The following is a 57,671-nucleotide window of genomic DNA, read 5'->3' as shown; positions in this document are numbered from 1 at the left end:
CCTATTCCTTCAGGCACATCAACCGGCATTAATGCATTGAACGTGACTTCTCTTTTCAGACATTTGGATTGAAAGCTTAGTTGTAGCGTAGCCAAAATAACCACTCCTTAAATACGGAATTCGCATTATACCAGATAAGTAACAGCTATACCTTGCTCATCCACATATTCAATAACGGTTTCATAGGTCTTCAGGTTGATGAACAGCTTACAATACTTCTCACCTTGTTCCCATACCAACCGGACCTCATCTGTTGCCGCCTCAAGCACCTGGAACGTTCCTTCGAAGGCACTGTAAGTATTACGGAAGCGAATCAGCTTCATTAGCCGCTTCACAACATCCCGTTCAAGCCCTTCCTCAATTTCCTCCAGGGTATAATTATGGCGGTTGATTTCGCGTCCTTCACCCGTCAGGGTTACCTGCTCCAGATCATTGCTGCCGGCCAGCAGACCCACATAATAGACCTGCGGAATACCTGGTGTGAAGAATTGAATCGCTCTTGCAGCGAGATAAGCATCGTCATCTTCATTTAGCGCGCTATAATACGTGCAGCGTATCTGATGGACATCGAATCCGTCTTGCGCCTTATGCTCCTCCGACAGAATCAGACTCAGATTCGCTCCCCTCTCCACACAGAGATCAACCAGCTCCCGCGCTTCCTTTGTGTCGATCAGCTCATCGAGATCCGGCTTAACAGGAATACCGTCGTGACAGTCGAGCATGGTGAACTGCTTATGCGGGCGGGTCTTCAGATAGGAATAGAGTTCCGTATTGGACCTGCCGGTAAGTGCCTCAAGCACCCGGTAAGGCAGGATGAAATCGTATATCCAGCACCCGTATTCCGATAACTTGGCTTGGATGCTGTAGTGTGCATGTACCTCGGGCAGCAGCTCTATATCCAGCGAATCCGCCATTGATTTGATCCAGCCGAGAAATTCATAAATCTCCGGCTCCACAAAAAAGCAGCTGGTTCCCAGCTTCTTGATCACGTACCCGACCGCATCAAGCCTCACTATTTTGACATTCTGTTGCTTGAAGTTCTCAAAAAATACCCGCAGCAGCTCCCGGGTCAACGGGGAATGGACATCTAGATCAATTTGCTCGGAAGGATCTGTTTTGCCAAAGGTTGTCCAGACCTTCTCTTCCTCACCGCTCCCGCTGATAGAAAAGCTTGAATAAGGCAGGGGTCTGCGTAAAAACATCTTCTCAATATCCTCCTGGACAGGCTTACCATTCTCCCAAACCTTATCCAGTGTTATAAATAAATCAGCATACTCAGAAGCGCGGCCTTTCTTCAGGAAATCCTGAAAATAAGGAGATTGCCTGGATATGTGATTCACCATCAAGTCTACCAGCACATCGAATTCTTGCCCTATCTCACGGATATCCTCCCATGACCCGAAGCCCGGATCAATTTCCAGATAGGTCAGAGGAGCAAATCCGCGGTCTCCGGAGGAAGGAAACGGCGGGAGAATGTGAATTCCGCCTTCGAAGAGGCCGGCGAATTGTTTGCGCAGCACCTGATGAAGCTTCTTCAGGTCCCCGCCCAGTGAATCGGGATACGTAATCAACTGTACTTGATTCTTCAGTGTCATCTGAAACCTCCTACAGGTTAAATTGTTGTTTGATTTCTTCCAGAGTTGGCAGATTCACTACCGCACCCATGAATTTTAGTTTGTACGCGCTTACGGCAAAGCCGAGCTCCATCGCCTCATTGAGGGTATACCCCTTGACGACAGCCGCATAGAATCCGGACCAAAAGGCATCACCTGCTCCGGTCGTATCTTCGATTTCAGTAGCTTTGGTACCATACGTCAACGTTTCTATGCCGTTCGATACCATTGCCCCTTCTTTGCCCAGGGTCATCACCACCAGCTTGGCGCCAAGCTCCAAGAACCTCCCGACCTGCTCAGCCGGTGTGCCTGGCCCAAACAGACGCTCCGCATCATCTTCCGAAGGCTTGATAATATCAACTTTGGGTATGATAGATTTGACATAGGAGACGCCATCTTCCCCCTTCTGCCAAATCAAGGGATGGTAGTTCGGATCAAAGCCTATCAGCAGTTTATGTTTTCTTGCTATCCCGATAACCCGTTCAACCGTATAACGCGATGGAACCCTCGAGATCGGCCAGCACGAAAAGTGGACAATTTTGGAATGGATCAGGGCTTGTTCCAAAGCATCATTGTACACCAATTCGCTATCCGCTCCGCGGTAAAAGATCGGAATAGGCGTTTGCTGACTCTTCGTGATCACCACCATGCTGGTAGATTCATCCACCCGCTGGACACCGCTGGTGTCTATGCCCGCCCTTTGCAAGCCCTTAACCAGAAAATCTCCAAGACCATCCCGGCCAACCGCCGAAGCCACTTGAGACCGGATGCCAAGCTTATTCACATTGATGGCAATATTGGAAGGTGACCCTCCAAAAAATCTCGTATATCCGTTGGATTCAAAAGCATCGCCATACTCATTAGAAATCATGTCAACCAGAAGTTCTCCAACCGTTAACACATCGTTTGCTTTATCATCAAAGGGTATTGCCTCACCGAGATTAAACACACGTACTCCCCCTAAAACTCCAATATCCTTTCGTCATATACATTTTATTGCTTCTGCATACGCAATACTTCAAAAAAAACGTTCTTTTTTTTCAATTCAAAGACAGATCACGGAACAGCGCCAGTGCTTACGGGTTCAGAGCTCTTGCCATAGCATTAATATAGTCCTCTCTGGTACGCCGGCTAATCCCGGCAGATGGAACGGCGTGCTCAAAGCCATGATAACCGCCGGGATACAGATGAAATTCCACCTCGACACCAGCCTGAGCCAAGCGGGTGACATATTCGATCGTTTCGTCGCGGAACGGATCAAGCTGTCCGACACAGGTATATGCGGGAGGCAGATCAGCCAGATTATCTGCACGGCTGGGTGCAGCGTAAGGAGAGGTATCTCCTCCGGAAGTTCCCCCAAGATACATCTCCCATGCAGCCAGGTTATTCTCCCGGTTCCAGACCGAAGAATGTGTAATCTCATAGCTGGAGGGCGTATCATTGCGGTCGTCAATCATCGGATACAGCGGCAGTTGGAAGCAAAGGGCAGGACCGCCTTTATCCCTGGCCATTAGTGCCAGTGCTGCGGCCAGTCCTCCTCCTGCGCTCGCTCCGCCGACTGCGATCCGGGCCAAATCGACATTGAGTTCATTGTTAATATCGGCCAGCCACACTAACGCCGCGTAACTATCCTCAATGGCTGCCGGGAACGGATGCTCAGGTGCAAGACGGTAGTCAGGCGATACGACAACGCAGTTGGCTGCTATTACAAAGCTTTCACATAATGCATCATCCCCACCGGGATGGCCGAGCACATATCCTCCGCCATGGGTCCACAAAAGACCAGGCAGCGCCTTACCATTTCTCTCAGCAGGTTCGTAGATTCTAACTAACATTTGGTATGAACCGGCAACGGACAGATATCGTTCCGTAATGCGAACGAGCTCCGACCTTTCCGCAGGGTATTGAATATCGCCTCTGGCAGAATCCAGATCACCCGGCAAATGAAACGGGGGCAAATCTGCTACCCCTTGTCTTAATTCTGGAGCTACTCGGTTAATAAAATCCATCTGGGTTTCCTCCATTATGATTTCTTAGTTCAAATCTCCTACCGATTTGTTCTATGTCGTATCACGTTCGATAAGAGTCACCGGGAACGTGTTAACCATAGGAATTTCTTTGCCTTCGATTTGTTGAACAACCAACTGAATGATAGAATCGCTCATCTCCTGAATCGGCTGTCTGACTGTGCTAAGTCGCGGTGAGATCAGCGAAGCGATCTGAACGTCATCGTAACCTACAATTTTGATCTCCGAAGGAATATCCTTCTTCATCAGGTAACAAGCTTGAATGACCTCCGCAGCAATCACGTCACTGCTAGCGAATACTCCGTCAATTTCCGGATGCTCTTGAAAGTAAGCGATCATTGCAGCGGAGGTCCGGGTATGCTTGCTCCCCTCAGCATCCAATTGCAATTGCAGCGGCTCTATGCCTGCGCGCTCCACCTCAGCTTCATATCCCTGCCTTCTCTGGGCAGCGAGCATCGAGTGATGCTGGGGACCGTCTATTCCACGATCAATGAAGACAGGATGAAGGCAGCCCTTGTCGATTAATAATCTCGCGGCGAGTGTACCGCCTTCTAGATTGTTCGAGGTGACCACAGGAATATCCTCTGAAATCACGCGATCGAATGAAACAATCGGCAGGGCCAAATGTAGATAATGCTGGACATCCAGCACTGCACTGCCCATGATGATGGCATCCACTTGATTTTTTTTCAGCATCTCAATGTATTCCATTTCTTTGGAGACATTGCGGTTGGAATTACATAACAATAGTTTGTAGCCCTTATGATGCGCGTAATATTCAAGATGGTAAGTCAGTTCAGCAAAAAAAGGATGCGAAATCGTCGGTATGATCAGACCGATCATATTCGATCTTTTTCTGAACAAGGCCCGGGCCATTTCGTTCGGCTGATAATTCATCTCCTTCATCACCCGATAGACCTTTTCCTTCGTCTTTTCACTAATATAACCTCTATTATTAAGTACTCTAGAAACGGTATTAATAGAAAGTCCCGCATTTTTCGCAACGTCTTTAAGATTCGGCATATATACCACCTTGTTTATAAATCCAATTTATATTTGAATTCTGCGCGTATTTCAGCAGTTCGTTTGAATGCGCATTCATTTCTATTGCCCCTTTATGATAACCGGTTAACATTTTTATGTCAACCGGTTATCATAAAAAAAAGCCAAATGATCTAAGCCAGTAAAAAGAACAACCATTCTAATCAAATGGCTGTTCTTAAATTTAACCTGAAAAGTATGAAGTTAACCGGATACATGTATATTCTGTTCTAATTGCGGGGCCGGATCGGCTTCTAACGTTTCAATCTTCACCCGGTGAAATTCCGCTGCACCCTGACTGACGAATATGGCAAGCTTCCCCTGCTGAATGTCGTACATTCTGGCACTCATCGCCACATCTCCGCTGACATAAATATCGCAAATCGTGCCGTCTATATACACTTTCAGCTCATATTCCTGTTCCGGCAGCTGGACCCTGAACAATTCCCAGAAAATGGAATCTATGTTATATCGTTTCAATATCACCACCGCTTCCACCCGTGTCGTATGCGCCAAGGATGCAAATTGATCAGCAATGGCTCTTGGGCCTACTCAACCCCATTGGATAGCGAGAGACTCCGGCTGGTTGCTATTCAGGAAGCGCGTGTCAATGGCGACGAGCCGTTCGCTCTATGCCATCAGCGGTTACTTTGTACAGTTGGTGCGGCAGGTCGTGTCCCATGCCGTCAACCAACATTAGCTCGGCGCCCGGGATGGCAAAAGCCGTGTCCTCACCACACGCCGGGACGAACAGGGGATCGTCCACCCCATGAATGACAAGTGCTGGTACTTTTATGGTTGCCAGCCGCGGACGACGGTCACCGGAGACAGCGATCGCAGCAATTTGTCGTCCGACACTGCCTGGATCGTAGGCTCGCTGGACTTCCTCCAGAATGAGCGCCCGATAAGCGTCCTCTTCAAACGGATAGCCGGTGCCGGCGATGCGTTTGGCAAAAGAGAGGCTGTGCGCCAAAAATCCTGCTTCATCCTCAAAGGGGTTCGGCCCAGGTTTAGTCATCATCGCCATGACATCCGGGGAAGCTTGCGGAAGGGTGGGATTACCGGAACTAGACATAATGGAGGTGAGTGATACAACCCGTTCAGGATACTCACTGGCTGCAATCTGAGCGATCATTCCGCCCATCGACCTGCCAACGAAATGTGCCCGGTCAATTGAAAGGGTGTCGAGCAGTCCGATAGCGTCGCCTGCCATGTCATCGAGAGTGTAAGGGATATCCGGTCGCTGTCCTGACATGAGAGCAGTCGCCAGTGCGTCAAAATTCAGCGCCCGATAATGACTATAGAGTGTCGAGCAACCCACGTCGCGATTGTCAAAGCGGATTACCCGAAAGCCCCGCGCTGCCAATAGTTCACAAAACGGAACCGTCCAGCGGATCATCTGGGTTCCGAGCCCGGCGATTAGAATAATAGCCTCGTTATTTTCGTTACCGAAACTATCATAGGCCAACTCAACACCGTTAACTTTTAGAATGTTCATGGTCATGTTCTCCTCAATTAATCCCATTTCTCTTCTTCGGGTCCGATAAGAAACTCTCCGCCATCGCCAAGAAACACGATTTCACCTCCGCTTTCACGGAGATATGGAGGGTGTGCTCAATATAGCGGTTGAACGCTTCGGCACCGCTAATAGGGAACTCCGGTGTTAGTTCAGGATTGGTTGTGTAATCAGCAACATCACGAGTCATAGTGATTCCTTTCGTAATTCCTTTTTAATTCTTTACGCCCTCATATGCTTTCATTCATAAGTTCTCTTCAGGGAATGCATTGGCGGCTAATCTCTTGATATGGGTTCTGATATCAGGTGCCCAGTCATCGATGAAGTGGTAAAAACGATCCAAATCTCTGGCATACAGTGCCCGCAGAGCTTCTTCGTATTGATTGAAGTCCCCGGCCATAGCTGTCATAAAGTTATATGTTGCTTCTTGTGACTCTCGGATTGTGCTCTGTTGTTCTCCAGCACGGCGAGCTTCGTCAATGAGTTTTCGTAATGTTACCGACGCCCCTCCAGGTTGACTCTTGAGCCATTCCCAATGCCGAGGCAATAACGTAACCTCACCGGATACAACACCCAGCTTGGGTCGACCGACCCGCCGTGTAGTCTGGTGATTCACTTCCGTACCGGATGAGTCACCAAACTGTTCTCCTAATCGTTTAAGCACATCATCTGTCTTCCCACGAAAATCAACATCTATTGGCTTCCCCGTGGAATCGTCAAATAAAAGCAACTGTGTGAGATCTCTGTCATCTAGAGCATTCTTCACTGTAGTAACAACGCGCTGTAACGAACCACTGGCGACGACTCCCACACCCAAAAATGCCGTGCAGTAAAAGCGCGTTAGCGAATTACTCATGCTGACCTCCTCTCTGATTGCCTCGCTAATTATACCCGGATAAAAATATAAAATATGCAAAAGACACGGCCTAAGAGGAACCGCGCTGTTTTGAGGGCTAGTATTTGCTTTATATCATATATGCTGTGTTTTGTCGTAAAACTGCCCCTTTATTTTTCAATCGAATAATTTGTTTTATTTAGATAAAATTCAAAGAAGACCATTGATTAGAAGGAAACGACTTTTAGCTATCTCCACCATTTCCTCCCTCCAGATATTCCAACATACTTTGAAAAGTAGTTTTCAACAATTCTTTGTTCGTATGATAAAAATAACGGCCTCCACAGCACTGATTTTCCCACCTTCAGTGATTTACACACTCTCGTTCAACTGAATGAACAAACCTTGGGGGATGAGGTTTATAAGGAGTTAGCGCTCCTCCTCGTCGAAAAGCGTGCCCGTAAATATGAAGCCGCACTAGCCATCGTCTCCCACAGCGCCGTTGATTTTCTTGCTCCAGAAATCAAGGGTTCAGAAGGAGGACGGTAACGATGAATAAACGTAAGCAGTTCATCGAGTTATTTTTTTATATCGGTCTGGTAATCATTGGACTTATTCTTTTGCTGCTGAAAGAGGGGTAACTCATGATTTTATATCTAACCAGTGAGGCACACGTCAATTTGCTGGATTTTTTGGAGCAGGAGCTTCCCATCAAAAAATTAATGCTTATTACTAAACATGTTTTAGTTCACTACTCTCAATTATCGATTTTGAATAACCGTCTCTTGCAACTTTTATCATTGCTCTCCCCAATTGCTCTGAAGAAATAAATAAGCTGGACTTCATGAATAAGTGATTTAATGGTCTCATTACAATATAAAAATATTGGTACCACTTTGTTTTTGATTTTACACCGTGCATGGGAATGATGCCGCCTGGTCGAAACATATAAGCACGCTTAAAGGGCAACCGTAACAAATCGTTCTCAGTCTTTCCTTTCACCCTCGCCCACATTATACGTCCTTTTTCACTACTATCCGTACCACTACCAGAAACGTAGATAAATGTCATTTGAGAATTCAATCTTACTAATGTTTCTGCCACAGAAAGCGTGATGTCATACGTTATTTTTCTGTATTCTTCTTCCTTCATTCCCGCTGAAGATACTCCAAGGCAGAAAAAACAGGCATCGAAGCCAATAATTTCATTTTCAAAGGAAGATAATTCAGCTACATTTTCAAGCACAATCTCTTTTAATTTCTCATGATGCTGTCCTGTGCCTTGACGACCAACAGTAAGTACTTCTTGAACGATATCGTCTACTATACATTCACGCAGTACACTTTGGCCAACCATACCTGTAGCTCCAAAAATAATGACCTTTATTGTTCTCACTCCCATCTAAATCGAGACATCTTTCAAGCCATGCATTTTTCCTGGCTCTATCTTCACACTTACTCTTGAATATAAACACTTTCACCGATATAGGCATTTTGCTCTGGATTATTAATGATAAAATCTGCTAGGTTGACACGTCGAATCTTACCTATAGCAGATTTACTTTTGAAATCGCCATGTTTATACGGCGTCTTCCCTTCTTCATAGGTGATCCATGGAGGCATAACAATCGTATAATTTAGCCCTGATTCATTTACCATTTTGTTTTGTGTTGGCATTTCACCAAACATGAAACTAAAAGGTAAAAGTGCAAGTTTTGTAAGCGGACCTAACTGTTTGCGTGCTTCAGGGCTTGTTCCAAAAGCCGTTAAAAGCTCGAGACGTTTGATATGCTGATTTTTCATTGCTTGAATAATAGTTGCAGTAGACTTGGCCACCCCACCCGAACCTGCAAATAAAATAAGGACCGCATCGCTAGTTGCTATAGCACGTTCAATATCTGCTAATTCATCATAATTCACGGTAAAATGTTCAACAAAGGGGTTTGTACTTAAAATGTTACCGCTACGCGTTGCGGCTACCACGTGATGTCCACGACTGATGGCCTCCTCCAAAACGTACCTGCCGACCGTACCACTCGCTCCAAATATGGTAATCTTCATAATCTTCTCCTTATCTAATTTAAATATTGCATATGCTAATAAGTCCTTAAAAAAAAGTCCCGTCTGCTGACAGGACTTCGAGGAGTGTTTAGATGAGGTTTTCTGCAAAGAATTGTTTTAGTTTATCAAACGGAATTTTTTCCATATTATCATACAAGGTTGAGTGCCATGCATCCGGGATAATGACTAATTCTTTTGGTTCTTTTGCTTTTTCGTAAGCTGTCTCACTTAACGGTTTCGAGAATGCCTGTTCCCCCGCAATAAATAGAGTTGGTCGTGGTGAAATTTCATCAATATAGTTCATAACGGATGTACTCATAAACGAAAATGGCATCGTTGCATTCCAGCGACCATTGGAGAGAATTGAATTTTCATGAAAGCCCCGTGGTGTCCGGTAGAATTCAACCGTTTCTTTCGTTTCCATATCTGTATTTTCAGGAAGTTCTGTTGGTAATTGATCAGCCATAGGTGCAAATGTACCGCTATCTAAATCTGCCCAGCGTTGTTGACTTAACGCCTCAAGCAGTTGTGTACGTTGTTCTAATGGAAGGCCAGCAAAGCCTGCCGCAACGCCAACCATTGATACGGTTGCGATCGCTTTGACACGTTTATCAATAGAGACTGCATTAAGCGCAATTGAACCCCACCCACATACACCGATTACACCGATACGTTCACGGTCCACATTCGATTGAAGACCTATTCCATCAACGGCTGCCATAAAATCTTCGGTGTTGATGTCTGGTGCAGCAACATTACGGGGTGTTCCTCCGCTTTCACCCGTGTATGAACCATCAAAAGCCAGTGCAGCAAATCCCAAAGATGCCATCTCATTGGCATAACGTCCAGATGCTTGTTCTTTTACTGCTCCAAAGGGTCCACCGATTACAAGTGCAGGAAGCTTTTTGTCTCCTGCATCTTTTGGTAAATAGAAGTCACCAGCTAATTCGATACCAAAGCGGTTTGTAAAACGAATTTCAGTTCTTGTAACACTCTCATTTAATTCAAATGTAAATTTTCGCATATTTTATCCTTCTTTCCTAAAATGTATTCTCTACTGCCTGTTAAACCAAACGTATACACGGAAGAATTAATGCGCGACAATGTATTATTTCTTCTGTATATATAATATAATAGAGAAACAGACTGTTTCAATCGTCACTTTTGTTGAATCTATGCATTAACGCACGGAATGATCTGAATCGCGCAATAAATTTCATCTTTTTTGGAGGCATAATCATGAGTAAAGTGGATAGAAGGATTTTGAAATCTAAAGAAGCTATAGAAAATGCATTTGTCGAACTTATGTCGGAAAGAGGTTTTGATAAAATTACAGTAAAAGATGTTTGTAATGAAGCCAATGTGGGGAACAGAACGTTCTATCTTCATTATCTTGATAAATATGATTTATTGGATAAACTCATTGAAGGACATATGCATGAGCTTAGAAAGTTATGTGATCCTCAAGCGGACATCAGCTTTAAAGAAGCTCATATGATTTGGTTTGAATACCTAGATCAACATTATTTGTTTTTTTCGACGATGTTAGTCGGACAAGGAGCATTTGCTTTTCGTAAACACTTCTTTGACTTAATTATCGAAGAATTGAAGCATGACGATAGTATCTTCAAAGGGAAAAATGAGGGGATCAGTGAGGCTCTAATTCTTACCTTCCTCGGCTCCGCAATGGTTGGGGTAGTTGAGAATTATCTTACGAAAGGAATTCCTGAACCGCTTGAAGTTTTAGCTGAACAGTTGGGGATGTTATTAGAAAGACATCTATAGTTACAAATAGTGTAGAAAGAAAATAAAGTTATCGATTGAATGTATACATTTTATAAGGTTTTGGAGTTTGAAATTCATCAGCAAGAAAGAATTAGTACTTGGCCGTCCCGTCCGTACTAACATGTTTTGTATGTGATTTCTATTGGTCAGACCGTGGGCTTGCTTTCGACTCCCTTCAAACTCCGCCTTGCGGCGGTCACCCTTGTTTTGACTAAAAGTTCCTACTGCCAAGCCTGTAGCGGACTTTCATCGATAAGTTATCGCTTATGCCGGGCACCAAGATGAATACCCCACAGGGCTTATATATTAGCCTTGCGGGGTATCATCTTGGTGCTGTAAAAGTGGATTTAGCTAAGGTATTTCTTAAAATGCTCTGCGACTCGGTCTGCGGTTCTTTGCACCTGTTCGAGGTGGTCATAGAAGCTAAAGTGCTGCCCCTTCCCCCAAAACAGCTCCTTTGGTCCTGAGAGACGCTCGTATACCTTTCTAGCCTGAGCAGGAAAGCTGGCTGTTTTCGAGTGGACAATAAGTGTTGGTGCCGTTACCCGCGACGCCTTAGAAACGGCGTCCGTTCTCAGGAAGACATCCCAAGCCATCACCGCAAACTCGTTGCGCCACTGAGGTAAATTCCCACGCTTTTTTGATAAGTAATACGGCATAGGAATAGTGTTGACCGCTTTAGGATTAAAGGGGTGATACGCCGGAATCATATCAACGACTCCTGTTTTGTCATACTTTTCTTTTGCCGCCTTACCAGCCGCACGCTTTCTTTCTGAGCCTCCAATCATACCCTGCTCTACAAACATACCCGCGATCGTCGCTACCGCACCCACACTCGGGTCTTCAGCTGCGGCATGAATCACAGTCGTTCCTGAAGTACAGATGCCCAGAAGTCCCGTTCCTGATACATCGGAACGACTCCGTAGGTACCGTAGTGCCGCCAACATGTCAGCGGCCTTGCTATCAGGATCCTCAAATTGACGAATTTCCCCACTACTCTCACCATAATTACGATAATCGATGGCCAGACCAATGATGCCCCTTCGAGCCATTTCGCCAGCATAGATACCGCTCATTTGCTCCTTGACCGAAGAGAACGAGCCGCCCATAGCGATAGCTACATATTTCCTTGATGAATCATAGTTTTTAGGTAGGTAGAGATGACCTACGACAGTGCCATCCCCACTGGGGAACTCGACGGTTAAGGGTTTGAACCCATTGTTAAGTGCGCTCAATTTTTTTGTCATTTAATCCTTCTATTCTCCTCTACTTCTATTTTGAAAGATGAAAACGGGCTACTTTTTGACCACTTAAATACTTGTAGCAGAAACCATGTTTTACAATCAACCTGCATACAAAAGCAATAATGCTCGATAATGTATTATCTTTCCCATGTGTACAATATAATAAGAAAACAGATTGTTTTCAATCATCAATTTCGTTTTATCCACGCATTAATGCACGAGATTGTTGAAATTGCGCAATAATTATTAAAAAGTTGGAAGCTATGACAATGATTAAGTCGATAGAAGGATTGTTTAATCGAGCAGGGGCGGCACTCCCCTCTTCCTCTCATACCATTGTACAAGAGGAAGCAGACTTTCCATCCTTTTAGCTTTCTAATAAGAAGTCGAAATGGAGTTGTTTGTGTTTCGAGCATTCCCGATGTTCTCTGTTGCCATGTAAAGACAACCCCAATTTATGTCCCTGAATGTCTAAAGTTCACCGATTCGAATTCGAATCCATTCCCACTGTTTTCAAAGGTACGGGGAATCCAAGTGTCTGATTCCTTACAATGGCACTTTGCTAAGGCCTCTCCAAAATAACGAATCCATAAGCATGACCTAATTTATGTCACCAAGATCATTGTTGTAAACTGCTCGTTAGCTTAATGAGCATCCGTCAGTCTAATATTTTATTATCTTTGAGCGTTAAATTAATGTGTTTTCGTTTAAATTTTTCAAAGGGGCCCACCTTCGTTCTCTCTGAATGCATCTACAGTTGCGGTTTGATTTTAGATAAAAAAACCTGCTCGCCCCAGTTTTTATCTGGGACAACCAGGCCTTCAACATCTCATTAAGATTCCATGAAAGTCGGGTAAAGCTCCGCGGCAGCAATGCCTTAGGAGACATTTGTTTAAGCTCTGTAAGTTCTCCGTCGGAGAAAGAACTTTCGAGGGCGCCTAAATTTCCTTTTACCCGATTGAGTCGTTCTATACCTGGAATTGGTACAATTTGCTTTCCCTGTGCCACAGCCAAACCAGTGCAAGCTGCGATGAAGTACATCCTTTTGGGACAGCCAGCGCATTGCTCAGCGCTACTGTTTCTAAATTTTCAACCTGAAAGCGAGCGGAAAAACAACGGTAATCATCGGCTGTCAAATCGTCGAAGTTGCGTATCTGTCCAGTTTGGTAGCGTTTATAGCCTGCTCCCGCCGTCTCCAATGCATGCCCAATCAACTGCTCGTTGCCTCCGAATACACCTGACATAAAATTCTCGCCATAAGTATCCGCTGTACCCAGCAGAGTCACTCCTGAGTTGGCACGTGAATGCTGCGTACGGATTCTTCATTGTCTGGCATCACTGTAAATGCCATAGAATTAATATCAAAAGCCGCTATCGGCGCTTGAATATTCACTTCTCTTTCGGGTCAATTGTCGTATGCAGAGTTCATTTCCCATATCTCAAGCGATTTGACTACTGTCGACGCATCACCCAGAAGTTTTAGGCCCTGTGCATCATGTCGGAACGGGAATATGCGTGTTGTCAGACTTTTCGTCCCATTAATGTAAGACTCGATCATGGATTTATCCAGATATATATGCAGTTGAAGATTACCGTCCGCCAAATCTACCTGACCGCCTTCAATACCTTTCTCCACGTCAGGTTCCACACTTGACTTGTTTCGATCCGCCATGAAGCTTGTACTTTCCTTGTCATAGAACAGCAATGTCTCCTCCATCTCGTCAGGTGACGTGCGTACCTTGATCCCGCAACGTTCGGCCTCACCGGGTTCAAGCTCAAGCTTGATCTCCAGCATATCGCCTTCAATTTCGTTCAGCCGTTCATTCGCCATATCGAGCGAGAAATCTGACAATTCGATCAGTTTAGCACCTCGTAAAGTCTCAAGCTCCACGATGGGTTTGACCCCTGGCTGACCGTCCGGCCGCATACTGATTTCCACCGGAAGGCCTGCATTGCCGAACCAACCGAGATCATTACTGATCCTCGGGCTCATTGCGAAAATGACGCTGAACAGAATGATTCTTCCGCTTGGATCCACAAAGCCGCTCGGACCGATCCAGTGCTCTCCCACATCGAACACCTGGGGTTCCTCATCGTCAGGAGTAAAGATCAGGCGATCCCGATCCCAAGTGCCTAGCCAATAAAAAATATATTTACAATAGTGAGGACTTGCGTGCAGGAACCACGGATTAACGATGAAGATGTGCTTTTGTTCACCTTTATCGGTTTTATAAAAAGGGAACAGGAGCGGGAGTTCCCAGGCATCCCCTGTTTTTGGATATTTATTTGAATTACCGACATAAAGCGGATTACGATAGACCCAGTCGATCATGTTCTCCGACGTATACAATAATGCCGTGCCGCCTTTTCCTGGTATGCCGGAAGTCACAATCATATACCATGTCCCCTCTTCCTTCCATACAAAAGGGTCACGGAAATTCCCGGGTAGACCTACTCCTTCAGGCAGAACTGCAACATACTCTGGGTGCTTGATCCATTCGACCAGATCATTGTTCCCATCCTTTCCGAATGTGCTCCTGGCCATGGCTACAGATTGGTCCGGATTCTTTCGTTTATCTCCGGCCGCGTAGAAGATAACCGGAATGCCATCATCATCGACTGCCGTACCGCCAGACCAACAACCATCAGGGTCGATATTGCCTTTTTCCGGAGACAAGGCAAACGGCACATCACGCCAGCGGAGCATATCCGGGCTAACCGAATGCCCCCAATGGATCTGGTTCCAATAGGGGCCCTGAGGGTTATGCTGGTAAAAAATATGATACTGTCCATTGAAGTACATCGGGCCATGCGGCTCATTCATCCAATGCTCTGGCGGAATAAAGTGAAATTGCGGTCTATGTCTGTCGCCATCATATCTGCTTCTGCGCTGAACCGTATCCGGCTGATCGTTGGGTAAGTGCCCAAAGCTGGCTTCGATCTCTTCCACTGATAAAGGCGTATCGTACAATTGAAGCTCATCGATAATGCCATTAAACATATTAGTTGTAAAAACACCATGCAATATACTCGGTTTATTGTTTTTGCCGATGAGTAGTTCCGCAGGCGGAAGCTTGATCTCCATGTTCTTCGGAATACTTTGCAAAGCAACCCGTTTCCCATTTAAATAGAGTGCTAATTTGCCATCAGCCCCATCAAATACGGCAGCGACATGTGACCATGTATCTCTTGGAATTGGATCTGACACTGACCAGACTTCATACCACATATCGCCAGTCCCAATCTGGAAGGACCATGAACTATGACGAAACAGCCCCAGCACAAATCCACACTTCGTCTCCCTGTCATGTTGGTTAACAATTGCCGAGAGTCTTCCTCCGTCCCCATGCTCATACGAACGGGGGGCAATCCAGCATTCAATCGTCATCGATTTGAATGTGCGAGAATCGGACGGTGCGGAAACCCAAGTCGAATATCCATCGAACAGAAGGGCATTTCCTTGTAACCCCTTTACCCAAAGCGGATCACTAGAAGGTTTATACTTCGCTTCATTAAATATGTAGTGAATATTGTCCTCCCTTCCAGTGCAGTGCTCTCTTATCCGTTTACCCTTTCCTTCATCAAAGCTCCAGTGCGCGATTAGATTTTGTTTCATATTAAATTAAACCCTCCTATTCCATATTCATCATTTCAAGGCCGGGCAACCGTTCGACCAAACCACTTTTGCCTTGATCATTTATAGAATAATCCTTATAGTAACTATAAGGTCAATAGACCCTTAACCATCTTTCGATAAAATTCGGATCGTCCAGAATAGGGGGCGTAATACGTGAAGAAAATGTTCAAGATTGGAGAACTTGCAAAAATTAAGAGAATCGATGCACAAACCTTAAGGTATTATGACCATATCGGCATATTGTCTCCTGATCTCATAAATGAACAAAATGGCTATCGTTATTATTCTGAAGAGCAATTTCTTGAAGTTGACCATATTAAGTTTCTCAAATTGATTGGATTATCGCTGGAAGAGGCTAAGCAATTCAGGGAAATAACAGGACTGAATGAAGCCATGCGCAAACTTAGAATTCAGCAGAATCATTTTGAGGAAAGAATCTCCAAGATGCAAACCGTGTCGCAGAGGTTTGCAAACATTTTAGATACGATTGAGGAAAAAAGCGGCTATTTCGAAAAGCATAAGAATGAAATTGAGATTAAAGAATGCGGTTCTATCCGAGGGGTTATCGGAGATTGCCAAACCGTCACTGACTGGTTTGATTTCGAGGCCAAATTACAAGAAGTAATAGCCAGTTTCCCCAATTACTCGGAGATCGGCCATAACCACGGACTGACCTTTATTTATAATGAAAAATACTTGCATTCAGCTAATGATCAGTACATTGATAAGGTTATCTTGCCTCTTGAAAAGGATTTTCGAGGTGGTGCTAATGTTGAAGAATATCCCCTCGGCAACTGCATTGTCGCCTACCACAAAGGTGAAAACGACAAACTCATACACGTCTTCGCAAATATCAGAGAGTATATTGCTGTTCATAAGCTGATTATAAGAGGCGATATTGTCATGACTGCAATTATTAGTAGTTTTATTGTAAATAATGAAAGTGAACACTTAATCGAAATACGAATTCCATTATTAGCATAGACCTCCCCCTCATAGCGTTTTTTGTTTCGTGCGTTTCACATACTCAACTGGCTATAGCCATAACAAAGACAAAAGCCACCATCAATAAGGGTGGCTTTTATCAATTAGACTTCTTGCATCCGGATCAGCTGGTATGCCTTGCCATCAGTTCAATAGGGAACATCCGGTCAACAGGTTGACCAGACTCCCCCTTCGTTTCAACAGATTGGATGATTAACTCCGAGGCATTCAATGCCAGTTCGTTAATAGGATGTCGGATGGTTGACAAGCTGAGCAACTCTGATACAGTCGGCATGTCATCCACCCCTAGTACAGCGAGATCCTCAGGTACGGACAGATTCAGGTCCTTGCAAGCCTTCAGCACCCCGATGGCAGAGATATCGTTCAGGCAGAATAACGCCTGCGGCAGCTGGCCATTCTTGGACAGCTGCATCACCGTTTCGTACCCAAAGCTTTCCGTCATATCTCCGGTAATGACCGTTGTGAGATTGCCCTTCTCCTGCATAGACTGGGAGGCACCGTTCAACCGGTCGTCAAATCCAGGGACCTGTCCATGCGGATAGGTAAGAATAATTATTTTTTGATATCCCCGGGACATTAGATGATCCACACCAATTTGTCCGCACTGATAGTCGTTCACCCGCACGATATGAGCCCCGTAGGATAAATTATGCCGTCCGATAGTGATGACAGGAACGTTGAGATCCATGAGCCTCGGCATGAACTTCTCTGTCTCCAAGGTTGCTTTTACAATAATTCCATCTACCATCTGGATATTCATGAATATTTCATCAAAGTCCAGGAGAATCAACTTGTACCCCATTGTCTTTAGATGCTGCTTCAGCACCTTGGCGAAGTGCAGGAAGTATAAATCTTCGAAATATCCATCATAAGTGCTGTTCGACAGAACGAGTCCGATGGTATGCATTTTGCCGGTAATCAGGCTTTTGGCAACGGGGTTTACCTGGTACCCGAGCTTTGAAATCGAGTCGCTTATTTTCTCCCGGGTCTCCGGGCCCATCCGGTGAAAATTACCGTTCATGAAATGGGAGACCGTTGCCGGCGATACGCCTGCATCTTTGGCGACCTGTACTAAAGTAACTCTTTGTTTTGCCATTTACTGCACCTCTGCGAATTTACTTGGAGCCTGTACCTCCGCGGTTATCGCGGACGTCTGTCCATTACTGCCGGAAATTCCGGAAACGCCTGATGCGGCTCCGTCTGATACCAGTAGCTTATCGAGCTGATATCGTCGCTGCGTTCAAATAAGGCTTGGCCGTCATGTCCTATTTGCTGCACAGTCACCTTCAGGTCCTCTTCAAACAGAATCGGATCAAGGATATGCCAGCGGTAGAAGCCCCGCATCGGGCAAGCCGCACCGTCATAAATGTGTGACCGGGTGTCGTCCTTCGTTGCAAAATAAGGGAAACCCATAAATGGGGTGGAGTACGTCTGCTCCTGTACCGGGTTCCCGTTGACAGATTTCACAAAACCCCAGGCACCGCCGAAATAATCCTCTGCCCCGGTACCGCAAATCGTCGGCCAATCCCGGTCACCGTCGATATAGAATTTCACTTCTCCTTCACCATACCAATAACGGGATAGAGAAGTCCAGGACATATAGGTGCCGATAAATTTGCCTCTCCCTTTAATTCCATCAATCAGGGTGTAATCCTGCCTCAGGACAGTGGGATTTTCTCTGCGGAATTGGGCGTGAAAATACTCAGTTTCCTCATCCAATTCATCCACCAGCATATAGTCGAATTGATAAAAGAATGCCTCAATGCTCTGCGGATGCTCATTCGTAATGGTCACTTTGGCAGCTTGGCGGAAGGGCATGGCGAAGTAACTGTTCATGCCGCCGACCGGATTCACCACTACCGGCAGTGAATTGACAACCGCCCGTGCCCCAAAGCCGTTGCAGAAGAAATCGCCAAGCGGCACTTCAACGGATGGTTGTTCTTCATTGTCCCAGTACATGCGGAGCACCAGATCGCGGAGGACGAACCAGCCGGATTCAGTCTTATCGGTAACGGTCATCCAGATATGCTGAATGATTCCGGGCCCTTCAATATCAACAAGTGTTGCGGTTTCTCCCTGCGCGAGCGAGATGAACGCCTTGCCTTTGCGGGCAACGCCTAGAGGGCCTTGCGCCTGGCCGCCTTGCCCCTTCAGACCCCGCGGATTCTCCGCTGTAATTGCTCTGCTCTTGCCTTTCATTCTGCCAAACAGCTGATTCATCGATTGCATGGTTTATCTTCTCCTTATCCTTTGACTGCACCGTCTGACACACCGGCCATCACATATTTATTCAGGAACAAGTACGTAACAATAATGGGAATAATGCTGATACTGATTGCCGCAAAGGTCTGGCCCCAATCTGTAGCCCCAAAGGCACCGATAAATTCCTGCAGCCCGACGGCAATCGTCTTGTATGCTTTATCGTTTGTGAACGTATTGGAGAACACGAAATCATTCCAGATAAAAATGAAATTAATCGACGCCACCGTAATGGTTGTATTGATGGTAAGCGGCGAAACAATCCGGAAGAACACCTGATAGATGTTGCAGCCGTCAATCACTGCAGCCTCAAGGAGTTCACCCGGCACATACCGGTAGAAGCTGGTGAAGATCAGGATGGACAAGGGCAGTGCGAAACCTACCTGGGGCAGAATCAGGGCCGGATACGAATTCAGCAGCCCGTAATCTTTGTACATAATGAACAGAGGGATCAGGGTAACCTGAATCGGAATCATGATGCCGATCGTAAAGAACAGCAGCAGCTTCGAATTCAGCCGGTTAATCATTTTGACCAGGGCAAAGCCTGCGGTCGCGCTCAGGAATATGATCAATACCAGACAGGTAAAGGTCACAACGGCGGTATTCTTGATGTACAGCAGCAGGCTGCTCTCCCGGAATACACTGGCATAATTTTTGAATGACCAGGAGTCCGGCAAGGCGAATGGTTGAGTAGTCAGCTCGATGCTCGACTTGAAGCTGGACAGCATCAGCCAGACTACCGGATAGATTTGAATCAGAAGAATGGCAATGACCAGGATATACAAAAGAGAAGAGGAGAGCTTTTTCTTCGCAAGCATGTCAGGCATCTCCTTTCCTTGAATTAAAAATAGCCCGAATAATCAGCACCGCAAGAAGACTTTCGATAACAATGAACACGGCAATTGAGCTTCCGTATCCATACTGAATGGTGGAGAACGCTTGTTTATACATATAAGTGGTAACTAGCTCTGTAGCAGACCCAGGCACACCAATAATGTAAGGAATATCGAAGCCCCGCAGCGCCCCTGTGGTACACATAATCAAAGCCAGGCTCAGCACATGCTTAATGCTCGGAAGCTTAATATAACGAATCAGCTGCCAGCCGGTTACGCCGTCAATGGTGGCCGCTTCTTCAATTTCTTTGGGAATCGCAATCAGGGCCGCATAAAAGATAACCATATACATTCCGATAAAGCGCCACCCCTCGGGGATGGACACGGCGATCAATGCCGTATGGGGATTGGAGAGCCAGGCCGACTGAAGATGGCTGAGTCCGACCCAGTCCAGGAACATATTCAGCAGACCGAGAGGCTGAAGCGAATAGAAATTACGGAACATTTGCGCAATCGCTACCGTTACAACAACCGCCGGCAAATAATACAGGGTTCTGAAAATTCCTGCGCCTTTGGTGACATAGGAGAGCAGCAGGGCAAAAAACAAGCCGATAAACACCTGCATAAATACTACAATCACCACGTATACCAGATTGTTTTGCACAGAATTCCAGAAATAGGTATCCTTGAACATTGCAATATAATTATCGAAGCCGGTGTATCGCGGCTCCTGAATGCCATTCCATTGCTGAATGCTGTATTTCAGGGACTGGATAATGGGGACAAACACCGTTCCCAGATAAAATATCAAGGCCGGCAGGATGAAGATTAACCAAGCCTTTTTGTCTTTTAGCACATTCATATAGAGTCACCCCGTTTGTGTAATTACACTAGTAGTTGAAGGTCTCCGCCCGGCCCTTAAGGGCCGGGCGGAGACGTTTCTGCTTGGGCCGGAATTTTATTTGCCGGCTGTGTTCTTGGCAATGGCATCGTCAATCTGCTTGGCAAAATCCTCTGGAGTCATAAAGCCCATGGTCAGTTTAGTAATCAGATCACTCATCACCGAGTTGGTGTTCGGATCAAGCAGAGTATCCCAAGGCTTGGCGAACTCTGAGCCATAATTGTCCATATCCTTTTTGATCCGCAGGAACAGCGCGGAGAATTTAGACTCGTCATCAATGGTGAATTTAAGCGGAGACATTTGTTGTTTGGCTACATAGACGTCGCTGTAATTTTTCAGCACATAGCTCAGGAATTCCTTAGGCAGTCCATCGAACGTTTTCGCGGACGCCCCGAGTCCGATCCCGCTGTTACCGAAGTATTCATTGTCCGGTGTGACCGCATTGCTTGTGGTCGGCAGATAGAAATAATCCACATTGCCCTTGAGTCCTTCCGGCAGGCTTTCTTCCACGAAGGACGGTATTTCCCAAGTGCCCATGTTGTACATGGCAGCCTGTCCGTTCAGGAATAGATTTTTGGCTGTCGTATAATCGGTTGTAGCGAATCCATCCTGAAAGTATTTTCCGATTTGCGAAGCGAAGTTAGCCGCCTGCATGCCTGCCGCATCGGACATTTTGGCTTTGCCCTGGCTCAAATCCCGGATGAACTGATTGCCTGTCGTCCGGAAGGGGTACATTGCCGCATAACGCAATACCGGCCATACATCAACACCGTCTACAGCGATAGGCGTAATCCCCTTGTCTTTGAGCGCTTTGCTGACCGCAAGCAGATCATCAAGGGTTTTAGGCACCGTAAGATTGTTGTCAGCAAATATTTTTTTGTTATACCAGGTCATTTCCATGTGGTATTCCATCGGCAGGAGATACAAGCTTCCATCAGGCAGCTCCTGGTATTTCAGCGCGGGCTTGTAGAACTTATCATACAGCCCCTCGTCCTTCAGGAATTTCCCCATGTCCACCAGCAAGCCCGCGTTTACAAGTTCCTGTGCAAAAGGGTCGGCATCGCTGTCAATAAAATCCGGCATCTGTCCTGAAGCAACCAGCGTTCTCAGCTTGGTCAGGTAAGAAGGTCTGTCCGCTGTCACCTGAAGGTCCAGCTTAAAGCCGGGATGATCGGCGGCGAACCGTTCGGCAAGCTCCTTAACCGTCTGGACAATCGCTCCATTCTCCGGTCTGGCCGAAAGCCAGGTCACTGTTTGCTCCTTAGGCGCATTCGAGGCACCAGCCTTGTCTGAGTTATTATTGTCTGCGGAGCTGCCGCAGCCTGCCAGAGCGGCCCCGGCCAAGGAGAAAACTGCAAGCCCAGTGAACACCTTTGACATTTTCTTTGTCATTTTAAACCCCTCCAATATATTTATCTTATTAGTGCCGTGAAACCATTCTTGTGATTAAAGCTCAGCAGCCGTTTTTAGGGTAATGTCCTGAACGCTTACAGCACCTTCATTGGCAAAAAATCCAAAGTGGCCGTCTTTGAAGTTATAGATTCGTGTAGTCATTGCAACTTCATTATTGACATAGAGGCATAAGATATCTTCTTCCAGAATGAGCTGGATGTTAATCCGGCTGTGTCTGGCAAAATCAAACGGACGCTCCAGCTCAATCATTTGCGGCTTGTCCCCGGCAATTTGCCACTGGAAAAATCCCGGTTCCGATCTTGGCCACATATCAAAGGTTATCCGGTTGTGAAAAGGATCAAATTTAATGAAATAGCCATTGTCCAACGCCTTATCCGTGCGAACCGCGATCCCAAAATCTTTTACATTCTGCCAATCTGTAAAAGAAGCTTCTAGCATGACCTGAGAAGGCAGAGGGTTCAGCGCACAATAAGCCAGCCCATCCGGGGAAGAGAGCTGCAGCCTGTTCTCCTGCTGAATGCAATTCTCCCCCTCTTGCAGCAGAATTTGTTCTTCCCTATTAAAATGTCCATAGATGGAAGACGGCATTCGCACCAGCAGTTCTCCTTGTTCGTTCTGGAGCAGCTCATGGACAACGAGAGTGCCCGCCCATTCCCAATCCCCATAATCATTCGAGCCCTTCTTCGATGGAACCCAGCCAAAAGCGTACCGCTTCTCGCCATCCGATGCTGTTTTAGCTGCATAAAATCCTCTGCCGTCAAAGGTGTCCAGCGTCGGTGATGTGTATGGACCATCGATCGTTTTGCTTTTTTTATAATGCGTGACGAACTTCTCACTGAAGGTGGAGTAGACCAGGTAGTGCCATTCCCCCATTTTGAAATAATCGGGACATTCCATCGTAATGTATTTGTCCGGGCTGTAAAAGGGTTCACGGTATTTCCAGTTAAGGAGGTCATCCGAAGTCAGAAGTGCGATACACCCGCCTCTTTTCTCCGAGGAGTTCATTTTCCTGCTAGTGACCAGCATCCAGTATTCCTGTTTCTCTTCGTTGAAGAACACGTAGGGATCACGCCAATCATATTGCTCATAGAGCACTTCATCCCCGTAGAGTTTGAATCCGCGATCCTTCGTCCAATGAATTCCGTCGGTGCCCGTCGCCCGCAGCACAACTTGTAAGGGCTTACCATCCTTGCAAAACGCAGGGTTGGGGTTATGTCCCGTGTAGAAAAGATGGTACATTCCTTCCTTGTCCTTGATGACAGAGCCGGTATACGCATTCCGGTCTAAAGCGTTTTCATCACCGTTCGGCAAAACCTCTCCATAATCCTCAAAATCAAGTCCATTTCTGGTTGCCAGCAAATTCCATGAGGTATGGTTGCCATAGTCCCCCCCCACTCTCTCATCGTGAAGATAGTACAGCTTGTACTCCCCTTGGTCATAAAACGGAATTACGTCACCGACCCAGCCATTCGGGGGTCTGTAGAATACTTTCCTCATCTGCATCATCTCCATTAGTAAAACGTTTTACAAAAATATAGTAACATAATTTTTATTCTTGTCAACGGTTACATTTATTTGTATAGTGAGTTTATTGGTATATAACATACTGAGTGAAATTACATTTGGTAAAACGTTTACCAATAAGTGAAAAGGGGAAGGTCATCCTTTCCGGCAGGAGGAGAACAGCTCATGATCATTGGGGCGATTGAAGCAGGCGGCACAAAATTCATATGCGGAGTAGGCAATGAGAAAGGTGAAATTCTGGACCGGATCAGCTTTCCGACAGAGAGCCCGGAGAAGACCATCCGGCAGGCGGTGGATTATTTCCAGGATACAGGGGCTGAGGCTATCGGCATCGGGTCGTTCGGGCCGGTGAATATGGATGGCTCCAGCTCCATGTATGGGCATGTGACTACTACGCCCAAGCCAGGCTGGGGCGGTTTTGATTTCGTGGGTTCTATGAAACGGCATTTCCCTGTGCCCATCGGATTCGATACGGATGTGAATGCTGCGGCCTTTGGTGAAGTCAAATGGGGTGCGGCTCAAGGATTGGACAGCTGCGTCTATTACACAATCGGGACAGGTGTCGGAGTAGGCGTGTTTTCAGAGGGCAAACTGGTCCACGGGCTTGTTCATCCTGAAGGCGGACACGTGCTGACCCGTCGGCATGTACAAGATGACTTCAAGGGCCTATGTCCATACCATGGCGACTGCCTGGAAGGTTTGGCGGCAGGACCGGCCATTGAGAAGCGCTGGGGCGTCAAAGGCTCCGCGCTGCCGGCTGATCATCCGGCGTGGGAGATCGAGGCGTATTATTTGGGCCAAGCTATCGCGGGCGTGATCCTGCTGTTGTCTCCAAAGCGTGTGATCCTCGGCGGAGGCGTAATGCACCAGGAACATCTGTTTCCGCTGATCCGCAGAGAGGTCTGTCAGGCCCTGAAGGGGTATGTGTCTGCGCCGGAAATCCTGGAGACTATGGATAGTTATATTGTTCCTCCCGGTCTTGGCGACAATGCGGGCTTGTGCGGTGCTTTGGCGCTGGGGATCAAGGCTGCACAGGGTTGAGCAAGTGCGGGAAACTGCTTGAATGCAGCTGCAAAAAAACGGAGGCTGCCCGTTATCAAATGCGGGCAGCCTCCGCTTAATCAGGAAGCAGGTGATCTATGAGATACCCTATTTCTAGAGGGTGTTCATACCTTTGGCCTCAGCCAACGGTTCCTTTCGGAACAAAGGCGCAACAATCAGAAGTCCAACTCCAAAAAATACACCGGCTAACAGATACATCACCATAACGGACAACTGATCCTTCAGCCATCCTGACATACTCATCGTTATCAGCATCGAGCCCATAAAGAGAGGAGACAGGATGCCGTTTACTCGACCGACATAAGCTTGCTCCGTATTTTTCAAAATCAAAGTCTGAACCGCAACCTGAAAGCCGGGCGTAACCATGCCGATGAAAAATTGAGCCAAGAGCGTAAGCCACATAAACGTCGATAGACCGGAAATTGCCATACACAGCGCATTGACCGCCAAACCGATAGCAAGCAAAGAGCGGGCCTGCATGACTTTGCTCAGCATTACCGTTAAGGCTCCGCCGAGAATCATCCCCATACCATTCATAGAGAGCAGCCACTGCAAATATTCCTTCGGCAATCCGAGTCTATCCGTAATGAGAAAGATGCCCAAGGGCTGGATAAACCCGACGCCAAGACCGGTACAACAAAAGCATGTTCCCAAAATAAGCAAAATTCGTTTCTCCCTGATATAATGCAGGCCTTGAACCATTTCAATCCTCATACTATTCGAATGTACCATCTTGTCGAGCTTAGTGTCTGCAGGCAGCAGAGATAAGACCGCAGCCGATAGAAGGAAACAAATCGAAACCAGACCGATTGAGACCGAAATACCGAATTGATAATAACACAGAGTACCCAGTACCGGTCCGAGTAACGTAAAGACGGCTATCAAGGTCTGAAACATGGACATTCCAGTCTGAAACTGATCCTCCGGCACATGCCTCTTAAACAATTTCATACTTGATGGCTGAGAGAATTGCGACAAAATTGAAGAGACCAGCGTTGCCAAAAAGACGGCCTTCCATGTACCAAGCAGCAATGCCAGCAGAACGAACGCAACTGAAACCGCACTGCCTATATCGCACCAGACCATCGTTTTTTTGGGCTTCCATCGGTCTGCAGACACGCCTCCTATAAAGGAGAAGATAAATATTGGCGCAAATTCAGCAACCGATATCAGGGATACGGCTAATCCGCTGCCGTTCGTCTTCTCCATAACAAACAACAAAACCGCAAAGTTTCTCACCCAAATTCCAAGCTGCAAAAAAGTCATGGATAACAAAATCCCAATCATAAACCGATTTCGCAGTAACTTGCCTATCCCCGCAGTATCCTTTTTCATAGGTTCACCGTTCGGAGAATACGATCGGCAATATACTCGAAAAGCTGTTCGACCGTTGAAGATAATTGTAAGTGTTGAGACTAGGGTTTTCATATATTTTAAGAATTTTTTCCTCCATTAAAACCTCTTCCCTTTATAGATGAAGTGAACCACTCTATAAATTTATGATTTCTCCTCAGCTTGCTTTTAGATGATATAGCTCCTAGAGAGTTTCTATCTTGACCCGTTTAAACTCCGCTATACCTTGACTGACGAATAGTGCAAGCTTTCCCTGCTGAATGTCGTACATTCTGGCACTCATCGCCACATCTCCGCCGACATAAATTTCGCAAATCGTGCCGTCTATAAACACTTTCAGCTCATATTCCTGTTCCGGCAGCAGCTTGAGCGGACGTTCCAGTTCCACATCGTAAGGAAAAGTTTTACCCCCCTCTTCCGTTTGCATAATCGGTCCACGGAAAGTAATCCGGCTACGCTCGGGCTCCAGCGTAATATAATAGGCAAAATCAAGAGTTTCGCCTGCACGAAGCATGAACCCAAGACCCTGGGTTGACTCCGAGAAACGTACGGCTGTAGAAATCTTGCACTGATCGGGTAGCTCCTCCTGTGTGATACAACCTGCAAAGGCATAAGGAGATTCACAGAGCAGCACATCGTCCGTGATCGACCATTCTCCGGCGATTCCCTCAAAATTCGCGGGTACCTGTTTGTCAAAAGCAAAGTCAACCGTTTCGGGAACGTTCACACCTAGTGTCCCGTCCGGGCGCTGTATGATTTCATGCACAACCATATTGCCCCCCCAATCCCATGTGTCATAATCTTTGCCAGAAGCTTTAGGAGGATTCCAGCCAAACAGATCGTCATTTTTTGTCGGATTCCAGCCGAACAAATATCGCTTTTGTCCATCGGATACTGACTTCGCCGCATAATAAGCCCGTCCATCAAAGGCTTCCTCCGGAGGTGTAAACCATGGTCCGTTCAAGGAACGACTCATCCGGTAAAAGGTACCGAAACGCCCTGTATAAGAAGAATAGATGAGGTACCACCAGTCCCCCATCCGGAATAGGTCTGGGCATTCATGCGCTCCCACATGCAGGTTCGGCGCATACAGTGGCTCCCGGTATTCCCAATGTTTGAGATCCTTAGAGGATAGCAAGCCTGTGCAACCTTTCCGGTTCGTCGGTCCTTTGGCTAGAGCTGCGATCAGCATCCAGTATTGCCCTTCTTCTTCATTCCAGAAAACAAAAGGATCACGCCAGTCCGCCAGCTCATAAATTTCACCATCTGGACCAAAAGTGTCTTCAGGAATAGGCTCCCATGTTTGCAGATCCCTACTGATGGCATGACAGGCAAACTGTTTTCCATCAGGAAAAATACAATAGAACATATGATAGATATCATCAACCTTAAGGATGTGGCCAGTCCCACCTTCGATTTTACAAGCTCCACCTTCCCTGAAATTCACAAAATCCTTCGTTCCGAGCAAATGCCAGCCTTGCTCAAGGCCTTCACGATAATTTTCTCTCCAGCCATGGAGATAAAAAAGTTTAAACTCTCCATCTTCATAGTAGGGGATTACATCCCCCACCCAGGCGTTCTCCGGACGATAAAAAAATTCTTTCATTAATTATTCCTCCCGTTATTGTGATTGGCTAAGCGTTCATCCAGCGAAACCGGCATATACGCATCATTCGTGCCTTGTTCCTGATACCAGTAGACGGTAGCGGCATACAAACATTGGTTATTGAAGCCCCACTGATTTCCTTTATATTTTTCTATATAGCCTTCAAAGGAATTCATGAAAGGAATATTGTCGCAAATTTGAAAACGATTCACTGAGGTGTGTCCATTGGCATCTATTTCAACAAAGGGCTGACTGGCAAAGGCGCTATCGAACATGGGAAAGGGCGGCTCTGCCGCCCAGGCATAACCAATATAGTCCTCGCTACCCGTTCCAAAAGTAGAAGGAAAGGTTTCACCATCCACAAAAAACTTCTCGTCTCCTTCGCCCCACCACCAGTCAATGGTTTTCTGATCTCCTATCCCATACCACCATTTCTCGGCTTCCTCTTCCGGTTTCTCCCAGGTGTTGTATACGTGAAGGTGAACACCGCAGAATCTTCCTCGGCTTTTTGTAAGCAATAGTGGCCAATCCGGCCAACGATCGCCGCCTTCCGCAAAGCGTTCAGTATCAAGATTCAGAAACTCATCCCGGTGCCATTTGGCATGGAATCGCAAGAGATTATCCGCATATGATTTCAGCAAAACCGTATATTGGAGATCTGCCGTTACCGCACATGCTTCCGTTCCATCATTTACAATTTCAATTTTTGCTCCTTCTGAGAACGGCATGTACCAATAACTGTACATTTCATGTTCATTCATTCCCAAAGGCAGAGAACGGTATGGCTTAATCCCCGGCGCGCTGCCGAAAAAATCACCTAAAGGCGCCCATACAGAAGGGTGTTCTTCATTATCCCATTTCATTGAAATAGCTAATTGTCTGGCCAAGCTCTGCTGCTGTTCCTCGCTCTTCCTTCCAATATTTGTTCTAATACGGATCATAGAAAGAGCTCCGGCCCCTTGTTTGTCAAACAGTACGGCTTTGCCGCCTGCCGGAACATTTACGGTTACTGTAACATTCTCGTCAGAGGCTCCTTCTGTTTCCTTAAAATACCGGGTTCCTCTTTGCTGTAAAATCCGGTCCGCTTCAGCCAGCGCAATAGCCGACATTTTATCTATGCTGCCGTTGAAGGAAGGCACACAGATATTGGAAGGGAATGTAGTATAAGTGATGTGATAATAAGCGCCCCAGCCTTTATCCAGAAGCACTTTGCAATGTTTCTGAAAAGGTACGGGGATAAAACAGTTTCTTCCTCGTGACAGTGTAGGCGCCAAATTGGGAAAGTTGGCCGGGGCATCTTCTTGATTAAATCTGTCAAAATAATCCCGAAAGGGTTGATTGATCACAGGAGTTTCGGAATGATCGATAAAGATCTGAATATGCCCTTCCTTGGGAAGAGCTGACCATAATCTCCAGATCACACCGGGGCCATCCAATTCCAAGGCCACACTACTCTCACCTTCCTGGCGGAGGAAACCTCCCCCATCATCGTTAGCTCCCCAATCCTCGTATAGCCCCGTCTCGGCGTTATAAATAGATCTCCGATCATAACTGGAGAAACAACCCGACTTCTCACCGGCCTGCGGGGGAACCGCTAGTGCTTCAAGATCATATAGTCTTCTCACAAGGTCTCTATACGTATAAACGCTCTGTTCTGGCTCCATTTCAGTCATTCCGTGTGAACTCCTTCTTGGGTAAGATGATACTCCGTAAAAATTAGAGAAAGCCGGAGTCATGGCGAAGGCAGACATCACCTTGCTTCCCCCGGCTTTCCCTTAGCCATTATTTATTAACTTCATCCAGCAGCAGCGAGATGATTTGCGCGCTCTCCGCACGATTCACCGTTTCATGAGGCATGAATACCTGATTGCCGCGCCCGTCAACTATCCCAAGCTCCTGTAAGGCAGCCACTGCACCTGAAGCCCAATCGCTTATCGTACTGGCATCCTTGAAATTGCTTTGACGATTAACATCAGCCTTCTGTCCTGTATGAAACAGATATGCTTTGTAAATCATGGACGCCATTTCTTCACGACTTATGGTGTCCTCCGGCGCAAAGGTATCTTTGTTTCTTCCGGTGACAATTCCCGCTTCGTATGCTGCGGCAATGGAAGAAGCGTACCACTTCGTGGGTTCTACATCCTCGAATGTAGTTAAGTTCATCCCTGTTATTCCGAGTGCACGAGTGATCAAAGAAGCGAACTCAGCTCTGCTTACATTTTGCTTTGGTGCGAATGCCTTTTCACTCACTCCCAAGACCATTTGCTTTGCTGCCATCCTTTTTATAACATCACGGGCCCAATAGGAGGCATTCACATCTTCAAATGATTTATTATAAGTAAGGACCGCATACTTGCTGAAATGACTCACCTTTGCCGTCCATTTACCGTCCGCATAGGTTCCACCCATATATTCCAGTCTGCCGTCATCTGAGATGTAATACATGCCCGTTAAATCTTGGCGGGAATTCTCCTGTGTGCCTAATCTGATGGTGACGGGTTTGGAGAACTTCTCAAGCGTAAGCGCCGTTCCATCTGCCTTCACCATTGACAATTTGAAGTCGTAGACCTCCCCGGTTACAGAGATATCTGCATGATTCTTCTGTCCGGCCCGCGACAGTAACTCTTTGCTCTGCTCTGAAGATAAAGTTCCCATTTCAAAAGAGATCTTCGCCTGTTCAAGCTCGCTGCCCGTGACCCGTGCCTGTAATTCCTTCAATACCTCTGCTGGAACTTCGATCTCCACATCTGTATTTTTAACTTTCAGAGCATTCTTGCCGTCATTTGCCGCGATGGACACCGGAAACATCACTTGCCGCTCTCCCTTTGCCATCTCGAATGACAAACTGTTTTGACTCTCAGGTTTGCCTGCCGGAATCACAGGCTGATTCGGAGGGCTGGTTGGGACCGCTGAATCGGTTGGATGAGTCGGACCGGTCGGACCACTTGGATCAGTTGGATCTGCTGGACCGGCAGGGCTTGTTGGGCCTGTTGGATCTGTCGGTTCTGTCGGATCTGTCGGATTCGCCGGATTCTGCATCTTAACCGGTACATTGAAATCATCGACATTAATATGTCCGAAACCGCCTGTAGATTGGTCAACTACCTTAATGTAAAGCTCCTGGCCGATATATTGCGAAGCATCCCAGATCTTCCGCTGATACTCCTCATAATTCGTGGCAGTCTCTTTAAACAGCTCTTTGCCGTCCGATGCCCGGACTAGCGCAACATACAGCTTATCGATATCACGCCCGCCGCTGACCAGGAAGTTGATCTTGCCGTTCCCTCCAAGGACGAAATTCTGCGATTTCAGTGTTCCTGTTAAACTGTCACCGCCGGCTGCCTCGTTGAAGCCCCACAAATGATATCCGCCCGGAATTTTATGCGACGGATTGAAGTAGATCGTATCCCAGAAGAACTTGGCATCGGTCACATGGATATCCTGGAAGGCGTCTCCTTCAGTAATCCAGCCTGTTAAGTCTCCTGTAGCAAAATCATGGTTAGGCAGATCCGTAATATCGGTATACACCGAATTGTCCCAATTGTCAGGCACATCGACTGGAGCCGCCGGCTCACCCGTCAAGGCATTCATATTCCATACTTCCATCGACTTGACCGTTATATCGTTGTCGGCCCAAACCTGCAAGCCCAAGGAATCGTATCTTCCCACATAGACGCGGGTTGTCAGTTTTTTCTTGTAATTGGCAAAGGCTTCGACAACCGAGCGGTCCAGGAAAATATGCAGCTTCAAGTTCTCTCCATCCAGATCCACGTATCCGCCTTGAATGCCGTCCACGCGCACATCCGGATCAATGCTGCTCTTGGTACGGTCCACATTGAACGTCCCATTTGTCTTGTCATAGTAAATCAGCGTTTCCTCCTGGCCGTTATCGGAGCGCCGTACCTTAAGACCAAATTTCTGGGCTTCACCCGGATCAATCTCCATCACGATCTCCAGCATGTCGCCTTTGACATTGTGTATCAATTGATTGGCGGCAGCCAAATTTTTGTCCGAGAAATCAACCACCTTATCTCCCCGGAGACTCTGCAATTCTTGAATCGGTTCAATACGCAATTGATCATGCTCATCCAGGCTTAGGGAAACTGGCAGTGCCAGATTATGAGCCCAACCAGCCTGATATTCAGCCTGCGGCGTTCTTACATTCTGCACCATGGAGTATACGACCGTTCTTCCGTCGGGGGTAACCATACCGCTCTCTGCGGTCAAATAACCATCCCCCACGTCCATTTTGGAGGGTGCGTCCTGATCAGGTATAAATTTGAAGTTATCCCGATCCCAGGTTCCAATCCAGTAAAAGACTTCAACATCTCTTTGCACATCGTCAGCTGGAGGAACCTGCTCCGGCTTCTCATGGGGATTAACCATGAAAATATACTTTTGCTTGCCCATGCTATCCTTACCTACCGGCAGTAATACCGGCAGTTCCCATACCGTACCGAGCTCCGGATACAGATTTCTGTTACTAACATATAAAGGCCCCTTATACTCCCAGTTGTACATATCGTCAGACACGTACACCAAAGCTGTACCGCTGCTGAAGTCTTGAAGACCGGATGTCACCAGCTGATACCACTTATCTACCTCCTTGTCGTACCAAACGAATGGATCACGGAACTCGTTGTGAATGCCATTTCCATTCTGCTCGGTTACAGGCTCTGGATATTTCACCCACTTCTCTAGTTTAGGGTCTGACAAATCGGCCGGAGTTGCCAGCCCTGTTCTTTGATTCGGTGACAGAGAGTCATTGCCGGCGGTATAGAACAGAACAGGATTGCCGTCACGGTCATACGCTGCGCTACCTGACCATGTACCGTCCGGATCAAGAGTACCCGCTTCTGGTGCAAGTGCTGGCCTCACATTTTCCCAATGGACCATATCGTCACTCACCCAATGTCCCCAGTGGATCTGATGCCAGAATGGACCTTGCGGGTTATGCTGATAAAATAAATGATACTTGCCGTTATAATAGATCGGTGCATGCGCTTCATTCATCCAGTTTTGCGGAGGCATCGCATGGTACTGCGGACGGTGCTGATCACCGTCAAACACACTAGGATCCTCATCAATGTCACCATTTGGAATTTCCGGAACCGCGCCGCCGTGGAGCACCTTCACATTCTCATACTCAGCAAGGATCTCTTGACCCGTGAGCGCTTTGTTCTGCAGTTTCACTTCATCGATAAGTCCGCTGAACATATTGTAGGAGAACAATCCCGCAAACTCTGCAGATTTATTGTTTTTTCCGATAATCAGATTTTCCGTAGAAGGTGTAATTGGAACGTTGACAGGAGTTGCTTGAGATGCTACTTCCTGACCATTTAAATATAATTTAATGATTCCGTCCTTTTTGTCGAACGTAGCTGCTACGTAATTCCATTTGTATTTTTCGAGTGGATGGTCTTTGACCCATACCTGAATCCACTGTCCGCCAATTCCTACCTGCATTGACCATGTGCCGTGCCGGTACATCCCCAAAGCAAATCCTTCTGTCTTATCCTGATCAGACTGATTCACGATAGCAGACAGCTTGTTTCCGTCTCCCCATTCGTAGCTGCGTGGAGCGACCCAAGCTTCAAGCGTTAACGCGTCACTTACTGGAACGGCATCCTTTGCGTTAACCTCGATATCATTTGAGTATCCATCGAATAGCAAAGCGCCACCTTTTACTCCGCGCGGAGTCCATCTTGGATCTTTGGAGTCCATATATCTGGCGTTATTAAATACGTAGTTTACATCATGATCAAGATTACTTACTTCCTCATGTGCCTTTTTTCCTACGCCTTCATCAAGGTTCATGTAGAAAATGGTTCCCGTATTATTCGCTTGAAAAGCATCAACGGAGATACGGGCTTGATTGGATTGATCGATAACTTTGACATAAAGCCTCTTGTTGTAGTGCTTCTGCATTTTCCAGGAAATCTTCTCATTCGCACTGACATCCCCGGTCTTCTCTAGCAACGTGTTCGTGCTGGCATCATATAATGCGACGTAGGCTTCCTGCGGGTTGACGATGTCTACAACTGTGAAGTTAATTGTCCCGGTCCCTCTAAGCGTAAAGGTATTGGAGGTAATCGAGCCCTGTCCTTCCAAAGTGGACTTGGCATAATAGTTACCTTCTTTACCAGCTTGGGCATCATTGCTCACTTGAAATGCGTTGCCCTGAGCGGTCCAGCTCTCTAAATTCCCGGTTTCAAAGCTGGGATTCTGAATTTCTGTCGGCATAATGTTGTCTGCCATGACTCCTTCTTCGGGTACGAGTTCATTGAAGGTGTGGAAGGCGTCCGCAAAGATGACTCCCCAATCCGCATGCCCATTATCGACGATCTCCAAATACAGCTTCTTCCCGATATACTTGGAGAGATCGGCTTTATACTGCTCCATATTCGCAAGTCTCAGGCCCTGTGCCGGATCCGGGAATCCGGACTCGTTAAATTCGGTGTTTCCGTACCTGGCTACCAAGTCTCCTGTATCTGCATTGATGACGTTCACGTACACTTGATCCGTATGCTTGCCTCCGCCCAGTCTGAAGGTAATCCAGCCTGTTCCGCCCAGCTCGAAGGTGCTGGACCGAAGCTTACCTGTCGCAGTCTCGTTATACTTCAATCCGTTTAAATGATAAGTGCCTTCCTGGTTATACGGGATTTGTTCAACCCAATAGGTGGTTTCGTCCGATACGCTGTTCGGTCCAAACGCTTCGCCTTCTACAACCGTCCAGCCTGTCAAATCTCCGGTTTCAAAGCTTGGATTCTGAACTTGATAGCGTTTGAAATCCGGCTTAATATCTTTGGCAACAATGCCCTCGGCTGGCTCGGATTCATGGTACATCAGGAATGCGTCCGCAAAGATCAGTCCCCAATCCGAGGTTGCATTATCGACGATCTCCACATACAGCTTCTTGCCCAAATATCCGGAGAGATCCGCCTTATACTGCTCCATATTGGCAAGCCGTAGACCCTGAGCGGGATTCGGAAAGCCAACGTCGGCAAAAGCACTATTGCCATACCGGGCAACGACTTGTCCCGTCTGGGCTTCCACGATATTCACGTATACTTTGTTAGGATTTTTCGCACCGCCAAGCTTGAAGCTGATCCAGCCGCTGCCGCCCAGTTCGAAGGTGCTGGAACGAAGCACGCCAGTCGCAGCCTCGTCATGCTTCCAGCCGTTTAGATGATAAGTACCTTCCTGATTGTACGGGATTTGTTCTGCCCACCAAGTGGTTTCGTCCGATACGCTGTCCTGACCGAACGCTTGGCCTCTGACAATTGTCCAGCCTGACATATCCCCAGTTTCGAAGCCTGGGTTTTTGATTTCATAGGGACTGTTTAATTCAATATCCGGCTTAATATCCGTGGCAACAATGCCTTCCGCAGGCTCGGATTCATGGTACATGAAGAATGCATCCGCAAATACCACTCCCCAGTCCGCCGTTGCATTATCGACGATCTCCACGTACAGCTTCTTGCCTAGATATTCAGAAAGATTTGCCTTATATTGCTCCATATTGGCAAGCCGCAGGCCCTGAGCGGGATTCGGGAAACCAACGTCAGCGAAGGCGCTATTACCATACCGGGCAATCACTTGACCCGTCTGGGCTTCCACGATATTTATATATGCCTTGTCTGGATTTTTCGCGCCACCAAGCTTGAAGCTGATCCAGCCGCTGCCGCCCAGCTCGAAGGTGCTGGAACGAAGCACGCCGGTCGCAGCCTCGTCATGCTTCCAGCCGTTTAGATGATAAGTCCCTTCCTGATTGTACGGGATTTGTTCTGCCCACCAAGTGGTTTCGTCCGATACGCTGTCCGAACCGAACGCTTCACCATTGACAACTGTCCAGCCCGTCATATCCCCGGTTTCAAATCCCGGATTCTGGATTTGATAGACTGCATTCGTAACTGACAACCCCTCGTCAGCCTTGGGAATAGGATAGACTGCATCCGTAACCGACAATCCTGCGTCAGCCGTAGGGATGAACGCCTCCCGGGCACCCACTTCAACTTTGGCTGCGGCCGAGATTCCGGGAGCTACAAGCTGAAGAACCATCACCCCTATAACCATTCTGGAGATCCATACTTTGTTTCTTTTGACTTCTCTCATCAATGAGCCTCCTTCGTCATTTCTTATTCATGGCAAACATTCATACCTAATTATGAAATGGCTCTCCGTATACAAGGATGCATAGTCATGAAGTAAGAGAGGATTGAATGAAGCGGTTCCAAATCGAGGGAACAAAGTGGCTTAAGTGTTTGTTGTATTATCCATATAGTAGGGAGCGCCTAAGCGCTCACACTACCAAATGGATTGCATTTCCCATATCTCCATGGATTTAACCAACAGTTCTCCAGTTCCCCAGACTTCAAGCCCCAGGGCATCCTTCCGGCTCGGATACACCCGGGTTGTTAGGCTTTTCAAGCCGTTGGCATAAACTTCAACCATAGAGCGATCCAAATAAATATGCAGCTTCAGATTTTCTTCTGGCAGTTCTAACTTACCACCCTGAACCCCGCTGCATTTTTCTCCCGGATGTTGTGTCGTTTTTGTCCGGTCGGCCAAGAGCATGGTCTGATTGAGATCATAATACAACAGGGTTTCTTCTTCCCCATCCGGTGATTTCCGGATCTTGATTCCGAATTGCGCAGCACTGCCTGGATCAATCTCCACTTGAATCTCAAGCATGTCGCCTTGAACATCCTTGAGAAGGTCATTAGCATCGGCCAAAGACTTATCCCGGAGTGATAGTCGCTTCTCGCCTCGCAGCGATTGAAGCTCCTGAATCGGCTCGATTCCCAGCCGTCCATCCTCTCGCAAATACACGCTTAGCGGCAAGCCCCCGTTATGAGCCCAGCCCGATTTGTATTCCAGCTCGGACGTACGGTCACCTTGGGCAATTGTGAAAATAATATTTCTGCCTGTGTTTGGATCAACCATGCCACTCGGGCCTGTAAAATGGAAGTCACCGACATCAATCAATTGAGGTTCCATTTGATCCGGTATGAATGATACATCATGCTTGTCAAACTGACCGATCCAGTAGAATACCTCGACATCGGCGCCAGCTCCCACAGGGCTAACCAGCAAAAGATGCTTGTTTTGACCCTGTTTATCCTTGCCAAGAGGAAAAAGCACAGGAAGCTCCCAGATAGGTCCAAGATAAGGGAACTGCTGAAGATCAGCCTGATAAAACGGTCCTTTGTAGGTCCAATTGAGCATGTCTTCTGACATAAATGCAAGGGCTGCCCCGCCTCCACCTTCAATCCCCGATCCGACCAGGGCATACCAGACATCCTCATCCTTCCACACGAACGGGTCACGGAAATCCCCGAATGCCCCCATTCCCTTCTGCTGTACAATGAGCGGCTCTGGATGTTTGATCCAATGGACCAGATCAGGGTCTCCATCTTCAGAATAAGTGCTTCTTGCAAGTGCCACGCTCTGATTCGGCGAAGCACTATCATTCCCCGCGGTAAAGAACAGGACAGGAAGCCCGTCCGCATCGTAGGTTGCACTTCCTGACCAGATCCCGTCCGGTGCGAGCTGATCCTTCTCAGGGGCCAGAGCAATAGGAAGATCACGCCAATGCACCATATCCGTGCTCACCCAATGTCCCCAATGAATATGATGAAAGTATGGTCCTTGCGGGTTATGCTGATAGAACAAATGATAGTGCCCGTCAAAATAAATCGGTGCATGCGGTTCATTCATCCAGTGAGCTGGCGGGCTGACATGATATTGCGGTCTATGCCGGTCTGCCAGCAGTGGTGTACGATCCAGCTTGATATCATCATAGTTCACTTGCGGCACGATGCCTCCAGGTACGGAATCCAACACCTCCTGATAAGAAGCTGCTACTTCCTCATTACTCAAGGCGCGGTTATAAATCTTCAGTTCATCCATGATTCCGCCGAACATATGAAGGCTGAACGCTTCTACAAGCTTGCTGCTGTGATTGTTTTTGCCGATCAGCAGATCTGTGTCCACCGCTGCAGCCATGCGGGAACCACGCGCAACAGTATCCGAAGCAATCTCACTGCCATTGAGAAACAACTTAATTTCTCCATCGTCCCCATTGAAGACAGCGTTTAGGTAAGACCACTCATTCTTTGGCAGTTCATAACCATCCGGTGACCAGATTTCCTTCCAGTCTCCTCCCTCTAGTCCAATTTGGAAAGACCAGGAGCCATGGCGGAACATTCCCAGCAGGAATCCCTGTTTATTCTCCATATTGTGTTGGTTCACGATGGCGGCGAGCTTGCTGTCATATCCCCATTCATAGGTGCGCGGAGCAACCCATACTCCGATACTGAGAGCTGAGAGATATTCCGGTCTTCCATGCTGCCCTTCAAGGTGAGCGGAATGAGTAATGTATGACGAGTAACCATCGAAGAGAAGCCCATGTCCCGACACCCCCTGTCTCCACGGCGGAGTACAAGATTCAGTGAACTCTGTTTGGTTAAAGACGTACTGGATATCATCCTGGGTTCCGGTTACACTCTCCAGAGCACTTGCTCCGGTTCCTTCATCAAAGGCCCAGTACATCATTAAACCTTGATTATCGATTAATCCGTTCATACATTCACCCTCCCTACTAACTGCTCTGTGCTGCCTTCAGTCTTATGAATGGAATTAAGAGTATGGATATGAAGCGAGTTCAGCTCTGCACTCCCTGCCACGGTACTTATCAACACTTTTTCAATTGGATTAATTGGAAAAACCTGATCAGTTAACGCGACTATTCCGCCATTTGCAAACACTTCAACCACACTACGATCCACCCAGATACGCAACTTGATGTTTCCTTTGTCCGGAACTAATCTAGCACCGTGCTTACATGCAAATGACGGGTTGAAATCAGTGAGACCTGACTTAGAACGGTCAATAAACAACCACTCTCGTTCAGGATCATAACCAATAATCGTTTCACACTCTCCGGAAGATTTTAATAGGATATGAACTTCGTCTCCGGAGTGGACATCAAGATCGGCCTCAATCTCCAACAGATCTTCGTTCGTCTCGTGAATTAAAGGGTTCTCGCTCGTTACCGCTACATCGCTCCATGAGTGCGTCTCTTTCCGCAGCTTTTCTATCTCCTGAACAGGCATTTGCGATAGAATCACGTTCCCGTTCCGGTTGGTCAGTGATAGTAAGCGCGGGAGGGTCATGGCACCTCTCCAGGAAGCGGTTGGTACTTGATTGGCATATTTCCAGTTGTTCATCCATCCGATAATGATGCGCCGTCCGTCTTTCTCTGGAATATCAGACCAAGATACTGCAGCATAATTATCTCTTCCCTCATCCAGCCACAGCACGGTATCCGGTGTATTCTCATTTACAAATTTGAAGCCATCGAAGCTTCCAATGAAATATTGGGTTTTGGAGCCTTCCGGACAGTCTGGATTGTCACCGATACTTACCAACAGGACCCATTTTTTCGAAGTGGACCCATCGATGGATAGCTCAAATAGATCTGGACATTCCCATACACCGTAGTGTGCACCATCCGACTTTCCGAATTCGCTGGCAAACTCCCAATCCTTCAAGTCAGCAGATCGATAAAAGCGGATATGGTCTCCACATGCAAGAACCATAACCCAGAGGCCAGCTTCCTCCATCCAGAAGACCTTGGGATCACGAAAATCGGTGATCTCGATATCACTCAGAACTGGATTTCCTGAATAAAGTGTCCAGCTTCTGCCTTTATCCTTACTGTATGCCAGGCTTTGGCGCTGCCGCGGTCTATCTGAATCTGGGTATATATCAGCATGAGTGAATATTGAAACCAAGCCTGAACCGCCATCAAATAATCCACTGGTATCGTTCCAATCCACAACTGCGCTTCCAGAGAAGATGGCCCCATTATGATCCGGAGACAAGGCTATAGGAAGTGTTTCCCAGTTCACCAAATCCTTGCTTACCGCATGTCCCCAGTGCATAGGACCCCATACGGTGCTTCCGGGATGATGCTGAAACATCAAATGGTACTCTCCTTCAAAATAGACCATACCATTAGGATCATTTAGCCACATAGCAGGCGGGGAGTAATGGAATTGGGGCCTGTATGATTCTTTGGACAAATCAATGCCAACAGATTGAACTAATTCAGCAGCCTGCCGATAGGTTGGAATTGCCGGAATGGCTCCTTTTTGTGTTGTAACCAAAGCACCCACTGCATTGGCGAAGCTTATAATCGGGATCCAGTCCTGATCTCTAATCTGCTCGATACTGCACCCTCTCTCAAGCAGCTGATAGAGGAACCCGCCTAGAAAAGCATCTCCTGCCCCAGTAGTGTCAACGGTATGAACTTTGAAACCTGGCACATCAGCAAATTTAAAACCAGACCCAAACCGGACGAAGCACCCTTTTTCAGCCTTAGTCACCAGGACCACTTTCACCTTGAATTGTGACTGAATTTGACGGGTACCCTCTTCCAAATCAGTAAGACCCGTAATAAACTCAAGTTCTTCCTCAGAGATTTTAACAATATCCGCAAGAGCAAGTCCTTCTTTTATCCTGGACTTCGCTTCCTCCAGATTGCTCCAAAGTGCAGGTCTTAAATTTGGATCAAAAGAAATCAGAGCTCCATTCTCTTTTGCATATACACATGTTCTTAACGTTGCACTAGCAGAAGGTTCATGGGTCATCGATACAGATCCGAAATGAAAGATTTTCGAACTCTTGATACGTTCCAGATCAATATCATCAATTCCGAGTAACATATCTGCACCTGGTTTACGGATAAAACTAAAAGTGCGGTCGCCATCGTCTTTCAGATGAACAAAAGCTAGCGTTGTACTCGCATTCTTCTCCTTGACTAAACCCTCTGTATCTACACCATTCCCCTGCAAAACTTGAGTAAGATACTCTCCAAACTGGTCTTCACCCACTTTACCGATAAATGCCGTAGATTTTCCAAGCTTTGATAGAACAACAACCACATTCGCAGGAGCTCCGCCGGGATTGCATTCAAATAGCTGCTCCCCCTTCTCGGACAAGCCTGCCGGAGTAAAATCAATCAGCACTTCACCTATTGCTGTAATGTCAACCATATGGTTCTCCACCCCTAATCCATCATATATATACGACTCTCTAATCCGAAAACATATGTAGCAAGCCTGAGTGAAGGCACCTCATTCAGGCTTGCTACATGCCTTAACTATCCTATTTTATTTTTGAGCTGCCAGATAACGGTCATACCCATCTTGGTATACCTTCATCAACTCATCCAGCCCCATATCTTTAAGCGAAGCCAGGTAATCGCTCCACTCGGAGTCAGAGACCCCTTTCAACATAAATTTAGCGCGCATGGAGTTTGTATACGTTTGTATCTCCGGTTTCAGCTTATCGATAGTTTTCAATTCTTCTTCAGTAAAGAAGATATTTGGATATTTCTCTTTCTGCATCTGCGGTACAAAAAGATTTTTGATATCATTCAGTCTTTGCTGTGCCCGCGCTTCAGGAGGTGCAATGTTTTGGAAATCCTCACCAGTGAATACGCCGCCGCCACCTAGTGATACGGTTTGACGGAACTCTCCGGGATTGCTGATATCCGACTTCTGAACCAGTTTGCCATCGGCAGATTTCTCAAACCATTCGCCAATAGGGCCCCAACGGACTTCTGCAGTGGTTTCCGGTTTGTAAATCAAATCCAGCCACGCAGCAATCAATGCTGGATTCTTTGCTTCTTTTGTGATTACCGATCCGCCTCTAGAAATCGCGGAACCACTGTTCCACTTAACAACCATATCTTTAAAAGGAGGAACGATCGGATAATGTTTGTCGCGTCCAGGACCGACTACATCTGTATGATCCCACCAGAGAAATGAGCCAAGAGTTTCCGGCTCCGTCTTCCCCTTTGCATAATATTGGGTATATTCTTGAGTAAAGGATTCTTGATCAACAAGTCCTTCTTTCACCCATTTCGCAATCTCATTTACAGCGTCTTTATAGCCATCTTGAATTGCTGCGTAGGAAACCTTTCCGTTGTCCACATTCAAATGCTCAGCATAGGCGTTGTTACCAGGCTGGTATGTTTTATCTGGTACACCGAAGGCTCCAAACAGATAACCAATATCACCCGTCCAGAATGCATTGACGAAGGATAAAGGAATCTCATCCGCTTTACCGTTGCCATTTGGATCTTTAGTCTTAAAGGCAAGCAGAACATCATGGTATTCTTGAAGAGTAGTTGGCATCTTCAACCCCAGCTTTTTCAGCCAATCCTCGTTAATATAGAGGAAATCCGGGTTCGACCCAATCTCTTCTTGACCCGTGCCTAACTCTTCACCTGCAGGAAGAGAATAAATTTTGCCGTCAGGTGCTGTGACCTCGGCTTTGATATCCGGTCTCTTGTCAAACAAAGCCTTTAAGTTAGGCATGTATTTGTCAATTAGATCATTTAGGGGTATAATAGTGCCGTCCGCACCATATTTCATCAGTTCTGTATCTGTAAATCCGGCTCCGAAGAACATTTCAGGCAAGTCGCCACTTGCAATGAGCAGGTTCTTCTTCTCGTTATAATCTGTCTCGACAATAGTATCCCAATCGATATGAACATTTGACATTTTTTCCAGTTTTTTAGCCATGGTCATTTCGTTATAATCGCTTGGTGCGAGCGGAGCTCTCTTAGCAACCACCTTTAAGGTGGTTTTTTCTTTTAGTGGAAACTGAATAGATGCACTGTCTTCTGTTTGATTTCCACTCTTCTCTGTATTCGTACCTGTCTTACCATTGTTGCTACTGCTGTTGTTGCTGTTGTTGCTGTTGTTGTTGCTGTTACAGGCCGTAGCAAACACGGAAACGGCCATCATTACTGCCAATAGACCCGCAGCTTTTCTGTTCATTCTTCTTAACCTCCCTATTAAATCTGCTCATTCTATACTTCTTTCATCCGGGATTAACCAGTCCCATTCTAATCTAGTTTCGCAACACCTCCTTAACGATCATTTGAGAGGCAAACTCTTACCCCTTTACTGAACCTACCATTACTCCTTTGACAAAATATCTTTGCAAGAACGGGTATAAGGCTAACAGCGGTACAGCAGAAACGATAATAACACCGAACTTAATTAATTCTGTCACACGCTGTTTGGCCAGCATGTTATCAATATCCATAAGCATATTACCGGACGGTTGACTTTGGATCAGAATGTTACGAAGAACCAACTGCAACGGGAACTTTTCACCATCACTCAAATAAATTAGAGCATCGAAGAATCCGTTCCATTGACGTACGACTGCGAAAAGAACAAGAACAGCAATAATTGGTTTAGACAAAGGAAGAACAATGCTCCATAGATACCTGAGATTCTTTGCTCCATCAATGGCAGCTGCCTCTCTCAACTCTTCCGGCAATTCCTCGAAGAAGGTTTTTGCTATGATAATCAGGAAAGCATCCATTGCACCGGGGAGAATAACTGCCCACATCGAGTTCATTAAATGCAGATCTTTTACAACCAGATAAGTAGGAATAATACCGCCATTAAAGAACATCGTGATAATAAAAAAGGTCATAATTACATTTCTTCCATAAAAATCTTTCCTCGAAAGTGGATACGCCGCCATAATGACAAGAGTCGTGCTGACAAATCCATTCAGTACCGCATAGAGAATAGAATTTTTATAGCCATTCCATATTGAACTGTCGCTAAAAATCCTTTTATATCCATCAAAGGTTATACTTTGTGGCAGTAGCCAAACATCACCTGAATAAATTTTGTTTGGATCACTGATGGAAGCGATCACTATAAAATATAAGGGATACAAAATCATTAACGTGAAGCAGCCTAGAAACAAATAATTGATTATATCAAAAACCAAATCGGATTTCGTTTTTCTCTTTAACATGGTTTCTCTCCTCCTTCTAACAGGCGTTCTTCGCCTCTAAAACAAGCCCTTGCCGCTTATTTTCTTGGTTGTTTTATTCACAATGACCAGTAATATCAGGTTTATCACCGAGTTAAACAGTCCGATTGCTGCCGAAAAGCTGTATTCCGCTCGCTGAATCCCTACCTTGTACACATAAGTCGGAATAATCTCAGATGTAGCAACATTTAAATCAGTCTGCATAAGGAATGCTTTTTCAAACCCAACATTCATCAAATTGCCAACAGCCATAATGAACAAGACAATAATTGTAGGAGCAATACCTGGTAAATCAATGTGCCGAATCCGATGCCACTTGGATGCACCATCCATAACCGCTGCTTCATGTAAATGGGGGTCGATTCCAGCCAGGGCGGCCAAATAGATCACTGACGCAAATCCTGTTTCCTGCCATACGGATGAGAATATGTACAGAGGTCTGAACCATTTCTCCTCTCCCATAAACATAATCGGTTCATGACCGAAGGCGGTTACAATATGGTTAACCAAGCCACTGGTTGGGGACAGGAAGATGAACAGCATGCCGACCAATACGACGGTTGAAATGAAATACGGCGCGTAAATCGTAGTTTGAATGAACTTCTTCATCTTCTGCTGTCTCAATTGATTCAGCATAATTGCTACAATAATCGGAAAGGGAAAAGCTATAGCCAAATTGAGCAAACTTAGTAAAAGCGTATTCCCCACAATTTGCTTGAAATTGTACGATTCAAAAAAACGTTGAAAATGTTCTAGTCCTACCCATTCACTGCCCCAAACCCCTTTGGAAGCTACAAAGTCTTTAAAAGCGATTTGTACCCCATACATAGGCCAATATTTAAAAATTGCAAAATAGGCCACTGGGATCAAAATCAATAAATACAATTCATAATTCTTTTTCATTTTCCCAAGCATGTATTTTCCTCCATCTCCAAGGTAAACGATTACGTAATAGACAAGAGCTATTTCTATAATTTTGTAAGCTCCCCCGCTCCAAATGCAAAAGTTGACATGTGCTCCGATTATATTAAAAAATAAGAGTTTATTTTTTAATATAAATGCACTTGCCAAACCCCTGATTCCAAAGACAGGTAAACGTTTGCGTAATCGTTTTTATAAATTGATTTTATTTGTTTTTGAGAGCGTTGTCAATAAGTTTTCCCTCCCCTTAAATTTCTTTTTCCAATTGCTCAAAATTCGGTTCATACCGTGGAAAACGGACAGAGAATCCCCCTGTCCGTTTTCCACGGTATATAATATCTAATAGTTTATTGTTGCATAAAAATTAACCCAAGAGCTACTTGTTGTTGTTATTTTGAGGCGGTGAAGTGTCCCGTTATCAGTAGAATAGAAAGTATAACTCCCGTTAGAGGAGATATACACGTTCCCCCGGTCCTCGAAAAGGCCGGTAGTTGGATTATATTTTTGAATTGTTGCTGTAAGATTACTGCCATTTGAGAGTCCAGACAAGGAGTTTACATTGAGTATGGCCTGAAAATCGGCACGGCCAGGTGTGAAGGTCTGACTGTAACGTGTTTCCCCAGGAAAAACATTGCTAATATTAAGATTTTCCGTTGCAGCACTGACAATATTGGGAATCAGGAACAGACAAAACACCAAACAAAAGATCATCATATTTCTGCTATTATTTATTATTCGCACTATTATAACCTCCCATTATTCATTTTATTCAATACACAAGGACCGGTACATTCACATCGTCTACATTAATATGACCAAAACCACCAGTCGCATTGTCCACGATCTTAATATAGCAAGCGGTTCCAACATAAGAAGCTGCATTCCAAGTAACGCGAGTATAAGCTTCATTGCTGCTGCCTGTCGCTTTTAGCAGCTCAGTACCATCCGAGGCCCGAACCAAAGCAACGTATAAATTATTGATATCGTTTCCTCCGCCGATCAGAAAATCAATGGATCCGTTACCGCCCAGGGTAAATGCCGCAGATTTCAGCACACCCACCTGAGAATCTCCTCCATCCTTGAACCCCCAGAGATGATACGCGCCGCTTTGATTAAAAGGCCCTCCCCATCCCCAGTCCGTATCCGCCACAACATCCCCATTACTGAACGCATTACCACTTACAATAGTCCACCCGCTTAAGTTTCCGCTCTCAAAGTCATGGTTAGTCAAACTCACAGTCGTCTGTGCAGCTTGGGTGGTTACTGTGACACTGTTGCTTGATGCAGAGATATTTCCCGCCGCATCCTTTGCTTTGACAGTATAGATATAGGACGTATTTGCTGTCAGTCCGCTATCTGTATAGGTTGCTGTTGTACTTGTACCTACTTGTACCCCATTCCGGTAAATCTGGTATCCGGTTACTCCCACATTATCCGTAGAAACCGTCCAACCCAGGGATACAGAATTCGTGGTTGTAATGGTTGCTGCCAGATTTGTCGGAGCTGCTGGAGCTTCTGTGTCTACAGCTTCACCCTGGACCGGCACATTCACATCGTCCACATTGATATGGCCGAAGCCGCCCGTAGCATTGTCGACAATCTTAATATAGCAGGCAGTACCTACATAAGAAGCGGCATTCCAAGTAATCCGGCTATAAGCTTCATTATTGCTGCCTGTCGCTTTCATTAGCTCGACGCCGTCCGATGCCCTAACCAAAGCGACATATAAATTATTAATATCATTCCCTGCGCCAATCAGAAAATCGATAGAACCGTTGCCACCGAGGGTAAATGTAGCAGACTTCAGTACACCCACCTGAGAATCTCCCCCATCCTTGAATCCCCAAAGATGATACTTGCCACTTTGATTAAAAGGTCCTCCCCATCCCCAGTTCGTATCCTCAGCAACATCCGCATCACTGAACGCATTACCACTTACAATCGTCCAGCCGTTCAAGTTCCCGCTCTCAAAGTCATGATTTGTCAAACTGCCAGTTACCATTGCAGCCTGAGTAGTTGCTGTCACGCTGTTGCTTGCTGCCGAGAGATTTTCCGCCGCATCCTTTGCTTTGACAGTATAGACATAGGCTGTAGCTGCTACCAGTCCGCTGTCTGTAAAAGCGGCTGTCGTACTTGTGCCTGCCTGAACTCCATTTCGATAAATTACGTAGCCGGTTACGCCCACATTATCTGTCGATGCTGTCCAGCTAAGGGATATAGAATCCGATGTTGTCCCGGTCGCTGCAAGGTTCTTAGGTGCTGTCGGCGCTTCTCCATCAATAGCTCCACCTTGGACTGGGACATTAAAATCATCAACATTAATATGGCCCCACTCATCTGTCCGTTCATCAACAATTTTTATATACATGGATGTACCTATATATTGGGTTGCGTCCCAGTATCTCTTGGTGTACCCTTCTGTAACTCCCTTGGTGCTCGGCCAGTTCCAATAGCTTCCCGGTCCGCTTGACCTGAAGAGCTCTTTACCGTCTGAAGCACGTATAAAGGACACATATAATTTATCAATGTCAGAACCACCCCCTATCAGGAAACTAACCTGACCGTTGCCTCCGAGTGTAAATTCTTTAGACTTTAATACTCCTGTGGCAGCATTCCCGCCGCTTAATTCTCCTGATAGGTGGTAATTACCCTCATGATTATACGGTTGGTTGTTTCCGAATGTCGCTGCATTTGTAACCCCCGCATTAGTAAAAGCTGTACCGCTTTCTATGATCCAACCATCTATGTTACCGCTTTCAAATCCGCCGTTAGAAATTTTCCCTGCTGGCGCAGCAATAACAGTAACTATGCTTGAAGCTGTTTTTGCGCCGTCTCTGGTTTGGGCTATAATTGTTGAAGTCCCTACGGACTTACCGGTAACCACACCGTTAACTACTGACGCAACTGAGGTGTTGCTGGAAGTCCATATCACATCTTTGTTCGTAGCGTTTGCCGGTGCAACTGTAGCATTAAGTGTTTTTTTCCACCAACGGCTACCTCCAGATTTGCAGGGCTCAAGCTGACACCGCTGACTGCCACTGGGGTATATGCTGAATTCATTGCCCAGACTTTCAGTGACTTGACAACGATGGAACTGGTGTTTGTGTCCCCCCACAGTTGAAGGCCCTTTGCATCTGTTCGGGTAGAATAAGTACGTGTGGTGATGGATTTAAGTCCATTCAAATAAGATTCAACCATGGATTTATCCAAATATACGTGTAGTTTGACATTTTCACTGCCGATATCTATAATACCTTTTTGGATGCCTTTATTTTGACCTGCAATGGTTCGCGTCCGGTCAACGCCATATTCCTTAGTATTGTTTTTGTAATAAATTAATGTCTCTTCTTCGCTGTTAGGCGATTTTCGAACTTTGATTCCAACACTGTCAGCAGAACCACGGCTCAATTCGACTTCAATCTCCACCGTATCGCTTTGGATGGAAGAAAGTATAGCGTTAGCAGACGCAAGACTTGTATCCGTTGTAATATTTACAAGTTGCTGGCCCCTTAAGGACTGCAACTCGGAAATTGGATTGATTCCCAGTTTACCATCCGGGCGCAGTGAAAGTTCTACAGGCAGACCGGCATTATGTGCCCAACCTGCGTCGGACTCTTCTTGGGAGCTTCTTTCTCCTTGAGCAATGGTGAACATAATATTTCGTCCTGTTTGCGGATCTTTAAATCCGCTTGGACCTGTAAAGTGAAAGTCTCCAAAATCCATCAATTGAGGCTTGGAATCATCAGGTGTGAACTTTGCGGTAGAAGCATTCCAAGTACCAATCCAATAGTACACCTCAACATTCGCTCCGCTTCCGACCGGACTGATTGCCAACAAATGCTTGCCGTTACCCAGCGACATCATCACCGGCAGTTCCCATACGCCGCCTAATTCCGGATATGTTGATGGATTGGTTTGGTATATTGGGCCGCGATAGCTCCAATTCATCAAATTAGGGTCTGTTGTGGAGTAGACAGCTGCGGATCCACCCTGCCCATCATAACCCGTCCCTACCAGCATAAACCAGGTTGAGCCCTCTTTAAACACATAAGGATCTCTGAACTCATTGAATTTTCCATACTGCTGGGTAACCGCCAATTTAGGCTCCTTCACCCATTTCTTCAAATCGTTATCCCCGTCAATCTGAACCGTACTGCGGGCAACTCCCACATTCTGATTGCTGTTGAGGTATGCTCTGGAATCATTTCCGGCCGTGAAGAAAAGGGTAGGATTTCCTCCATCGTCAATCACTGCGCTTCCGGTCCAATCCCCGTCGGGATCTACCTGGAACAACTCCGGAGACAAGGCAGGCTGCACATCTCTCCAATGCACCATGTCAGTGCTGACCCAGTGGCCCCACTGCATATTGTGCCAATAAGGCCCCTGCTGGTTGTTCTGATAGAACAAATGGTATTGACCATTATAATACAACGGCGCATGGGGTTCATTCATCCAGTGCCCTGGAGCAATGGCATGATAGATGGGGCGATAGCGGTCACCGTCATAGACGCTCCGGTCAAAACTAAGGTTTGGTGTAGGCAGGTTACCTCCCAGCGCTGACAAGTAGCTCTGATAGGAGTTCTCTGCTTCGGTATTTGTATAGGCTCCGTTATATATTTTCACTTCATCAATGAGTCCGTTAAACATATTCAAAGGAAATACGCCAAGCTCAGTGCTTTGATTGTTTTTTCCAATTAATAGCTGATTCCCTGACGGTGTAATTGTGGAATTTGAAGGAATGCTGCTCTTACCCACTTGACGACCATTAAGGAAAAGCTTCATGGTGCCAGCCGCTCCGTCTACGGTAGCAATGAGATGAGACCATTCATTTCGGGGGATGGGTTCATAGGACCACACCTCATACCATTGCCCGCCGGAGCCGATTTGAAATGACCAGGTTCCATGCCGGAACATCCCGAGGGCAAACCCTTGTTTGCCGGGTTTATCCTGCTGATTGACGATGGCTGAGAGAATGCCGTTGTCACCCCATTCATAGGCCCTGGGAGCAACCCAGGCTTCAATCGTCATACTCTGGGAAGGAGTGGTGATAGGAGGATGTGTCACCCAATTCGAGTATCCGTCAAATAGTAATGCCTTGTCTGACACTCCATCATTGCGCCATATCGGATCACTGGAAGGCTTGTAAACTGCATTATTGAAAACATAGTTGATAGCATCATTCGAATTGCTGATGTTTTCTTTTGTCGTTTTTCCGCTTCCCTCATTAAAGTTCCATTCTGCAATTTTAGTTGTCGCAGCTTCGGCTTTAGGTGTATAGATCCCATAAGGTATCATTAATAAAGCGGCAAGCACACTAACCATTACCCGTATTAATCTACCATTTTTTTTCACAAAAACCCTCCCGCTTTTCAAATAAATACTCTCCTTCATACTTGGCGCTGAACTTTAAGTCGTCTTCCTTCAAGCACTACATTTTTGGATCTAGATGTACTATGCGATATGCATCACCTCCTCTCAGTTGAATTTACAGCTTGCAAAGCGTAAAATGATTACGCTTACATTGTCACTATAAAAAAACTCCTTCCACTGTGGAGAAATCGAGATTATAAAATCTCCTGGTAGCGAAAGGATTAATCGTTTGCGTAATCGTTTACGTAACAAATAAAAAAAGTCAGAGCGACTGTCTGACTATGAAATTGGCTTGTAAGCTATGTTCTTCTTTTCCAGAAGTCCCATCTTCAATTCTCTTCAATATCACTTCAGCCGTTTTTACACCAAGCTGGAATGACGGCTGTTGAATAACAGTTAACGGTGGATGAGTGACCCGTGTCCACTGAACATCATCGAATCCAACTACCGCTAACTGGTCCGGTATACGAATCGAATGGTCTTGCAGATACGTCATTGCGCCCATTGCCATCACATTATCCGTCACAAAAATAGCTGTTGGGTTCATTTCAAGCAAGTTCCCCATCTTACTGTATCCGTTCTCAAAGCTCACATCTCCAAAACAAATCAAGGAATCATCCAATTCAATACCTGCGTTCGTTAATGTTTCAGAATAACCCTCATACCGTTCAATCGTTGTCGTCACTGAAAGGGGGCCGGATAAAAAAGCAATTCTTTGGTGGCCTTTGTCTAGAATCATTTGTATTGCTTCCTTAGTCGCAGTTTTGTTGTCAATGAGAACGGAATCCCGTTCACAACGATTAGGGACCCTATCAATATAAACCACAGGATAATCTCCGAACAGTCGTTCGTAATCACAATCCCTGCTGGCCGGAGCCACAATCAGTCCGTCAATCATTTGTGAATCAAACATACTGATTTCTTTGTTTTCCGCTTCAACATTGTCACTGGAATCACTCAAGATAAGATGATAGCCTCTTTGTTTCAATACGCTTTGAACTCCGGCTGCTACCGACATAAAATAAAAGTTGGAAGTCTCAGAAGCAAGTAGCGGTGCAAGAAACGCAATAATATACGACCTGCGGCTGCGTAGTGAACGCGCTACTGAATTGATTCGGAAGTTCAACTCATTCATTGCAAAAAGCACCTTCTGTTTCGTCTCATTGGACACAAACCGTGTCCCGTTAATGACATGTGAAACAGTAGCTGTAGATACATTTGCCCTTATAGCCACATCTTTAATACTGACATTCTTTTTTTCAGTCATCTACACTACACCTGTCTCGTTTCGCATTAAGCATATCCGATACCTCAATTTATTCCCACTGTGTTCTTTGAAGTAAACGATTACTTACTATATAATATATTTTCACTAGAAGCTTTTGTCAAATATTATTGTGATTGTATCTTTACTAAGAGTGGTTTTTTTTCTATAGTTATGAAGTTCAGAAGATAAGCGAAATTCTAGTGTAGACGTATTAATTTTTTGTAAGAGACCTGTGAATTGATATTCAACACTTTAAGAATGTACGGAGTAAGTGTGAAAGACATTCAGGAATGGTTAGGGTACAGCAACTTTAATACTACCGCCAACATATATTCTCACTTAGAGTACAGCTCCAAAGTATCTTCAGCATCAACAATGAGCGGTATTCTGATTTTTTAATAAAAAAGACCGCATTACCCTCAATACTACATGAGAGTCATGCGATCTTCACCTCGTCCTCTCCTTCGGAAAAAGGAGAGAACTGCAGGAGAGAACTCGATAGAAAGTTCTCTCCTGCACCGTTTCAAAACCAAGGTTTTTCGAAAAAAACCCTTATCAATCAAGGATGCCGAGGACGGGGGTCGAACCCGTACGGTACTCACGTACCGCAGGATTTTAAGTCCTGTGCGTCTGCCTGTTCCGCCAAAGCGTTGATAACACTGGGTTTTTCAGTGATTGTCTTTTCTAGCTACACAGGACTTTACTCATTAATTATACATAAATTCCAGAGATTCTGTGTGTTGATACTAAAATACTCTATTAACTACTGCCAGTCAATCTTAATTAATATATCACTATATTCACTACTGCTGCGATGAATTCCGAGTTCGTCGGCTTGGATTTGGAGATATTAATGGTTGGAGAGGTATTTATCTTTGGAGTGGCTTATCAAAGTTAGGTGTTAAAAATCTCTCAACAATACCACTTACAGATTTAAAATAAACGTTAACTATCAGTAAAATATTACCCATATAATTTCCTTAATAGATCAAATATCTTACATACGTTCTCCATCAAATACCAATGTTATTACTATAAATAGGGATTCAGTTCAATAAGTTTGTGGTCATCATTATCTTTCTCAAATTCAATGATAGGAAGTCTTTTTATGATTATAAGCATTTTAGTCTCTCCATAAAGATATTCATATGCTTTATTTCCATGTCCCAAATCTTTATACTCACCTTTTGATAAACTTCCCTCGATTTTAAATTGATCAGCAACATCGTGAATAAGTCTTGCAATTTGTTTTTTATTGGGTTCATTGGTAGAGATAGCATCTACAGGATAACCTCCGGGGCCACCAACATATATTGTAGTTAACGTTAAACTCTTATACAGGATTATTTCCTCCTTCTTATGACTAATCCGACTTAACAATTTCTTTTATTTGATAAAGCTTCCCCTTCAAGTCCACATTTTCTTGCTGTATATCTTCAATTGCTTTAACGAGACTTTTAGCTTTTTCGCGATTAACTCGTTTGAATTCACCCTTTGAAGATAATAAATGTTTAAGTTCACATTTAAAAGAATCTAGTTCAGAAGGAAACATCTTATCGATTAAACTCACTTTCATCCCCCAATACAAGTCAAATCATCGTTTTATAAAAAACAATTTTTTGTATCTCTACCTTGTTGAATAGTACCTCACATGAGACATATGCATCGTTATTTAATATTTCAACAACGAAATCTTCGTGCTTGGTTATTGATAGTAACCTCACATCGTATTCTGATTTATCCCTTAGAATGAATTTTAACTCTACTATATTATTAGGTTTGAATAATCCTTTGATAAAGTCCAGAATAATATAAGACTGTAAAATAAGCATTACGACAAAAAGTAATAAAAATACGATTCTAATAAAAGTGAAGCCATGATGGTATAGTGAAAATGCATTATCAAGTATCACTGCATCACTACAAAAAATTAACATAAGCGAAAATACAAGTAACATATAGTCAGGAGTATGTGAAAGGAATTTTCCTTTAGATAAAAAATCAATTATTGAAGAAACAATTACTAGCACAAACAAAGAAATTAGTGATAACACCTAAGTGTAAGGCCTGAATAAGCTAAACATATAATAACTAAACGCAGTAATTAAACGAATTAGGAAAATACTGATAAGGTATGATAGGATTTTCCTTTTATTATTAAAACGATATGATTGAAGAACTCTTTCGACATCCGTGGTATCGATTCTTATCAGATTATAAATAGAGGATATTGCTGGAACTATTTTCGCCACTTCTAGCACCATAATCCGCCTTTCTTTATGTAGTAAGAACGAATGGTTTATTACCTAACTCCATAAAATAGTCTTTGTGCTTTAAATCTTGGTTGATACAAGAATCCATTATTCATCGATTCTATTTTACCATACCAAATAGTTCGAGAGTATGAAATTTTTGGTTTCAGTAATAAACAAAAAGCCAATCCAGAAAAATGGATTAGCTGATTTTACACTTTTATATATCCATATGACTAAGAGGAGAATGTATTTGATATTTCTTACCAACTTCCTCATCTGAAAAGTCGAGATAAGCTTTTTGAGTGACTTCTACAGACGAAAGTCCTAAGAGCCTTGCCAGCGTGAACCAATCTCCCCCGTTTAATATATAATATTTTGCAAAGTTATTTCTGAGTTGGTGTGGATGATATCTACTTTCACTCTTTTCCCTGCTTCTCGTAATGCTCTTTCATAATTCCTTATATCTAATTTCGTACCCCTTGTTGTAGGAAATACAAAGGGACTGTCTGAATAGCGTCACAGTATTTAAGCCAGTTTCTTAAAACTTAGCTTAGTATCGAGGAAAAATATACATACCGCTGCTGCTTGTTTTTCGGATTTATTATTAATATACTCTTATTTTTGAAGTCAATATGCGGAGGTTCGACTGATACTCACTGATTCTCATACCTGTATCTAATAATGTTTTTGTAATAACAGAATTACGGTAATCATGGAAACGAGAAATTTCAAATTTCCCCAAAACAAGATTAATGCTTTCTGGTGAGAGTGTGCTTCCCAAAGTCTTTTTTGCCAAGTTTCGTGAAGTACAATACAGAATAGAATTATCAATCTGGAATTCAAAATCGGTCATAAAAAATACTCCTCCATTGAATTTTCAAATCCAATAAAGGAGTGACATTTATACATATACTAAGAAGAGATTGATTGGCTTTAGGATGCTCAAAAAGATATTTATTGGCAAAATTGATTTAACCATTTACTACTCCCAGCACTCGCCAAACCCCTTACATATCCTGCTCCTTACCCTTTCAAGAAACCTTATGCTCAATGCGCAGCTTGTCAGCTACCATGGCGATGAGTTCCGAGTTGGTAGGTTTGGATTTGGAGATATTAATGGTATAGCCGAACAGGTGGGAGATGCTGTCGATGTGAATACTTAGAGCCGTAAGGGTTTCTAAGTTTTGTAACCTTTCTACAATTCCCATCTCACTAGGTATTTGTAGGTTTAATGACCGTAATTTATCGGTCTGAGAATATTGTAATATGGGATGAAGTTGAGCACAAGTTCCAAGCCTATAAACTTATAAATATGATCGTTTTACATACCTACCTGCTGTTTAATCCTTCTTCTCAAAAATCAACTGACTCAAATGCAGTTTCTTCAGCATCAGAGTCTTTACCAAACATCCTCTCAGGAACGTTCCAACGCCTTAGTTCAGACTTAATCTGCTCTGTCGTACTAGGGCTTATAGCGACTCCAAACACGTTTCAGCAGCCTCTCACACGACTCCGTGAAATTCGAATTATAAATGCATGTTCTTTACAAAGGTTTAAAAAAACTTATGCCCTTCCATACTCTCTACAAATATTGAATGAAACTTTTGTAGAGAGGGAACAACCGCACAATATTCAGTTTGCTCACTATAATTTTCTATAGTCCTTTCAATAATGCGACTTGCTTTCTTGAAGTCATTAATATCGATGTGACTTTGCTTAAAATTCTTATTGGAATATACGTTAGTAGCTTCATCAATAGTCTCTATTATTTCAAATAGATCTAAACATGACAAAAAACTAAAGGCTTCCTTTATATATTTTGTTTTCAATCGAATTTTCCCATCATCATTAAACAAAGTTTCAAAAAACACACCTTTCACAAAGCCACTCGCCCATTTATTATTATCGTATGAAAGTTCTTTCAACCAAGCTATTGCCGATTTTGCACCACCTTCTGATGATTGCAGGAGATTTCTTCCCAATTCCACTTGTTGTTCATTCGTCAAATTTAAAATGCTTGTGTTCCCTAGTTTTTTAACATAAGATATGGCTACGTTTTGTGTAGGCCAGTCTATTGTAGCTATCATTCTATTAATTTCGTCTATGTAGTAATTTAGAGGTACGTCTGATGATGCCTTAACAGACAAAGGGAGCCTACGAAACACTCTCCAAAATCTTTCGATTTGGTGAGTCTTATCTATAGCTACAGAATAAATTAATCCAAAAACCGATGAGATCATCTCACTCTTAGGATTAATAATTTCACTATCAATAATAGGTTCTAGTACATGACCTAAAACAGTATCTTGTAAATCTATGTTTAAGTTACTCCATAATTTTGCGGATATGAAGATTGCCCCTCCTGCTTTAGGGTATTTCGTAACTAATCCTTGTAAATTCCATTCTTCTTTTTTTAATTCGTTTTTATAATTCCTTAAGAATTCTCTACCAAAAACCAAAGCTCTTTCATAGAACAAGTACATATCTGGTTTATATATAATAGCGTCCAGTTTCTCAACAAGCTCTTTTAGCATGTGTAAAACAACATCAGGATGAATATGTAGAGTTGTCTGTATCGCAAACTCTTCTATTCTCTCATGTGATGTATCTATAAAGTGGTGTTCTTCAAATAAAGATTTCAATATTCGATTAACATAATTATGTCTTAGCAAAGAGGGTTTCGAAAGAACAGCATCAACTCCAGTCTGCACTGCTGAAAACAACTCATGTTCAGACGGAGCATTTCCAATAGGATGAGCATATATCCCCCTTAATGTATTTATGTGCTCCAATTTTAGTTTTTCAGCGTAATTAATCAAGCCATACTCAAATGCTTTTTCAATCAAAAACTTGTCTGTCGCTCTTTTGCTTTCTTCCATTTCCGCAACTTTCCCAATGACTTTTTTCTGAATTTCGCTATCTCTTATAGACATTTCTTCAAATTTCATTTTTAATGATTCTGCAATACAAACCCAGTTTATAATATATGCTGCTCGCAGTGCTTTTCCATCGACACAAGATTCTACTTCGTTAAAAAGGATTTGATCTTTGTGATTCACAATCTTTGACTTTAGGTTTTCAAACAAGTCTCCCATAAATATATCCCCTTTTTATTTTATACAGAACTTTACTTTCCCATAACCTTCTTCATATACTTCTCAGCCTTGTAATCCTTACGAACCTCATGTAGCACACCGCTATTAGCTTCTGACCAAGACTGCAGTACCATCCTTGGCTCACCCTCAATGATGTCACGCGCTGCAACAGTTTCACCACTTCTAAAAGCCTCAATCACGTTAATCAAGTCAGTTCGATCAAGCAGCTTCACATGGTTGATGCCAGCCAAGGTCTCACAGGGCTCCGTAAACTTGGCTGTAGCGATCACAATGGCTCTCTTTGCCTTATAGTACCTCATGCATGAGAAGACCTCCTGTACAGCGCTGATCCCCACTGGATTACCTACGTGATACCGCTTTGCTTGTACGACATTCCTGACACCTTCACGATCAGTGAAAACCACATCAGCTCCGAAATCACGGCTCCCAACAGTCTTGTAGACTCCTGTATAGCCAAGCTCCATTAACAGCCTATACAGATACATTTCAAATCCTGAACCATCTTCCATTTTGTCTATATCAGTAATGGTAGTAGCTTTTAAATCATAATTCTCTTCAGTAAAGACTACCGATCTTTTTTGTTTGCGTTGGAAAATCACAACCAACAGAGCAAGCACGATAAACACTACAACTATTGATACAGATAAAATATAGACCATTAGGACTACCTCCACTACAAACTAGTAAAATCACAACAGGCGCTTTCCAGCCCCCGTTCCACTCAACATAGAGATGACTTCCATGCATGCTGGGTGTACCATAACAAAGAGACAGTCTAAGACTGCCTCTTTGTTAAAGCAATGTATAACCAAATAAAGGCTCACTCTCCTTTGTTACCTTTTATATTACTTAACAACCACACATACTTAATGCTGTTATTCAGCCAATTTTTTCCTCTCTATATATTTCAATCTCTCCAGAAATGAAATTATTATCTTCAAAATTTTTTCTAAGCGAACTATCTATATTATTATCGATTCCCTCTATAATATAATTTATCCCTTCACCCGAACCGATATTCTCTTCAATTCGGAGTATTTCAATATTTTCTTCAACAATAGATTCCTTAATTTTATTAAAATTTTCTCTCCACTTTTCCTCATTAAAAACTTGGAGATCATCCTCTAGATCTAGGTAGTCCTCCAGAGTTTC

41 protein-coding genes, 1 tRNA gene and 1 pseudogene (1 of these 43 running past the window's edge) are annotated in these 57,671 nt (G+C 44.9%); 3 read left to right on the top strand and 40 right to left on the bottom strand.

Annotation, left to right across the window (positions count from 1 at the left end; translation table 11 throughout):
• The 11 genes from A3849_RS27460 to A3849_RS27405 all read right to left on the bottom strand — a co-directional run.
• Nucleotides 1-104, bottom strand: partial view of an alpha/beta hydrolase gene (locus tag A3849_RS27460; protein WP_256700994.1) — the start only. Its footprint begins 712 nt before the window's first position; the window shows 104 of its 816 coding nt (coding positions 1-104); the start codon lies at nt 102-104; its stop codon lies beyond the left edge, outside the window.
• A gap of 21 nt (nt 105-125) precedes the next feature.
• A complete protein-coding gene (gene gtfA / locus A3849_RS27455) occupies nt 126-1,595 on the bottom strand; it encodes a sucrose phosphorylase (protein WP_074114256.1) in 1,470 nt (489 codons plus the stop codon).
• 10 nt (nt 1,596-1,605) lie between these two features.
• A complete protein-coding gene (locus A3849_RS27450; protein ID WP_074114255.1) occupies nt 1,606-2,562 on the bottom strand; it encodes a carbohydrate kinase family protein in 957 nt (318 codons plus the stop codon).
• 127 nt (nt 2,563-2,689) lie between these two features.
• Entirely contained in the window at nt 2,690-3,622 is a 933-nt protein-coding gene (locus A3849_RS27445) for an alpha/beta hydrolase (protein ID WP_074114254.1), read from the bottom strand.
• Between the two features lie 51 nt (nt 3,623-3,673).
• Entirely contained in the window at nt 3,674-4,663 is a 990-nt protein-coding gene (locus A3849_RS27440) for a LacI family DNA-binding transcriptional regulator (protein WP_074114253.1), read from the bottom strand.
• Nucleotides 4,664-4,885: 222 nt separating this feature from the next.
• The gene (locus A3849_RS27435) at nt 4,886-5,167 is read right to left on the bottom strand and encodes a DUF4975 domain-containing protein (RefSeq protein ID WP_074114252.1); all 282 of its coding nucleotides are present in this window, start codon (nt 5,165-5,167) and stop codon (nt 4,886-4,888) included.
• A 121-nt stretch (nt 5,168-5,288) separates the two neighbouring features.
• Entirely contained in the window at nt 5,289-6,179 is an 891-nt protein-coding gene (locus tag A3849_RS27430) for an alpha/beta fold hydrolase (RefSeq protein WP_074114251.1), read from the bottom strand.
• A 262-nt stretch (nt 6,180-6,441) separates the two neighbouring features.
• Nucleotides 6,442-7,053, bottom strand: coding sequence for a DUF2239 family protein (locus A3849_RS27420; RefSeq protein WP_074114250.1), 612 nt, complete (start codon nt 7,051-7,053; stop codon nt 6,442-6,444).
• Nucleotides 7,054-7,764: 711 nt separating this feature from the next.
• On the bottom strand, nt 7,765-8,418 hold the full coding sequence (locus A3849_RS27415; protein ID WP_074114354.1) for an NAD-dependent epimerase/dehydratase family protein: 654 nt from the start codon (nt 8,416-8,418) through the stop codon (nt 7,765-7,767).
• Nucleotides 8,419-8,486: 68 nt separating this feature from the next.
• On the bottom strand, nt 8,487-9,092 hold the full coding sequence (locus A3849_RS27410) for an NAD(P)-dependent oxidoreductase (RefSeq protein ID WP_074114249.1): 606 nt from the start codon (nt 9,090-9,092) through the stop codon (nt 8,487-8,489).
• Between the two features lie 88 nt (nt 9,093-9,180).
• The gene (locus tag A3849_RS27405) at nt 9,181-10,116 is read right to left on the bottom strand and encodes an alpha/beta hydrolase (protein ID WP_074114248.1); all 936 of its coding nucleotides are present in this window, start codon (nt 10,114-10,116) and stop codon (nt 9,181-9,183) included.
• Nucleotides 10,117-10,331: 215 nt separating this feature from the next.
• On the opposite strand from A3849_RS27405, the gene A3849_RS27400 reads away from it, so the two are divergent.
• A complete protein-coding gene (locus tag A3849_RS27400; RefSeq protein ID WP_074114247.1) occupies nt 10,332-10,877 on the top strand; it encodes a TetR/AcrR family transcriptional regulator in 546 nt (181 codons plus the stop codon).
• A gap of 347 nt (nt 10,878-11,224) precedes the next feature.
• On the opposite strand, the gene A3849_RS27395 is transcribed toward A3849_RS27400, so the two are convergent.
• The 3 genes from A3849_RS27395 to A3849_RS27385 all read right to left on the bottom strand — a co-directional run bounded on the left by A3849_RS27395 (nt 11,225) and on the right by A3849_RS27385 (nt 15,737).
• Nucleotides 11,225-12,124 (bottom strand): alpha/beta hydrolase, encoded by a 900-nt coding sequence (locus A3849_RS27395; protein ID WP_083613690.1) that lies wholly within the window; start codon nt 12,122-12,124, stop codon nt 11,225-11,227.
• Between the two features lie 965 nt (nt 12,125-13,089).
• Nucleotides 13,090-13,365: a hypothetical protein gene (locus A3849_RS33150; RefSeq protein ID WP_218619267.1), complete on the bottom strand. Its 276-nt coding sequence runs from the start codon at nt 13,363-13,365 to the stop codon at nt 13,090-13,092.
• Between the two features lie 161 nt (nt 13,366-13,526).
• Complete coding sequence (locus A3849_RS27385; RefSeq protein ID WP_074114245.1) at nt 13,527-15,737, bottom strand: GH32 C-terminal domain-containing protein; 2,211 nt, start codon at nt 15,735-15,737, stop codon at nt 13,527-13,529.
• A gap of 183 nt (nt 15,738-15,920) precedes the next feature.
• Here A3849_RS27385 and A3849_RS27380 point away from each other — a divergent pair, with 183 nt between their 5' ends.
• Entirely contained in the window at nt 15,921-16,742 is an 822-nt protein-coding gene (locus A3849_RS27380) for a MerR family transcriptional regulator (protein ID WP_256701024.1), read from the top strand.
• A gap of 124 nt (nt 16,743-16,866) precedes the next feature.
• Here A3849_RS27380 and A3849_RS27375 read toward each other — a convergent pair whose 3' ends face one another.
• From A3849_RS27375 to A3849_RS27350, 6 genes are all read right to left on the bottom strand, one after another.
• Nucleotides 16,867-17,859, bottom strand: coding sequence for a LacI family DNA-binding transcriptional regulator (locus tag A3849_RS27375; RefSeq protein WP_074114243.1), 993 nt, complete (start codon nt 17,857-17,859; stop codon nt 16,867-16,869).
• Nucleotides 17,860-17,903: 44 nt separating this feature from the next.
• Nucleotides 17,904-18,992, bottom strand: coding sequence for a glycoside hydrolase family 172 protein (locus tag A3849_RS27370; RefSeq protein ID WP_074114242.1), 1,089 nt, complete (start codon nt 18,990-18,992; stop codon nt 17,904-17,906).
• A gap of 14 nt (nt 18,993-19,006) precedes the next feature.
• The gene (locus A3849_RS27365; protein ID WP_074114241.1) at nt 19,007-19,840 is read right to left on the bottom strand and encodes a carbohydrate ABC transporter permease; all 834 of its coding nucleotides are present in this window, start codon (nt 19,838-19,840) and stop codon (nt 19,007-19,009) included.
• 1 nt (nt 19,841) lies between these two features.
• Nucleotides 19,842-20,717 (bottom strand): carbohydrate ABC transporter permease, encoded by an 876-nt coding sequence (locus tag A3849_RS27360; protein WP_074114240.1) that lies wholly within the window; start codon nt 20,715-20,717, stop codon nt 19,842-19,844.
• A 96-nt stretch (nt 20,718-20,813) separates the two neighbouring features.
• A complete protein-coding gene (locus A3849_RS27355; protein ID WP_083613688.1) occupies nt 20,814-22,148 on the bottom strand; it encodes an ABC transporter substrate-binding protein in 1,335 nt (444 codons plus the stop codon).
• A 54-nt stretch (nt 22,149-22,202) separates the two neighbouring features.
• Nucleotides 22,203-23,666 (bottom strand): glycoside hydrolase family 32 protein, encoded by a 1,464-nt coding sequence (locus A3849_RS27350; protein WP_074114239.1) that lies wholly within the window; start codon nt 23,664-23,666, stop codon nt 22,203-22,205.
• Between the two features lie 192 nt (nt 23,667-23,858).
• On the opposite strand from A3849_RS27350, the gene A3849_RS27345 reads away from it, so the two are divergent.
• Entirely contained in the window at nt 23,859-24,734 is an 876-nt protein-coding gene (locus tag A3849_RS27345) for an ROK family protein (protein WP_074114238.1), read from the top strand.
• 114 nt (nt 24,735-24,848) lie between these two features.
• On the opposite strand, the gene A3849_RS27340 is transcribed toward A3849_RS27345, so the two are convergent.
• The 20 genes and pseudogenes from A3849_RS27340 to A3849_RS33140 form a co-directional block, all read right to left on the bottom strand.
• Complete coding sequence (locus tag A3849_RS27340; RefSeq protein WP_256700986.1) at nt 24,849-26,021, bottom strand: MFS transporter; 1,173 nt, start codon at nt 26,019-26,021, stop codon at nt 24,849-24,851.
• Nucleotides 26,022-26,292: 271 nt separating this feature from the next.
• Nucleotides 26,293-27,714 carry a glycoside hydrolase family 32 protein gene (locus A3849_RS27335; RefSeq protein ID WP_074114237.1) on the bottom strand — a complete coding sequence of 474 codons (1,422 nt, stop codon included), beginning with the start codon at nt 27,712-27,714 and terminating at the stop codon, nt 26,293-26,295.
• Entirely contained in the window at nt 27,714-29,387 is a 1,674-nt protein-coding gene (locus tag A3849_RS27330) for a glycoside hydrolase family 172 protein (protein ID WP_074114236.1), read from the bottom strand. Before A3849_RS27330 ends, A3849_RS27335 begins: the two co-directional genes overlap by 1 nt.
• Before the next feature lie 109 nt (nt 29,388-29,496).
• Entirely contained in the window at nt 29,497-35,829 is a 6,333-nt protein-coding gene (locus tag A3849_RS33145) for an S-layer homology domain-containing protein (protein WP_178382817.1), read from the bottom strand.
• A 192-nt stretch (nt 35,830-36,021) separates the two neighbouring features.
• On the bottom strand, nt 36,022-38,301 hold the full coding sequence (locus A3849_RS27320; RefSeq protein WP_074114235.1) for a GH32 C-terminal domain-containing protein: 2,280 nt from the start codon (nt 38,299-38,301) through the stop codon (nt 36,022-36,024).
• The gene (locus A3849_RS27315) at nt 38,298-40,775 is read right to left on the bottom strand and encodes a PfkB family carbohydrate kinase (RefSeq protein ID WP_074114234.1); all 2,478 of its coding nucleotides are present in this window, start codon (nt 40,773-40,775) and stop codon (nt 38,298-38,300) included. The genes A3849_RS27320 and A3849_RS27315 overlap by 4 nt, the downstream gene beginning before the upstream one ends.
• A gap of 117 nt (nt 40,776-40,892) precedes the next feature.
• Nucleotides 40,893-42,569 carry a type 2 periplasmic-binding domain-containing protein gene (locus A3849_RS27310; protein WP_074114233.1) on the bottom strand — a complete coding sequence of 559 codons (1,677 nt, stop codon included), beginning with the start codon at nt 42,567-42,569 and terminating at the stop codon, nt 40,893-40,895.
• A gap of 118 nt (nt 42,570-42,687) precedes the next feature.
• The gene (locus A3849_RS27305) at nt 42,688-43,572 is read right to left on the bottom strand and encodes a carbohydrate ABC transporter permease (RefSeq protein WP_074114232.1); all 885 of its coding nucleotides are present in this window, start codon (nt 43,570-43,572) and stop codon (nt 42,688-42,690) included.
• 36 nt (nt 43,573-43,608) lie between these two features.
• Complete coding sequence (locus A3849_RS27300) at nt 43,609-44,505, bottom strand: ABC transporter permease (RefSeq protein WP_074114231.1); 897 nt, start codon at nt 44,503-44,505, stop codon at nt 43,609-43,611.
• Between the two features lie 775 nt (nt 44,506-45,280).
• A complete protein-coding gene (locus A3849_RS32555) occupies nt 45,281-47,443 on the bottom strand; it encodes a fibronectin type III domain-containing protein (protein WP_143191912.1) in 2,163 nt (720 codons plus the stop codon).
• Nucleotides 47,440-49,863 (bottom strand): GH32 C-terminal domain-containing protein, encoded by a 2,424-nt coding sequence (locus A3849_RS32550; RefSeq protein ID WP_256700984.1) that lies wholly within the window; start codon nt 49,861-49,863, stop codon nt 47,440-47,442. Before A3849_RS32550 ends, A3849_RS32555 begins: the two co-directional genes overlap by 4 nt.
• Nucleotides 49,864-50,143: 280 nt before the next feature.
• Entirely contained in the window at nt 50,144-51,148 is a 1,005-nt protein-coding gene (locus A3849_RS27285; protein WP_083613687.1) for a LacI family DNA-binding transcriptional regulator, read from the bottom strand.
• 569 nt (nt 51,149-51,717) lie between these two features.
• Nucleotides 51,718-51,792: transfer RNA gene (locus A3849_RS27280), tRNA-Leu, on the bottom strand.
• A 388-nt stretch (nt 51,793-52,180) separates the two neighbouring features.
• Nucleotides 52,181-52,528 (bottom strand): hypothetical protein, encoded by a 348-nt coding sequence (locus A3849_RS32540; protein ID WP_143191911.1) that lies wholly within the window; start codon nt 52,526-52,528, stop codon nt 52,181-52,183.
• Complete coding sequence (locus tag A3849_RS27275; RefSeq protein WP_074114229.1) at nt 52,512-52,718, bottom strand: hypothetical protein; 207 nt, start codon at nt 52,716-52,718, stop codon at nt 52,512-52,514. Before A3849_RS27275 ends, A3849_RS32540 begins: the two co-directional genes overlap by 17 nt.
• Before the next feature lie 1,289 nt (nt 52,719-54,007).
• Nucleotides 54,008-54,256 carry a hypothetical protein gene (locus A3849_RS33400; protein ID WP_218619266.1) on the bottom strand — a complete coding sequence of 83 codons (249 nt, stop codon included), beginning with the start codon at nt 54,254-54,256 and terminating at the stop codon, nt 54,008-54,010.
• Nucleotides 54,257-54,434: 178 nt separating this feature from the next.
• A pseudogene (locus A3849_RS32530) lies at nt 54,435-54,557 on the bottom strand (sporulation initiation factor Spo0A C-terminal domain-containing protein); the annotation flags it as partial.
• Between the two features lie 399 nt (nt 54,558-54,956).
• Nucleotides 54,957-56,498: a hypothetical protein gene (locus A3849_RS27255; protein WP_074114227.1), complete on the bottom strand. Its 1,542-nt coding sequence runs from the start codon at nt 56,496-56,498 to the stop codon at nt 54,957-54,959.
• A 32-nt stretch (nt 56,499-56,530) separates the two neighbouring features.
• Nucleotides 56,531-57,178, bottom strand: coding sequence for a restriction endonuclease (locus tag A3849_RS27250; protein ID WP_074114226.1), 648 nt, complete (start codon nt 57,176-57,178; stop codon nt 56,531-56,533).
• A 220-nt stretch (nt 57,179-57,398) separates the two neighbouring features.
• The coding region (locus A3849_RS33140; RefSeq protein ID WP_178382815.1) for a hypothetical protein at nt 57,399-57,671 on the bottom strand (273 nt) is incomplete at its 5' end.

Source organism: Paenibacillus sp. P46E (genome assembly GCF_001909095.1).
GTDB classification, from domain to species: domain Bacteria; phylum Bacillota; class Bacilli; order Paenibacillales; family Paenibacillaceae; genus Paenibacillus_AQ; species Paenibacillus_AQ helianthi.
Note: the sequence above shows the minus strand (reverse complement) of the source record. Positions and strands in the feature narration are given on the sequence as shown.

Excerpts from the sequence above, each read along its gene's own strand:
- A3849_RS33400 (WP_218619266.1), bottom strand. The coding sequence starts at position 54,256 with ATGACCGATTTTGAATTCCAGATTGATAATTCTATTCTGTATTGTACT.
- A3849_RS27410 (WP_074114249.1), bottom strand. The coding sequence starts at position 9,092 with ATGAAGATTACCATATTTGGAGCGAGTGGTACGGTCGGCAGGTACGTT.
- A3849_RS27445 (WP_074114254.1), bottom strand. The coding sequence starts at position 3,622 with ATGGATTTTATTAACCGAGTAGCTCCAGAATTAAGACAAGGGGTAGCA.
- A3849_RS27405 (WP_074114248.1), bottom strand. The coding sequence starts at position 10,116 with ATGCGAAAATTTACATTTGAATTAAATGAGAGTGTTACAAGAACTGAA.
- A3849_RS27330 (WP_074114236.1), bottom strand. The coding sequence starts at position 29,387 with ATGACTGAAATGGAGCCAGAACAGAGCGTTTATACGTATAGAGACCTT.
- A3849_RS27385 (WP_074114245.1), bottom strand. The coding sequence starts at position 15,737 with ATGAAACAAAATCTAATCGCGCACTGGAGCTTTGATGAAGGAAAGGGT.
- A3849_RS27285 (WP_083613687.1), bottom strand. The coding sequence starts at position 51,148 with ATGACTGAAAAAAAGAATGTCAGTATTAAAGATGTGGCTATAAGGGCA.
- A3849_RS27400 (WP_074114247.1), top strand. The coding sequence starts at position 10,332 with ATGAGTAAAGTGGATAGAAGGATTTTGAAATCTAAAGAAGCTATAGAA.
- A3849_RS27360 (WP_074114240.1), bottom strand. The coding sequence starts at position 20,717 with ATGAATGTGCTAAAAGACAAAAAGGCTTGGTTAATCTTCATCCTGCCG.
- A3849_RS33145 (WP_178382817.1), bottom strand. The coding sequence starts at position 35,829 with ATGAGAGAAGTCAAAAGAAACAAAGTATGGATCTCCAGAATGGTTATA.
- gtfA (WP_074114256.1), bottom strand. The coding sequence starts at position 1,595 with ATGACACTGAAGAATCAAGTACAGTTGATTACGTATCCCGATTCACTG.
- A3849_RS27300 (WP_074114231.1), bottom strand. The coding sequence starts at position 44,505 with ATGCTTGGGAAAATGAAAAAGAATTATGAATTGTATTTATTGATTTTG.
- A3849_RS27355 (WP_083613688.1), bottom strand. The coding sequence starts at position 22,148 with ATGACAAAGAAAATGTCAAAGGTGTTCACTGGGCTTGCAGTTTTCTCC.
- A3849_RS27420 (WP_074114250.1), bottom strand. The coding sequence starts at position 7,053 with ATGAGTAATTCGCTAACGCGCTTTTACTGCACGGCATTTTTGGGTGTG.
- A3849_RS27340 (WP_256700986.1), bottom strand. The coding sequence starts at position 26,021 with ATGACTTTTTTGCAGCTTGGAATTTGGGTGAGAAACTTTGCGGTTTTG.
- A3849_RS27250 (WP_074114226.1), bottom strand. The coding sequence starts at position 57,178 with ATGGTCTATATTTTATCTGTATCAATAGTTGTAGTGTTTATCGTGCTT.
- A3849_RS27440 (WP_074114253.1), bottom strand. The coding sequence starts at position 4,663 with ATGCCGAATCTTAAAGACGTTGCGAAAAATGCGGGACTTTCTATTAAT.
- A3849_RS27320 (WP_074114235.1), bottom strand. The coding sequence starts at position 38,301 with ATGAACGGATTAATCGATAATCAAGGTTTAATGATGTACTGGGCCTTT.
- A3849_RS33150 (WP_218619267.1), bottom strand. The coding sequence starts at position 13,365 with ATGTCAGGTGTATTCGGAGGCAACGAGCAGTTGATTGGGCATGCATTG.
- A3849_RS27305 (WP_074114232.1), bottom strand. The coding sequence starts at position 43,572 with ATGTTAAAGAGAAAAACGAAATCCGATTTGGTTTTTGATATAATCAAT.
- A3849_RS27380 (WP_256701024.1), top strand. The coding sequence starts at position 15,921 with ATGTTCAAGATTGGAGAACTTGCAAAAATTAAGAGAATCGATGCACAA.
- A3849_RS27335 (WP_074114237.1), bottom strand. The coding sequence starts at position 27,714 with ATGAAAGAATTTTTTTATCGTCCGGAGAACGCCTGGGTGGGGGATGTA.
- A3849_RS27365 (WP_074114241.1), bottom strand. The coding sequence starts at position 19,840 with ATGCTTGCGAAGAAAAAGCTCTCCTCTTCTCTTTTGTATATCCTGGTC.
- A3849_RS27395 (WP_083613690.1), bottom strand. The coding sequence starts at position 12,124 with ATGACAAAAAAATTGAGCGCACTTAACAATGGGTTCAAACCCTTAACC.
- A3849_RS27315 (WP_074114234.1), bottom strand. The coding sequence starts at position 40,775 with ATGGTTGACATTACAGCAATAGGTGAAGTGCTGATTGATTTTACTCCG.
- A3849_RS27375 (WP_074114243.1), bottom strand. The coding sequence starts at position 17,859 with ATGGCAAAACAAAGAGTTACTTTAGTACAGGTCGCCAAAGATGCAGGC.
- A3849_RS27345 (WP_074114238.1), top strand. The coding sequence starts at position 23,859 with ATGATCATTGGGGCGATTGAAGCAGGCGGCACAAAATTCATATGCGGA.
- A3849_RS27310 (WP_074114233.1), bottom strand. The coding sequence starts at position 42,569 with ATGAACAGAAAAGCTGCGGGTCTATTGGCAGTAATGATGGCCGTTTCC.
- A3849_RS27255 (WP_074114227.1), bottom strand. The coding sequence starts at position 56,498 with ATGGGAGACTTGTTTGAAAACCTAAAGTCAAAGATTGTGAATCACAAA.
- A3849_RS27430 (WP_074114251.1), bottom strand. The coding sequence starts at position 6,179 with ATGAACATTCTAAAAGTTAACGGTGTTGAGTTGGCCTATGATAGTTTC.
- A3849_RS27350 (WP_074114239.1), bottom strand. The coding sequence starts at position 23,666 with ATGAGGAAAGTATTCTACAGACCCCCGAATGGCTGGGTCGGTGACGTA.
- A3849_RS27370 (WP_074114242.1), bottom strand. The coding sequence starts at position 18,992 with ATGCAATCGATGAATCAGCTGTTTGGCAGAATGAAAGGCAAGAGCAGA.